Source organism: Clostridium prolinivorans, assembly GCF_004011155.1.
GTDB classification, from domain to species: domain Bacteria; phylum Bacillota; class Clostridia; order Clostridiales; family Clostridiaceae; genus Clostridium_AT; species Clostridium_AT prolinivorans.
This window is the reverse complement of record NZ_RJWG01000001.1, coordinates 403,701-461,371: the sequence shown is the minus strand read 5'-3', so window position 1 is coordinate 461,371 and position 57,671 is coordinate 403,701. Positions and strand designations below refer to the sequence as shown.

Annotated in this window: 58 protein-coding genes, 1 other RNA gene and 1 other annotated feature (2 of these 60 cut by a window edge); of the genes, 56 read left to right on the top strand and 3 right to left on the bottom strand. The window is 26.6% G+C overall.

The window, feature by feature from the left end; all coding sequences use genetic code 11:
- The 16 genes from dnaJ to ppdK all read left to right on the top strand — a co-directional run.
- Positions 1 to 477, top strand: partial view of a molecular chaperone DnaJ gene (gene dnaJ, locus EGD97_RS02265; protein WP_078681483.1) — the 3' portion only. 654 nt of this gene lie to the left of the window's left edge; only the last 477 of its 1,131 coding nucleotides appear in the window; its start codon lies beyond the left edge, outside the window; the stop codon is at positions 475 to 477.
- A gap of 223 nt (positions 478 to 700) precedes the next feature.
- Entirely contained in the window at positions 701 to 1,639 is a 939-nt protein-coding gene (gene prmA, locus EGD97_RS02260; RefSeq protein ID WP_078681484.1) for a 50S ribosomal protein L11 methyltransferase, read from the top strand.
- Positions 1,640 to 1,655: 16 nt separating this feature from the next.
- A complete protein-coding gene (locus EGD97_RS02255) occupies positions 1,656 to 2,414 on the top strand; it encodes a 16S rRNA (uracil(1498)-N(3))-methyltransferase (RefSeq protein ID WP_078681485.1) in 759 nt (252 codons plus the stop codon).
- Positions 2,414 to 3,715, top strand: coding sequence for a tRNA (N(6)-L-threonylcarbamoyladenosine(37)-C(2))-methylthiotransferase MtaB (mtaB, locus tag EGD97_RS02250; protein WP_078681486.1), 1,302 nt, complete (start codon positions 2,414 to 2,416; stop codon positions 3,713 to 3,715). Before EGD97_RS02255 ends, mtaB begins: the two co-directional genes overlap by 1 nt.
- Positions 3,716 to 3,736: 21 nt before the next feature.
- Positions 3,737 to 4,081: a histidine triad nucleotide-binding protein gene (locus tag EGD97_RS02245; protein WP_078681487.1), complete on the top strand. Its 345-nt coding sequence runs from the start codon at positions 3,737 to 3,739 to the stop codon at positions 4,079 to 4,081.
- A gap of 126 nt (positions 4,082 to 4,207) precedes the next feature.
- Positions 4,208 to 4,384: a 30S ribosomal protein S21 gene (gene rpsU / locus EGD97_RS02240; RefSeq protein WP_078681488.1), complete on the top strand. Its 177-nt coding sequence runs from the start codon at positions 4,208 to 4,210 to the stop codon at positions 4,382 to 4,384.
- Between the two features lie 26 nt (positions 4,385 to 4,410).
- Positions 4,411 to 4,857: a GatB/YqeY domain-containing protein gene (locus tag EGD97_RS02235; RefSeq protein WP_078681489.1), complete on the top strand. Its 447-nt coding sequence runs from the start codon at positions 4,411 to 4,413 to the stop codon at positions 4,855 to 4,857.
- Positions 4,858 to 4,990: 133 nt separating this feature from the next.
- Positions 4,991 to 5,275: a sporulation protein YqfC gene (yqfC, locus tag EGD97_RS02230; protein ID WP_078681490.1), complete on the top strand. Its 285-nt coding sequence runs from the start codon at positions 4,991 to 4,993 to the stop codon at positions 5,273 to 5,275.
- Positions 5,268 to 6,416 (top strand): sporulation protein YqfD, encoded by a 1,149-nt coding sequence (gene yqfD, locus EGD97_RS02225; RefSeq protein WP_228201959.1) that lies wholly within the window; start codon positions 5,268 to 5,270, stop codon positions 6,414 to 6,416. Before yqfC ends, yqfD begins: the two co-directional genes overlap by 8 nt.
- Positions 6,417 to 6,494: 78 nt before the next feature.
- Positions 6,495 to 8,597: an HD family phosphohydrolase gene (locus EGD97_RS02220; RefSeq protein ID WP_127836407.1), complete on the top strand. Its 2,103-nt coding sequence runs from the start codon at positions 6,495 to 6,497 to the stop codon at positions 8,595 to 8,597.
- A 14-nt stretch (positions 8,598 to 8,611) separates the two neighbouring features.
- The gene (gene ybeY / locus EGD97_RS02215; protein ID WP_078681493.1) at positions 8,612 to 9,121 is read left to right on the top strand and encodes an rRNA maturation RNase YbeY; all 510 of its coding nucleotides are present in this window, start codon (positions 8,612 to 8,614) and stop codon (positions 9,119 to 9,121) included.
- 27 nt (positions 9,122 to 9,148) lie between these two features.
- Entirely contained in the window at positions 9,149 to 9,850 is a 702-nt protein-coding gene (locus tag EGD97_RS02210; protein ID WP_078681494.1) for a diacylglycerol kinase, read from the top strand.
- A 126-nt stretch (positions 9,851 to 9,976) separates the two neighbouring features.
- Positions 9,977 to 10,858, top strand: a complete 882-nt coding sequence (era, locus tag EGD97_RS02205; protein ID WP_078681495.1) for a GTPase Era — start codon at positions 9,977 to 9,979, stop codon at positions 10,856 to 10,858.
- A 54-nt stretch (positions 10,859 to 10,912) separates the two neighbouring features.
- On the top strand, positions 10,913 to 11,689 hold the full coding sequence (gene recO / locus EGD97_RS02200) for a DNA repair protein RecO (protein ID WP_078681496.1): 777 nt from the start codon (positions 10,913 to 10,915) through the stop codon (positions 11,687 to 11,689).
- A 1-nt stretch (position 11,690) separates the two neighbouring features.
- Positions 11,691 to 12,248 carry a DUF4342 domain-containing protein gene (locus tag EGD97_RS02195; RefSeq protein WP_078681497.1) on the top strand — a complete coding sequence of 186 codons (558 nt, stop codon included), beginning with the start codon at positions 11,691 to 11,693 and terminating at the stop codon, positions 12,246 to 12,248.
- A 547-nt stretch (positions 12,249 to 12,795) separates the two neighbouring features.
- Positions 12,796 to 15,429: a pyruvate, phosphate dikinase gene (gene ppdK / locus EGD97_RS02190; RefSeq protein WP_078681498.1), complete on the top strand. Its 2,634-nt coding sequence runs from the start codon at positions 12,796 to 12,798 to the stop codon at positions 15,427 to 15,429.
- A 51-nt stretch (positions 15,430 to 15,480) separates the two neighbouring features.
- Here ppdK and EGD97_RS02185 read toward each other — a convergent pair whose 3' ends face one another.
- The gene (locus EGD97_RS02185) at positions 15,481 to 16,548 is read right to left on the bottom strand and encodes a CotS family spore coat protein (RefSeq protein WP_078681499.1); all 1,068 of its coding nucleotides are present in this window, start codon (positions 16,546 to 16,548) and stop codon (positions 15,481 to 15,483) included.
- 170 nt (positions 16,549 to 16,718) lie between these two features.
- Here EGD97_RS02185 and EGD97_RS02180 point away from each other — a divergent pair, with 170 nt between their 5' ends.
- The 26 genes from EGD97_RS02180 to EGD97_RS02055 all read left to right on the top strand — a co-directional run bounded on the left by EGD97_RS02180 (position 16,719) and on the right by EGD97_RS02055 (position 41,546).
- A complete protein-coding gene (locus EGD97_RS02180) occupies positions 16,719 to 17,747 on the top strand; it encodes a deoxyguanosinetriphosphate triphosphohydrolase (RefSeq protein ID WP_078681500.1) in 1,029 nt (342 codons plus the stop codon).
- 199 nt (positions 17,748 to 17,946) lie between these two features.
- A complete protein-coding gene (dnaG, locus tag EGD97_RS02175) occupies positions 17,947 to 19,716 on the top strand; it encodes a DNA primase (RefSeq protein ID WP_078681740.1) in 1,770 nt (589 codons plus the stop codon).
- Between the two features lie 23 nt (positions 19,717 to 19,739).
- Positions 19,740 to 20,804: an RNA polymerase sigma factor RpoD gene (rpoD, locus tag EGD97_RS02170; protein ID WP_078681501.1), complete on the top strand. Its 1,065-nt coding sequence runs from the start codon at positions 19,740 to 19,742 to the stop codon at positions 20,802 to 20,804.
- 229 nt (positions 20,805 to 21,033) lie between these two features.
- Positions 21,034 to 21,924 (top strand): PH domain-containing protein, encoded by an 891-nt coding sequence (locus EGD97_RS02165; protein ID WP_078681502.1) that lies wholly within the window; start codon positions 21,034 to 21,036, stop codon positions 21,922 to 21,924.
- A gap of 20 nt (positions 21,925 to 21,944) precedes the next feature.
- Positions 21,945 to 22,625: a tRNA (adenine(22)-N(1))-methyltransferase gene (locus tag EGD97_RS02160; protein ID WP_078681503.1), complete on the top strand. Its 681-nt coding sequence runs from the start codon at positions 21,945 to 21,947 to the stop codon at positions 22,623 to 22,625.
- Positions 22,626 to 22,627: 2 nt separating this feature from the next.
- Positions 22,628 to 23,440: a Nif3-like dinuclear metal center hexameric protein gene (locus tag EGD97_RS02155; RefSeq protein ID WP_127836405.1), complete on the top strand. Its 813-nt coding sequence runs from the start codon at positions 22,628 to 22,630 to the stop codon at positions 23,438 to 23,440.
- A gap of 76 nt (positions 23,441 to 23,516) precedes the next feature.
- An RNA gene (gene rnpB, locus EGD97_RS02150) (RNase P RNA component class A) lies at positions 23,517 to 23,889 on the top strand.
- A gap of 156 nt (positions 23,890 to 24,045) precedes the next feature.
- Positions 24,046 to 24,261, top strand: coding sequence for a (2Fe-2S)-binding protein (locus EGD97_RS02145; protein ID WP_078681505.1), 216 nt, complete (start codon positions 24,046 to 24,048; stop codon positions 24,259 to 24,261).
- 186 nt (positions 24,262 to 24,447) lie between these two features.
- Complete coding sequence (locus EGD97_RS02140) at positions 24,448 to 25,008, top strand: hypothetical protein (protein WP_078681506.1); 561 nt, start codon at positions 24,448 to 24,450, stop codon at positions 25,006 to 25,008.
- 140 nt (positions 25,009 to 25,148) lie between these two features.
- A complete protein-coding gene (ruvA, locus tag EGD97_RS02135) occupies positions 25,149 to 25,742 on the top strand; it encodes a Holliday junction branch migration protein RuvA (protein ID WP_127836404.1) in 594 nt (197 codons plus the stop codon).
- Between the two features lie 10 nt (positions 25,743 to 25,752).
- Positions 25,753 to 26,748 (top strand): Holliday junction branch migration DNA helicase RuvB, encoded by a 996-nt coding sequence (gene ruvB, locus EGD97_RS02130; RefSeq protein ID WP_078681508.1) that lies wholly within the window; start codon positions 25,753 to 25,755, stop codon positions 26,746 to 26,748.
- 63 nt (positions 26,749 to 26,811) lie between these two features.
- Positions 26,812 to 27,837 (top strand): tRNA preQ1(34) S-adenosylmethionine ribosyltransferase-isomerase QueA, encoded by a 1,026-nt coding sequence (gene queA, locus EGD97_RS02125; RefSeq protein WP_078681509.1) that lies wholly within the window; start codon positions 26,812 to 26,814, stop codon positions 27,835 to 27,837.
- A gap of 62 nt (positions 27,838 to 27,899) precedes the next feature.
- Positions 27,900 to 29,030: a tRNA guanosine(34) transglycosylase Tgt gene (tgt, locus tag EGD97_RS02120; RefSeq protein ID WP_078681510.1), complete on the top strand. Its 1,131-nt coding sequence runs from the start codon at positions 27,900 to 27,902 to the stop codon at positions 29,028 to 29,030.
- Positions 29,031 to 29,063: 33 nt separating this feature from the next.
- A complete protein-coding gene (yajC, locus tag EGD97_RS02115; protein ID WP_078681511.1) occupies positions 29,064 to 29,375 on the top strand; it encodes a preprotein translocase subunit YajC in 312 nt (103 codons plus the stop codon).
- Positions 29,376 to 29,450: 75 nt separating this feature from the next.
- A complete protein-coding gene (locus EGD97_RS02110; protein WP_164850141.1) occupies positions 29,451 to 29,819 on the top strand; it encodes a TIGR04086 family membrane protein in 369 nt (122 codons plus the stop codon).
- Positions 29,820 to 29,889: 70 nt separating this feature from the next.
- Positions 29,890 to 30,027 carry a six-cysteine ranthipeptide SCIFF gene (gene scfA, locus EGD97_RS02105; protein WP_078681513.1) on the top strand — a complete coding sequence of 46 codons (138 nt, stop codon included), beginning with the start codon at positions 29,890 to 29,892 and terminating at the stop codon, positions 30,025 to 30,027.
- 95 nt (positions 30,028 to 30,122) lie between these two features.
- A complete protein-coding gene (gene scfB / locus EGD97_RS02100) occupies positions 30,123 to 31,493 on the top strand; it encodes a thioether cross-link-forming SCIFF peptide maturase (protein ID WP_078681514.1) in 1,371 nt (456 codons plus the stop codon).
- 78 nt (positions 31,494 to 31,571) lie between these two features.
- Entirely contained in the window at positions 31,572 to 32,855 is a 1,284-nt protein-coding gene (secD, locus tag EGD97_RS02095; protein ID WP_127836403.1) for a protein translocase subunit SecD, read from the top strand.
- 7 nt (positions 32,856 to 32,862) lie between these two features.
- Positions 32,863 to 33,750: a protein translocase subunit SecF gene (gene secF, locus EGD97_RS02090; RefSeq protein ID WP_078681516.1), complete on the top strand. Its 888-nt coding sequence runs from the start codon at positions 32,863 to 32,865 to the stop codon at positions 33,748 to 33,750.
- Between the two features lie 230 nt (positions 33,751 to 33,980).
- Entirely contained in the window at positions 33,981 to 34,499 is a 519-nt protein-coding gene (locus EGD97_RS02085; protein ID WP_078681517.1) for an adenine phosphoribosyltransferase, read from the top strand.
- Between the two features lie 128 nt (positions 34,500 to 34,627).
- A complete protein-coding gene (locus EGD97_RS02080; RefSeq protein ID WP_078681518.1) occupies positions 34,628 to 36,820 on the top strand; it encodes a RelA/SpoT family protein in 2,193 nt (730 codons plus the stop codon).
- 15 nt (positions 36,821 to 36,835) lie between these two features.
- Entirely contained in the window at positions 36,836 to 37,285 is a 450-nt protein-coding gene (gene dtd / locus EGD97_RS02075; protein WP_078681519.1) for a D-aminoacyl-tRNA deacylase, read from the top strand.
- Between the two features lie 14 nt (positions 37,286 to 37,299).
- Positions 37,300 to 37,914, top strand: coding sequence for an MBL fold metallo-hydrolase (locus tag EGD97_RS02070; RefSeq protein ID WP_078681520.1), 615 nt, complete (start codon positions 37,300 to 37,302; stop codon positions 37,912 to 37,914).
- A gap of 35 nt (positions 37,915 to 37,949) precedes the next feature.
- Positions 37,950 to 39,380, top strand: a complete 1,431-nt coding sequence (locus EGD97_RS02065; protein WP_078681521.1) for a coproporphyrinogen III oxidase — start codon at positions 37,950 to 37,952, stop codon at positions 39,378 to 39,380.
- A gap of 61 nt (positions 39,381 to 39,441) precedes the next feature.
- Positions 39,442 to 41,217: an aspartate--tRNA ligase gene (aspS, locus tag EGD97_RS02060; protein WP_127836402.1), complete on the top strand. Its 1,776-nt coding sequence runs from the start codon at positions 39,442 to 39,444 to the stop codon at positions 41,215 to 41,217.
- Between the two features lie 74 nt (positions 41,218 to 41,291).
- Positions 41,292 to 41,546, top strand: coding sequence for a metal-sensitive transcriptional regulator (locus EGD97_RS02055; RefSeq protein ID WP_078681523.1), 255 nt, complete (start codon positions 41,292 to 41,294; stop codon positions 41,544 to 41,546).
- Between the two features lie 5 nt (positions 41,547 to 41,551).
- Here EGD97_RS02055 and EGD97_RS02050 read toward each other — a convergent pair whose 3' ends face one another.
- Complete coding sequence (locus EGD97_RS02050) at positions 41,552 to 42,001, bottom strand: threonine/serine exporter family protein (protein ID WP_078681524.1); 450 nt, start codon at positions 41,999 to 42,001, stop codon at positions 41,552 to 41,554.
- A gap of 2 nt (positions 42,002 to 42,003) precedes the next feature.
- The gene (locus tag EGD97_RS02045; RefSeq protein WP_078681525.1) at positions 42,004 to 42,786 is read right to left on the bottom strand and encodes a threonine/serine exporter family protein; all 783 of its coding nucleotides are present in this window, start codon (positions 42,784 to 42,786) and stop codon (positions 42,004 to 42,006) included.
- Positions 42,787 to 43,249: 463 nt separating this feature from the next.
- Here EGD97_RS02045 and EGD97_RS02040 point away from each other — a divergent pair, with 463 nt between their 5' ends.
- The 14 genes from EGD97_RS02040 to mltG all read left to right on the top strand — a co-directional run.
- Positions 43,250 to 44,482 (top strand): serine hydroxymethyltransferase, encoded by a 1,233-nt coding sequence (locus tag EGD97_RS02040; protein ID WP_078681526.1) that lies wholly within the window; start codon positions 43,250 to 43,252, stop codon positions 44,480 to 44,482.
- Between the two features lie 460 nt (positions 44,483 to 44,942).
- Complete coding sequence (locus EGD97_RS02035; protein WP_078681527.1) at positions 44,943 to 45,389, top strand: RrF2 family transcriptional regulator; 447 nt, start codon at positions 44,943 to 44,945, stop codon at positions 45,387 to 45,389.
- Positions 45,382 to 46,566, top strand: a complete 1,185-nt coding sequence (gene nifS, locus EGD97_RS02030; protein WP_078681528.1) for a cysteine desulfurase NifS — start codon at positions 45,382 to 45,384, stop codon at positions 46,564 to 46,566. The genes EGD97_RS02035 and nifS overlap by 8 nt, the downstream gene beginning before the upstream one ends.
- A gap of 1 nt (position 46,567) precedes the next feature.
- Positions 46,568 to 46,993 (top strand): Fe-S cluster assembly scaffold protein NifU, encoded by a 426-nt coding sequence (nifU, locus tag EGD97_RS02025; RefSeq protein WP_078681529.1) that lies wholly within the window; start codon positions 46,568 to 46,570, stop codon positions 46,991 to 46,993.
- 117 nt (positions 46,994 to 47,110) lie between these two features.
- Positions 47,111 to 47,620 carry a PRC-barrel domain-containing protein gene (locus EGD97_RS02020; protein WP_078681530.1) on the top strand — a complete coding sequence of 170 codons (510 nt, stop codon included), beginning with the start codon at positions 47,111 to 47,113 and terminating at the stop codon, positions 47,618 to 47,620.
- Complete coding sequence (locus tag EGD97_RS02015; RefSeq protein WP_127836401.1) at positions 47,604 to 48,617, top strand: AI-2E family transporter; 1,014 nt, start codon at positions 47,604 to 47,606, stop codon at positions 48,615 to 48,617. The genes EGD97_RS02020 and EGD97_RS02015 overlap by 17 nt, the downstream gene beginning before the upstream one ends.
- 72 nt (positions 48,618 to 48,689) lie before the next feature.
- Positions 48,690 to 48,877: a binding site (T-box leader), on the top strand.
- Positions 48,878 to 48,935: 58 nt separating this feature from the next.
- Positions 48,936 to 51,581, top strand: coding sequence for an alanine--tRNA ligase (gene alaS, locus EGD97_RS02010; protein ID WP_078681532.1), 2,646 nt, complete (start codon positions 48,936 to 48,938; stop codon positions 51,579 to 51,581).
- 87 nt (positions 51,582 to 51,668) lie between these two features.
- Positions 51,669 to 51,926, top strand: a complete 258-nt coding sequence (locus EGD97_RS02005) for an IreB family regulatory phosphoprotein (protein ID WP_078681533.1) — start codon at positions 51,669 to 51,671, stop codon at positions 51,924 to 51,926.
- Between the two features lie 81 nt (positions 51,927 to 52,007).
- Positions 52,008 to 52,421 carry a Holliday junction resolvase RuvX gene (gene ruvX, locus EGD97_RS02000; protein WP_078681534.1) on the top strand — a complete coding sequence of 138 codons (414 nt, stop codon included), beginning with the start codon at positions 52,008 to 52,010 and terminating at the stop codon, positions 52,419 to 52,421.
- A 26-nt stretch (positions 52,422 to 52,447) separates the two neighbouring features.
- Positions 52,448 to 52,711, top strand: a complete 264-nt coding sequence (locus EGD97_RS01995; protein WP_078681535.1) for a DUF1292 domain-containing protein — start codon at positions 52,448 to 52,450, stop codon at positions 52,709 to 52,711.
- A 22-nt stretch (positions 52,712 to 52,733) separates the two neighbouring features.
- A complete protein-coding gene (locus tag EGD97_RS01990) occupies positions 52,734 to 53,186 on the top strand; it encodes a Fur family transcriptional regulator (RefSeq protein ID WP_078681536.1) in 453 nt (150 codons plus the stop codon).
- Positions 53,187 to 53,217: 31 nt separating this feature from the next.
- Entirely contained in the window at positions 53,218 to 54,885 is a 1,668-nt protein-coding gene (locus tag EGD97_RS01985) for a ribonuclease J (protein ID WP_078681537.1), read from the top strand.
- Between the two features lie 165 nt (positions 54,886 to 55,050).
- Positions 55,051 to 56,877, top strand: a complete 1,827-nt coding sequence (typA, locus tag EGD97_RS01980) for a translational GTPase TypA (protein WP_078681538.1) — start codon at positions 55,051 to 55,053, stop codon at positions 56,875 to 56,877.
- Positions 56,878 to 56,905: 28 nt separating this feature from the next.
- Positions 56,906 to 57,671 carry the 5' portion of an endolytic transglycosylase MltG gene (mltG, locus tag EGD97_RS01975; RefSeq protein ID WP_078681539.1) on the top strand. Its footprint extends 269 nt past the window's final position, so 766 of the gene's 1,035 nt are visible here — the first part of the coding sequence; it begins with the start codon at positions 56,906 to 56,908; its stop codon lies off the right edge, out of view.

Genomic DNA, 57,671 nt, shown 5'->3' with positions numbered 1-57,671 from the left:
AAAATTAAAATTAATGTACCTGCCGGTGTAGATAATGGTAATGTAATACCGCTTAGAGGACATGGAGAACATGGTGCAAATGGAGGACCTCCAGGAGATTTATATGTTAATATAAGAGTGGCTTCTCATCCTATATTTAAAAGAAAAGGCTTTGATATATATATAGATAGTCATATAAGTTTTGCTAAGGCTGCTTTGGGATGTGAATTAAAGGTTCCAACTGTTGATGGTGAAGTAAAATATGATGTTCCAGCCGGAACTCAACCTGGAACAATATTTAGACTAAGGGGCAAAGGTGTTCCTAGGTTAAATAGTTCAGGTAGGGGAGATCAATATGTTAATATAATTGTAGATATTCCAAAGAGCTTAAATGAAAGACAAAGAGAAGCTTTAAAAGCATTTATGGAAGCTAGCGGCGAAGAATATGAAGATAATAAAAAATCTTTTATGGATATTTTAAAAGGTAAAAAGAAATAAGTTTAAAGCTCCGCTAAAATTAAATTATGCGGAGTTTTATTTTATATCATTTTTATATAAAATAGTTTATAATAATTTTAATTTGGTATAATAAAATAATGTATTTTATAAAAAATATTTATGTACATATTTTCAATATATGAACTTTAAGTTATTATGATTTATATATTAACATTTAATAAATTGAAAATTTTATTTTTAAGTTTTGAAGGGATTGATAAATATGAATGGAAAATGGATAGAAATAAAAATTGTAACAACTAGTGAAGCTGTAGAACCTGTATCAGGTATATTTTATGGATTAGACGTTAAAGGTGTTGCAATAGAAGATCCCAAAGATATTCTAGATAGAGACCAAGGTCCTTTAAGCTGGGATTTTGCGGATGTAAATATATTTGAATATGGTAAAGAAGCAGCAGTAGTAAAAGGATATTTTAGTTTAGAGGAAAATATAAATGAAATTGAAAAATATATAAATGAAAAATTAAGTGAACTTAGAGATATGAACATAAATGTAGGTGAAGGGAAAATAATTACAAAGGAAGTAAAAGAAGAAGATTGGGCAAACAATTGGAAAAAATATTATAAGCCTACAAAAATAGGAAATAAAATTGTTATAAAACCTATTTGGGAAGAATATAAAAAAGAAAAGGACGAAATTATAGTAGAAATGGATCCAGGAATGGCTTTTGGCACAGGAACACATGAAACAACTAAAATGTGTATAGAAGCTTTAGAAAAATATATAACAAAAGATGTAACAGTTTATGATATTGGTACAGGTTCTGGCATACTTGCTATAACTTCTGCAAAACTTGGAGCTCAAAAGGTAGTAGGAGTAGATTTGGATCCTGTAGCTGTTGATTCAGCAAAATCAAATGTTAAATTTAATAATTTAAATAATGTAGAAATATTGCAAGGGAATCTTATGGAAGTTGTAGAAGGAAAAGCAGAAATAGTTGTAGCAAATATAATAGCAGAAGTCATAATTTTTCTTTCAGATGAAGTAAAAAAATTTTTAAAGCCTAATGGATATTTTATATCTTCAGGAATAATAAAAGAAAGAAAAGATGATGTAGTTAATAAGCTTAAGAGTATTGGATTTAAGATTGTTGAAATTAATACCCTTGGAGAATGGGTATGTATAGTTGCTACTATATAAATAAGGAGAAATTTATATGCATAAGTTTTTCATAAGTAAAGATAAAATAATAGGGAAAACAGCTTTTATTGAAGGTGAAGATGTAAAACATATATATAAAGTTTTAAGACTAAAGACAGGAGAAAAAGTAAATATAAATAATTGCGAAGGTGTGGAATACTTAGGAGAGATTATTGAAATAAATAAGAAACAAGTAGTTGTTAAATTAATAGAAGAACTTTTTATAAATAATGAAAGTCCTGTAAATATATATTTATATCAAGGTCTTCCTAAATCAAGTAAAATGGACTTAATTGTACAAAAAAGTACAGAACTTGGAGTCAAAGAAATTACCCCTATTATAACTGAAAGGGTTGTAGTAAAAAATGAAATAAATGAATTTAAAAAAGCAGATAGATGGAATAGGATAGCACTAGAAGCATGCAAACAAAGTAAAAGAAGTTTAATACCTTTAATTAATACTCCTATTGAATTTGAAGAGCTTATAAATCAATTAAAAAATATGGATTTAATTATAGTTCCGTATGAAAATGAAAATAATTTTGGAATAAAAGACGTTGTTTTTAAAACAAATAAAAATATAAAAGATATAGCAGTAATAATAGGTCCTGAAGGTGGTTTTGAGAATTTTGAGATAGAAAGATTTAAAAATTTAGGAGCATATATAGTAACTTTAGGACCAAGAATTTTAAGAACTGAAACTGCAGGTTTTGTTTGTATATCTTTACTTATGTATGAGTTTGGAGATATAGGAGGATTTGGAGGAAAAAATTAATGAAAGTTGCAATTACTACTTTAGGATGTAGAGTAAATCAATATGAATCAGAAGCTATGATAGAAAAATTTTTAAAGGAAGGTTACGATGTAGTTTCCTTTGAAGATTTTGCAGATGTATATGTAATAAATACTTGTACAGTAACAAATATGGGAGATAAAAAATCTAGACAGATGATAAATAGAGCTAGAAGACATAATCCCGATTCTATTATTGCTGTTGTTGGATGCTATTCTCAAATAGCTCCTAATGATGTAGCAAAAATAGAAGGTGTTGATGTTGTTTTAGGTACGAGAAATAAAGGAGATATTGTATATTGGGTTAATAGAGCTAAAGATGAGAAAAAACAAATAATTAAAGTAAATGATGTTATGAAAAATAAAACATTTGAGGAGCTTAAGATAGAAGAATATCAAAATAAAACCAGAGCTTTTTTAAAAATTCAAGATGGATGCAATAGATTTTGTTCTTATTGCTTAATACCTTATGCAAGAGGAGCTGTATGTAGTAAAGATCCTAAAAAAGTTTTAGAAGAAGTTAAGGAACTTGCAAATAATGGATTTAAAGAAATAATTTTATCAGGTATACATACAGCTTCTTATGGAATAGATTTAAAAGAAAATATTACTTTGTTAGATTTACTTGAACAAATTGATAATATAGAAGGTATAGAAAGAGTCAGGATAGGTTCAATAGATCCAACTTTCTTTAGTGAAGGAGTAATTAAGAGAATAATTAATATAAAAAAATTGTGTCCTCATTTTCATTTATCACTTCAAAGTGGTTGCAATGAAACTTTAAAAAGAATGAATAGACATTATACAACTGAAGAATATAAAGAAGTGGTAGATAATTTAAGGACCTTTATAAAAGATGTATCTATAACTACTGATGTAATTGTAGGTTTTCCAGGTGAAACAGAAGAAGAATTTAATACAACTTATAAGTTTTTAAAAGATATAAAGTTATCTAAGATGCATGTATTTAAATTTAGTCCAAGGATAGGGACAAGAGCAGCAACTATGAAAGAGCAAATACCTAATGAAATAAAAGATGAAAGAAGTAATAAACTTATATTATTAAATAATAATTTAGAAAAAGAATTTATGAATAAATTTTTAGGAAGAAAAATGGAAGTGCTTTATGAACAGCACTATAGTAAAAAAGAAAATTTTTTTGAAGGATATACGACAAATTATATAAAGGTAATAACTAAATCTGACGATAATAATATTAAAGGAAAAATTATTGAAACAACGCTTATAGATGTAAATGAAGAATTTATAGAAGGAAAAATTTAAAATTTTAAGGGAGGTGAGATTATGGATAATTGCATATTTTGTAATATTGTTGAAGGGAAAATACCTTCTGATAAAGTATATGAGGACGATAAAGTATTTTGCTTTAAGGATATAAATCCAGAGGCACCAATCCATTTAATAATAATACCTAAAAAGCATATATCAAGTATTAATGATATAAAAAATACTGATGAAGAACTTATAGGACATATATTCTTTATAGCAAAAAAAATTGCAAAAGAATTAAATATTGACGAAAATGGATATAGAATTGTAACTAATTGCGGTAAAGATGCTGGGCAAACTGTTCCTCATGTACATTTTCATCTTTTAGGAGGAAGAAGTCTTAATTGGCCTCCAGGTTAATTGGAATGAAATTCTTGACAGTTTGTAAATGTATATTGTATAATTAAATATGTGCTATTTAGCCCATAGATGCTGCATTTAATTTTTGTTATTGATTAATTGTGCTAGCGGAGGGAGGGATAAGATATGTCAGAAATAAAAGTTGGAGAAAACGAGTCATTAGACAGTGCGTTAAGAAGATTTAAGAGAAAATGTGCTAGGGCTGGAGTTCTTTCAGAAGTAAGAAAAAGAGAACATTATGAAAAGCCAAGTGTTAAAAGAAAGAAAAAGTCTGAGGCTGCAAGAAAAAGAAAATTTAAATAGAATTCTTTTGAAAGAAGGTACTATAGATGTCTCTTAAAGAAAGACTGCAAGAAGATTGGAAGCAAGCTTTAAAATCAAAAGATAAATTTAAAGCCAATACTATAAGTATGGCAAAAGCAGCTGTGCTGCAAGCAGAAAAAATTGACGGCATAGAGCTTGATGATGAACAAGTTATCGAAGTTTTAGCTAAAGAAATTAAGCAAAGACGTGAAGCTGTGCTGGAATTTGAAAAAGGGAATAGGCAAGATCTTATAGATAAAGCAAATGCTGAAATTGAGATTTTGTTAAGTTACCTTCCTCAGCAGTTAACTGAAGAAGAAATATTAGTTATGATTCAAGAGGCAGCTGTTGAAGTTGGTGCAAATAGCATTAAAGATATGGGTAAAGTTATGAAAGTATTAACTCCTAAAATTAAAGGAAGAGCCGATGGAAAGCTTGTTAGTCAAATGGTAAGAGAGCATTTAAATAAATAAAATATTTTTAAAGATAATATAAAAGGTTCAGCTTTGAACCTTTTTTTATTTTACTTACTTTTATTTATATAGGAATTAAATTGCTTGCTGTTTCATAAATTTAGTATGAAAGTATTATCTAGAGGTGTAAGGTGTGGAAAGCAGGCTAAATAAGACAAAGGAAACAATAGCTCAAAAACTTGATTTACCTAGAGATGTAATTTTAAATGTACCAAAGATAGCTATAACAGGTGATAATGAAATAACAATAGAAAATCATAAAGGTGTAGTTCTTTTTGAAGAAAAAGAAATTAAAATTAATTCAAATGTAGGTTTAATTACAATATATGGGAATGGATTTGAGATATTATTTATGGGTGGAAATACTTTAACTTTAAGTGGTAAATTTAAATCAGTAGTTTATGAGGGTCATGAATAATAAGTTAAAAAAATATAAAAGAGGAATAATAACAATAGAAATTCAGTCCCATATTCCGGAAAAATTTATAAATTTACTTTGGAGAAATGGAGTTCAAATAAAAAATATACGTAAGAAAAGTATTACCAATATGTCTATGGATATAAATTTAAAAGATTTTCAACTTATAGATGATATTGCTAAAAAAACAAAAACTAAAATAAAAATATTAAACAGAAGAGGAACTTCATTTTTATTTATAAAATTAAGGAAAAGAATTGCTTTAGTTTTTGGATTTTTTTTATTTTTTTCATTAATATATTTTCTTTCAACTTTTATTTGGAAAATTGATATACAAACTGAAAATAATTTATCACCATATGAAATTAGACAAAAACTTATTTCTTATGGCATATACCCTGGAATAAGAAAAGATAAAATTGATGTTTATAATATTCAAAAAAAATTTATAAATGATAGTGATAATATAATGTATTTTAAAGCTAGGATAGAGGGATCAAGACTTATAGTTAATGCAGTTGAAAAAACACCACCACCAAATGTCATTTTAGAAGAAGATCCTTGTGATTTAGTTGCTAAAAAAGATGGAGAAATTCTTTGGATTTATACTACTTCAGGAACTTCCGTAGTAAAAAGTGGAGATATTGTTAAGGCTGGACAAATTCTTGTAAAAGGACAACAAGGAAGAGAAGGAAATACATATGAAGTACACGCAAAAGGAGAAGTAATTGCAAGAACTTTTTACGAAAAGTCAAAAGAAATATCTATGAAAGGAACTAAAAAAGAGAAAACAGGAAAAGAAATTAATAATTTATATATAGAATTTTTAGGAAAAAAGATTTATTTAAAAAATACTTTAAATAAATTTAAAACTTATGATAAAATAATAGAAAATAAAGGTTTTATTAAAAAAGAAATTTTTTATGAAACTAATGAAGTAAATTTTTCTTTAATACCTGAAGAAGTAATCAAATCAACAGCTGATGAACTATATTCACAGATTATTGAAAGTTTAGATAAGTCTATAAAAGTAGTTAGCAGTGAAACATTTAAAGAACAAGTTGGAGATAATTATAAAATTCGTGTTTTAGTTGTTGCAGAAGAAAATATAGCTTATCCTCAAAAATTAAGCAACAATTAAAAATTATCCTTTGAAAAATTATAATAATAGACTTTTACACTATAATTTAAGTAATAATAAACTAAAGGTGGGATTAGTGTGGGAACACTAAATTTAAAAAAATTTTTAAATAATAATAAATTGAAGCATATATTGGTATATTTATGTACATTTTTTATTTTATATTTTATTTTAATTACTGCTTTAATAACAAAAACATATGATATTAAAAAGGGAGATATTGCAAAAACAACTATTAAAGCACAAAGGGATATTAAAGATGAAATTAGCACTAAAGCTAGGATAGAAGAGGCTATAAGGCTTGTTCCACCTCAGTATACTATAAATCCAGAAATAAAAGATAATGCTTTAAATAGTATAAACATTCTATTTTCTAAGGCTTTGATGTTAAAAGATTCAGATAAAGGAGAAAATGAAAAAATTAAGGAATTATCTGAGTCATCTAGTATAGAATTATTTGATGATGAGTTTAAAGTATTAATAGGAATGAATAAAGATGAATTAAAAAATCTACAAAATTTTTTGAATTCAATTATATCAAAAATATACGATTTTGGTATACAATATAATCCAGAACTTAGTACTGAGGTAAATAATGAAAATATAAAAAGAGCTCAAGATATGGTACAATTAGAGTTTAACAATTCAAAATTTTCAAAACCTATAAGAGATTTAGGTACAACTATTGGAATTAAACTTATAAAACCTAATTCTTTTTATGATAAAGAAAAAACAGAAGAAATGAAAAATGAAGCTATAAATAAAACTCCACCGGTTATGGTTAAAAAGGATCAAGTTATAGTTATGGAAGGTGAAGTTGTAACAGAAGAAAAATATGCACTTCTTCAAAGTTTAGGGCTTTTAAATACAAACAATAAATCTGAATGGTATATTTATATAAGTTTAGGAATTATAATAGCATTAACATTATTTATACAAAATTATTATTTATATAAATATGAAAATGATATTTATAAAGATTATACTAAAATTTTACTAATTAACATTATAAGCTGTACTTCTGTATTGTTAGCTAGAGTGTTTAGTATGGTTTCTTCTTTTTTAATACCTTTAGTTTTTGCACCGATGATTATGACACTTTTATTAAATCATAAAACATCACTTTCTATAAATATATTAAACATTATATTTATAAGCACGGCTGTTAATTTTGAAGCTGATATTATAGTAATAGCTGTATTAAATGTAATAGTTGGAGCTCTTTTTATTCAAAAATTACAACAAAGAAATGATGTTTTATATTCTTGTATATATATAGCTGTTATAAATATATTAGGGACTTTATCAATAGGATTTTTGTTAAGTAATAATGTTTTAGATGTGCTTTTAAAAGCAGCATATTCTTTTTTAGGAAGCTGCTTATCAGGAATACTTGTTATAGGACTTCTTCCTTTCTTTGAAAGTACTTTTGACATTGTTACGACAATTAAATTATTAGAATTATCTAATCCTAATAATCCACTTTTAAAGAAGCTTTTAATGGAAGCTCCTGGTACTTACCATCATAGTGTTTTAGTTGCTAATTTGGCTGAAGCAGGTGCAGAAGTTGCAGGAGGTAATCCTGTTTTAGCTAGAGTATCTTCGTATTATCATGATATAGGGAAAATAAAAAGACCTTATTTTTTTAAGGAAAACCAAATTGGAGCTGATAATCCTCATAATAAAATTGCTCCGAATCTTAGCTCTTTAATAATTATATCTCATGTAAAAGATGGTTTAGAACTTTCAAAGGAATATAAAATACCAAAGGTAATACAGGATATAATAGAACAACATCATGGAACATCATTAGTTAAATATTTTTATATTACAGCTAAAAATTCTGCTGAAAATCCAGAAGAAATTTTAGAAGAAAATTTTAAATATCCTGGACCTATACCTCTTTCTAAAGAGGCAGGAATAGTTATGCTAGCTGATAGTGTAGAAGCAGCAGTAAGATCTATAAGTGAACCTGACAAATATAAAATAGAGGAAATGGTAAACAATATATTTAAAAGCAAATTTGAAGAAAAACAGTTGGAGGGATGTGATTTAACTTTAAAAGATTTAAACTTAATTAAGAAAACTTTTATAAAAACACTTTTAGGAATTTATCATCAAAGAATAGAATATCCAGTAGAGAATAATAAAGTAGATAATAATAAAGAAACTAATAGATAATAAAGGTGATAAAAATGATATATATTGATAACAGACAAAATAAAATTGAGTTAAATGATGAAATTATAAATATACTTAATCAAATAGTAGATTACACTTTAAAAGAAGAAAAATTAGATATTGATTATGAAGTTAGTATAATATTTATTGATAATGAAAAAATAAAAGAATTAAATAATGAATATAGAAATATTAATAAAGAAACAGATGTTTTATCTTTTCCTATGATAGAATATCCAGATGGAATGGTTTATAAAGATATATATACAAATTATAAATTTGATGATAGTTTTTATGATGAAGGTAGATTAGTTATTGGAGATATTGCAATTTCACTTGAAAAAGCAAAAGCTCAAAGTGAAGAGTACGGTCATTCTTTATTAAGGGAAGTATGCTATTTAACAGTACATTCTATTTTACATTTATTAGGATATGATCATATGGAAGAAAAAGAAAAAATTATTATGAGAGAAAGAGAAGAAGAAATATTAAAAAAATTTAATATTAATAGAAGTATGCAATAATAATTGAACATAAAAAGGAGTTTCTATATGAAAATAAGAAAACTTATAGATAGTTTTAATTATGCTATAGATGGAATTATACATGCAGTAAGAACACAAAGAAATATGAGAATTCACATGATTGCAGCACTTATAATATTGACTGCATGTTTTTTTTATGATTTAAGTAAAACAGAAATTTTAATTGTAACTATTACAATAACTATGGTTATTGCATCAGAAATGTTCAATACAGCTATAGAATGTACTATAGATGTAGCTGCTAATTATTATCATCCTTTAGCTAAAATAGCAAAAAATACTGCGGCAGGAGCAGTACTTATTACAGCAATAAATGCTGTTGCAGTAGGATATATATTATTTTGGGATAAATTAAGCACAGTTACTTTAGGGGTAATGAAAAAAGTTAAGCAATCAGATCCATATATAACATTTAGTATTTTGGTAATAGTTTGTATACTTACTTTAATAGTTAAAGCAATATTTGGAGAAGGTACTCCTCTTAGGGGAGGAATGCCAAGTGGACATAGTGCAATTGCATTTTGTATTGCAACTACAATTGCTTTAATAGTAGATGATAAGCCTTTGGCTGTTTTTTTAAGTTATCTTTTAGCTGTTATAGTAGCTCAAAGCAGAGTAGACTCTCATATACATTCTATTTTTGAAGTTTTAGTTGGTGCTATATTTGGTACTTTAATAACAATATTACTTTTTAATATTTTTGGATAAATATTTGTATAAATAAATTTAAAATATTAAAAAATAATGGTATGATTATTACATAAAAGTAGTTTCATTACAAAAAAATTTAAAATAATAAAAAGCTTAAGAAAATTTAAGGAGTGCATATAAATAATGTTTAAATCAGGATTCGTAACAATTATTGGAAGACCAAATGTTGGTAAATCTACATTGCTTAATCATATAATGGGAGAAAAACTTTCTATAGTATCTAATAAGCCTCAAACTACTAGGAATAATATACAAGCTATTCTTACAGAGGAAAATTTTCAAATTGTATTTGTAGATACTCCAGGTATCCATAAGCCAAGACATAAGCTTGGGGAATATATGGTAAAGATAGCAGAGGAAAGTATAAATGAAGTAGATGAAGTGCTTTTTTTAACTACACCTGAAGTTGAAATAGGAAGAGGAGATAAATACATACTTGAACAATTAAAAAAGTTTAATAAACCTATATTTTTAGTTTTAAATAAAATTGATGAAAATACTAAGGAAAGAGTAGCAAAAACTATAAAAAATTATTCGGAATATTTTAATTTTACAGAAGTTATACCTATATCTGCAATTAAAGGTACAAATACTGACACACTTTTAAATTTAATGGTTAATTATCTTCCTGAAGGACCTAAATATTATCCAGATGATATGATAACTGATGTCCATGAAAGATTTATAATTTCAGAAATAATAAGAGAAAAAGCATTAAGATTTTTATCTCAAGAAATACCTCATGGAATAGCAGTGGAAATAATTACAATGAAAAAGAATGAAAAAAATATATACAATATTGAAGCTACAATATTATGTGAAAAAGATTCCCATAAAGGAATTATAATTGGCAAAGGAGGAGAAATGTTAAAAAAAATTTCAACTTATGCTAGAATAGATGCAGAAAAATTTTTAGGAGAAAAAGTATTTTTAAAGCTTTGGGTAAAAGTAAAAAAAGAATGGAGAGATAATTCTTCTATCCTACGAGAATTAGGATATAAATAACAACTAAAAATTACATAATACGATTTATTAGATAATTGAAATAATTTATACTATATGGATATAATATATTTAGGAGATGATGTTCTGTCAATTTTTAAAAGTAAAGCAATAGTTATTAAAACTTTAGATTTTAAAGAATCCGATAAAATTATATGGTTATTTACTGAAAAATTAGGTAAAATTTCAGTTATCGCTAAAGGAGCTAAAAAAAGTAAAAGTAAATTTTTATCTTTAAGTTTGCCATTTTGTTATGGGGATTTTGTGTTATTTAAAGGTAAAAATTTATATACATTAAATGAAGGAGAAATTATAGATTCATTTCAAATATTGCTAAAAGACTTATATAGCTTAACTTATGCATCTTATTTATGTGAATTAATAGATATAGCAATGGTTGAAGAAGAGAGTAATAGGGAACTTTTTAAAGATTTTATAACTGTATTTTATTTAATGGAAAATAAAGCAGTTGATTATGATCTTCTTATGAGAGCTTTTGAATTAAAACTAATATCATATTCTGGATATAATTTAAATTTAGACAATTGTGTTATTTGCAAAGAACACATAAAAAAAAGTAATTTTATAGACTTAAAATTTTTAGGTGGAGTTTGTGAAAAATGCAATAAGGATAATGGATTCTTTATTAGCTATTCTACGTATAATTTATTAAGATATTTATCAAAAGCATCTTTAGCTAATATATATAAACTTATTTTAACTAAAGAGAATAAAGACGAACTATACAAATTGTTATCAATTATAATTGAAGATATATTTGGTAAAAAACCTAATAGTTTAGAAACTTTTAAAATATTAAAAGGAGATGATTAAAATGGTCGAAATTACATTAGAAAAAATAGATGTAGTTAGAGAAAGAACAGGCGTAAGTTATGCTAAGGCAAAGGAAGCTTTAGAAGCTTCTGAAGGAAATGTAGTTGATGCTATTATTTATATTGAAGAAAATAAAAAAAGTGCAATGGATAGTATTTACACAACTAAAGATGAATTCTTAGCTTGGATAAAAGATATTATAAAAAAGGGAAATATAACAAGAATAAAAGTAAAAAAAGATGGTAAAATCTTGGTTGATGTACCTGTAAATGCTGGGATTGCGGTAGGAATAGTTGCATATGCAGTATGGGCACCTCTTATAGCAATAGGAGTTATAGGAGCAGTAGTTACTAACTTAACTATAGAATTAACTAAAGAAGATGGATCAGTAGAAATAATTAATAAAATAATAAAATCTACAGTTGAAGATGTAAAAGAAAAAGTTAACGACTTAGCTTCAGATGTAAAAGATAAATTTAATAATAAAAGAAATGAAGATTCAAAAGATGAAACAGTATATACTTATACAGTGAAATTTAATGAAGACAAGGACATATAATTTTAAAGCCAGCAATTATTGCTGGCTTTAAAATTATTTAAAATACTTTAATATATTTATAATAAAATTTTTATTGAAATCTTATTCAAAGTTAGGTAAAATATAAAAAGTATTATAAAAAATATATAACTTAGTAATAATAAATTATTATGATAAAAAGAGTTATAAAAAGAAAAATATATTTTAAAAGGAATATTTTATTAAAATAAAGTAAAAATAACTAAAGTAGTATGTAAATTTTTTCATTAAAGTGTTATAATATCGTTGTACTAAACTAAAAGCATATAAATAGTGATAAGCTTACACTAAGATAAAATACAAATAAATTATTATAATAAAATATAAATTTATAACTGTTAGCTATTATTTAGCAAATAAATTAAACGTTATAAATGTTATTAGAGCAGCTCTAAAAATTATTTATTAAAATCAACATGCTTAAAAGTGAGGTACACGAAAATAAATATTTCATATACAATACGATCTAATCGGGAAACTTTAACCCGTTAGTATATAAATAAAAACGATACAAAGGAGTGTTATAGACATGCAGAGCAAAAAGTATGTTTACCTTTTTAGTGAAGGTAATGGTTCAATGAGAGAACTCCTTGGAGGAAAAGGTGCAAACCTAGCTGAGATGACTTTATTAGGGATTCCAGTACCACAAGGATTTACTGTAACTACAGAGGCTTGTAATAAGTATTATGATGATGGAAAGGTAATATCTCAAGAAGTAATTGACCAAATTGAAGAAGCAATGGTTAAACTCGAAGAGATTACTGGTAAAAAATTTGGTAGTGTAGAAAATCCACTACTTGTATCAGTTAGATCTGGAGCTAGAGCATCCATGCCAGGAATGATGGATACTATTCTTAATCTTGGTTTAAATGATGAAACTGTTGAAGCTTTAGCTAAATTAACAGGAAATGAAAGATTTGCTTATGATTCCTATAGAAGATTTATTCAAATGTTTGCTGATGTTGTTATGGGAGTTGAAAAGAGAAACTTTGAAAATATATTAGATGAAATTAAAGAAGCTAAAGGTGTTAAGCTAGATACTGAACTTGATGCTAACGATTTAAAAGAAGTTGTTAAAAGGTTTAAAGCTTATTACAAAAAAGAAAAAGGAGAAGATTTCCCATCAGATCCAAAGACTCAATTAATTGAAGCAGTTACTGCTGTATTTAGATCTTGGGATAATCCAAGAGCTATTGTTTATAGAAGAATGAATGATATACCATCAAGCTGGGGAACAGCTGTTAACGTTCAATCAATGGTATTTGGTAATAAAGGAGATAATTCAGGTACTGGAGTTGCTTTTTCAAGAAACCCATCTACTGGAGAAAAGAAAATATTTGCTGAATATCTTATGAATGCTCAAGGAGAAGATGTTGTTGCTGGTATAAGAACTCCATCTCCAATAAGTAAACTTGAACAAGATATGCCTGAAGTTTATAATCAATTTATAGAGATTGTTAATAAACTTGAAAAACATTACAAAGACATGCAAGATATGGAATTTACAATAGAGGATGGAAAACTTTACTTCTTACAAACTAGAAACGGTAAGAGAACTGCTCAAGCTGCATTAAAGATTGCTGTTGATTTAGTTGAAGAAGGAATGTTAACTAAGGAAGAAGCTATACTTAAGGTTGAACCAAAACAATTAGATTCATTATTACATCCAGCTTTTGATGCTAATGAATTAAAAAATGCTAAAGTTATAGCTAAAGGTCTTCCAGCATCACCAGGAGCTGCTTGTGGTAAAATAGCTTTTAGCGCTGAAGAAGCTAAAGAAAGAGCAGAAAAAGGAGAAAAAGTTGTTTTAGTAAGACTTGAAACTTCTCCAGAAGATATCGAAGGTATGGTTGCTGCTGAAGGTATTTTAACTGTAAGAGGTGGAATGACTTCACATGCTGCAGTTGTTGCTAGAGGTATGGGAGCATGCTGTGTTGCTGGATGCGGAGATATAAAGGTAAATGAAGAAGCTAGAACTATTGAAGTTGATGGCTTAACTTTAACTTCAAATGATTATTTATCAATAGATGGAAGCACTGGTAATGTGTATGGTCAAGCAATAAAAACTGTTGAACCAGAAATAACTGGATATTTTGGAACTTTTATGGCTTGGGCTGATGAAATAAGAAAATTAAAAGTTAGAACAAATGCTGACACTCCAAGAGATGCTAAGCAAGCTGTTAAATTTGGAGCAGAAGGTATAGGACTTTGCAGAACTGAACATATGTTCTTCGATGAAGATAGAATTCCAGCTATGAGAGAAATGATAGTATCTAAAAATGAAGAACAAAGAAGAAAAGCACTTGAAAAATTACTTCCAATGCAGAGAGAAGACTTTATAGGTCTTTATGAAGCTATGGAGGGAAGGCCAGTTACTATTAGATTTTTAGATCCACCACTACATGAATTCTTACCTCATGAAGATGATGAAATAAGAGAATTAGCTAAGGAAATGGGGTTAACTTTTGAAGATTTAAAATCCACAGTTGAATCTTTACATGAATTTAATCCAATGATGGGACATAGAGGATGTAGATTGGCAGTATCTTATCCAGAAATAGCAGAAATGCAGACAAGAGCTGTTATTGAAGCTGCTATTGATGTTAGAACTAGAAAGGGATACGATATAGTTCCTGAAATAATGATTCCTCTTGTTGGAGAAATTAAAGAATTAAAGTACGTTAAAGATATAGTTGTAAAAACTGCAGATGCTATAATAAAAGAAAAAGGTATTGATATGAAGTACATGGTAGGTACTATGATAGAAATACCAAGAGCTGCTTTAACTGCTGATGAAATAGCTAAAGAGGCTGAATTCTTCTCATTTGGAACAAATGATTTAACTCAAATGACATTTGGATTTTCAAGAGATGATGCTGCTAAATTCTTAAATGATTATTATGATAAAAAGATATACGAATTTGATCCATTTGCAAAATTAGATCAAACAGGTGTTGGCCAGCTTGTTGAAATGGCTGCTAATAAAGGAAGGGCTACTAGACCAGATATTAAATTAGGTATCTGTGGAGAGCATGGTGGAGATCCATCTTCAGTTGAATTCTGTCATAATGTAGGATTAAACTATGTATCATGTTCACCATTTAGAGTACCTGTAGCTAGACTTGCAGCTGCTCAGGCACAAGTTAAAAATCCAAGAAAATAAATTTAAATAAAATAAATCACTAGATTTTCTAGTGATTTATTTTATTTAAATTTATTTTAATGTTACATGAAATTTTTCTTCTATATAATGAATAAAATTTTCAACAAACTGAAGCTGATAATCTGATTTTAAACATGTTTTGTTTAATAAAGTAACAAAAGAATTTTTATTACATTTGTTTATATTATTATAATAATCTCTAGATATTTTCCAAAATTTTTGAGGAAAAGCTAAATAAGCAAGAATAAATTTATATTCATCTAAAGTTAAAGGATAAAAATCTTCATATAAATTTAAGCAATTTATTGTTAAATCTATGTTCCATTTTGTATTTTCCCTTTTTAATAATCTTCTAAGAAAATATGATATATCATGAACTCTATAATCTATTTTACACTTATCAAAATCTATAGTCCATAAATCTCCATATTTATCAAATATTATATTTTTATTTACATAATCAAGATGACAAAGTGTTTTATTTAGATTATTATTATTTATAGTAGAAGAAATATTAACAGCAGTTTGAGCTAAAATTATATTAAAATCAAAGTATTGTAAAAACATTTTAGAAAACTTGTCTCCATATTTAAAAGCAAGATTAGAGCATATAAGCAGTTGTTGAAAGTGTTTATATAAAGAATCATATAAGTCTTCAAATCCAGTTCTGCTGCTGCTACCTTTTATAGGTTTAAAATAGATTGTATTTTTATGTATTTTTGCTAAATTTATACTAGCATTAAGTACATTTTGAATATTATCATAGTCACATTTTTCTCCCTCAATCCATGGAGTAAGAATAAAAAGCATATTTTCATAGTTTACAAATCTATTATTATCTTTAGTTGGTAAAATTTTAGGTACTTTAATTTCATATCTATAAAGCCATTCTATAGCTGAATATACAAAAAGAAGATCTTCCATAGAAAAATATATCTTTTTTAAGCAATAATTATAATTATTTTGTGTAACTTTATAAACGGCTCTTTGTTTTTCTGTATCTTTAAATTTTATTTGTGTAACTTTAGAATTTTCCAAATTATAGTGTGGCAAAACGTATTTTTTTACATTTTCTTCAGATAATAACTCTATATTATATGATATAGCCGATGTAGGCATAAAAACACTCCTTAACAGCAATCTTATTATATGATATTAAAAAAATTAATGTAATATACTTATTATATTAATTCATTTATAAAATCTTTATTTGATTTTTTTGAAATTTATATAAATAAAAAGGGTTTTTGATAAAAATATAGAAATAATTTATAGAGGTGAGTTTCACTATGAAAATAAGAGAAAAAATAGAGCAAAATGAAAAACTTATACTTATACCACAAGCAGCTTTTTCAAGTAAATCAAGAGGAAGAATGAAAAAAGAAAATGAAGATGAAACTAGAACTTCTTTTATGATAGATAGAGATAGAATAATTCACAGTAAATCTTTTCGAAGACTTAAACACAAAACTCAAGTTTATATAAAAACATCTGGAGATCATTATAGAACAAGATTGACACATACTTTAGAAGTTGCACAAATAGCTAAAACTATAGGTAAAGGTATAGGATTAAATGAAGATCTTATAGAAGCTATTGCATTAGGTCATGATATAGGCCATGTAGCTTTTGCACATAATGGGGAAGATGTTTTAAATAAATTATTACCTCAAGGATTTAAACATAATGAAAATAGTATTAGAGTGCTTACGAAAATAGAAAGAGATGGAAGGGGCTTAAATCTCACTGAAGAAGTATTAGATGGAATACTTTATCACAGTGGATTTTCAAAATCATCAAAAAAAGCATTTACTTTAGAAGGTCAAGTAGTAAAATATAGTGATAAAATAGCTTATGTTAATCATGACATTGATGATTCTATAAGAGCTGGAATATTGAAAGAAAGTAATCTTCCTAGTGAAATTACTAAAGTGCTTGGTAATAATCATGGAAAAAGAATTGATACTTTAGTTAAAGATTGTATATATACTACCATTGAAAATATACGAAATAATAATATAGAAGTTTCTTTAAGCAAAGAAGTAGGAAGTGCATTAAACAATTTAAGAACTTTTATGTTTGAAGAAATATATAAAGGAGATTTTTTAAAAGCAGAGAGAGAAAAAGCAAAATTTGTATTAGAACAAGTTTTTAATTATTTTTTTAAATATCCAGAAAAAATGCCTAATATATATAAAGAAATTTCTCAAAAAGAAGGCTTATATCAAGGAGTTGGTGACTATATATCAGGTATGAGTGATGATTATTGTTTATATTTATTTAATAGTATTTATGTACCAAAGTTTGTAATTTATTAAAAATTTAAGGAATAATTATTTCTATATTATGGGTACAATATTATTTGTCTGGCAAAAAAATTATTAATTTATTAATTAAAATTATATAAAAGACATAAATAAAAAAATATTTATTTTTTTTAGAAGGAATATAGGAATTTATGTCGAATATAATAGAACTTAGCGTGAAAAATAAAAAATAGTTAGGAGGGTTTCATTGATAATATCAGAAGAAATCATCCAAAAAGTAAAAGACAGCAATGATATAGTTGATATTATATCAGAAAATGTAAAATTAAGAAGATCTGGTAAAAATTATATAGGACTTTGTCCATTCCATAATGAAAAGACTCCTTCTTTTAGTGTATCACAAGAAAAACAAATATTTAGATGTTTTGGATGTGGTGAAGGAGGCAATGTAATTACTTTTATAATGAAATATAAAAATTTAGATTTTATTGAGGCAGTTAAATATTTAGCAGAAAGAGCAAATATTGAAATAAAAGCTGAAAATTATTCAACAATAAGAAATAAAGATATAAATGAAAAATTATATAAAATTAATATCGATGCTGCCAGATATTTTTTTACACAGCTAAAAAGAAATAAAAATGCTGTGTCTTATTTTCTAAACAGAGGAATATCTAATGCAACTATAAAAAAATTTGGATTAGGATATGCACCAGATGGGTGGGATAATTTATTAAAATTTTTAAAACATAAGGGTTATAGTGAATTAGATATGCTTAATGCTGGACTTATCATAAAAAGTGAAAAAGGAACTTTTTATGATAGATTTAGAAATAGAGTTATATTTCCAGTGTTTGATTATAAGGGAAACGTTATTGGGTTTGGTGGAAGAGTGCTAGACGATTCAAAGCCTAAATATCTTAATTCACCTGAAACAGCTATATTTAAAAAAGGAACTAATCTTTTTGGTTTAAATTTTGCTATAAAAAATTTAAAAAATAAAATGATTATAATAGTAGAAGGATATATGGACTGTATATCTTTGCATCAATATGGAATAACTAATGTTGTTGCTTCTTTAGGAACTGCACTTACTTCAAATCAAGCTAAGTTATTAAAAAGATATGCCAATAAAATAATAATCGCTTATGATGCTGATTTAGCAGGACAAAAGGCAACGTTAAGAGGCCTTGATATATTAAAAAATGAAGACTTTGATATTAAAGTTTTAACAGTACCTAAGGGCAAAGATCCTGACGAATTTATAAGAACTAATGGCAGCGAAGCTTTTTTAAATCTTATTGATAATGCAATTCCTTTAATTGATTATAAAATAAAAAAAATTGGGGAAGATATAGATTTTAATGATCCTAATATGCTATCAAAATATATTAAGAATGTAGCATTAATTATTGAAGATTTAAATCCGTTAGAAAAGGAAATATATATAAAAAAAATATCAGAAACTATAGGTATAAAAGAACAATCAATATATGATTTATTAAATAAAGAAATGCAAAATAATACAAATAAATTTTTAAATATGAATAGTGATTATAATTTTGGATATAAATTATACCGAGAACCTTCTTATATTAAGGCTGAAAGAAGTATTTTAAAATTTATGCATATAAATAACACTGTATATGACTATGTAGAACAAAATTATTCTAAAGATTATTTGGTTTTAGAAAGTCATAAAAAGATATATGAACTTATAAAAGAATATATAAACTTAGATATAAATGAAAGAGAAAAACATATAGAATTAATGTGTAATGATATAGAAAGTTCTAAAGAATGGATAAATCTGTTACAAATTGACTTAAAATATGAAGAAGATGGTGTTACAAAATTTATAGATGATTGTTTTAAAGAAATAGAAAAATATAGGCTAGAACAAAAAGTCATTTATATAAAAAATAAAATAAAAGAATTTGAAAAAAACGGTCAATTAGAAGATTCATTAAAATTAACACAAGAATTAGCTAATATACAAGAAAAAATTTCTAGTCTATAAGCGTTATGAAAGGAGGCAACAATATGAAAGATAAAAATGCCAAAATGCAATTGGTTAAAAAACTTATTGAAAAAGGCAAAAAAAATGGTACTTTAACTTATAAGGAAATAATGGATGAATTAGATGAAATAGATTTAAGTCCAGAACAAATTGAAAAAATATATGAAGTATTAGAGAGTATGGGTATAGATGTTATAGGAGATATACAAGATATTGAAGTACCAGAAGAAGACTTAGATTTATCTATACCAGAAGGAATAGCTATTGATGATCCAGTTAGGATGTATTTAAAAGAAATTGGTAAGGTTCCTCTTTTAACCCCAGAAGAAGAAATTGAACTTGCTAATAGAATAGAAGCAGGAGATCAAGCTGCAAAAAAGAAATTAGCAGAGGCTAATTTAAGATTAGTTGTAAGTATTGCAAAAAGATATGTAGGAAGAGGGATGTTATTTTTAGATCTTATACAAGAAGGAAATCTAGGACTTATTAAAGCTGTAGAAAAGTTTGACTATAGAAAAGGCTTTAAATTTAGTACTTATGCAACTTGGTGGATAAGGCAGGCTATAACTAGAGCTATTGCAGATCAAGCTAGAACAATAAGAATTCCAGTTCATATGGTAGAAACTATAAATAAATTAATAAGAGTTTCAAGACAGCTTCTACAGGATTTAGGAAGAGAACCTCTCCCAGAGGAAATAGCTGAAAAAATGGATATGCCTGTTGATAAAGTAAGAGAAATAATGAAAATAGCACAAGAACCTGTTTCCCTTGAAACCCCAATAGGTGAAGAAGAAGATAGTCATTTAGGAGATTTTATTCCTGATGATGAAGCACCAGCACCAGCAGAAGCAGCAGCATTTACTATGCTAAAAGAACAGTTAATAAATGTACTAGATACACTAACTCCTAGAGAAGAAAAGGTGTTAAGACTTAGATTTGGTTTAGATGATGGAAGAGCTAGAACTCTTGAAGAGGTAGGAAAAGAATTTAATGTTACAAGAGAAAGAATAAGACAGATTGAAGCAAAAGCTCTTAGAAAGTTAAGACATCCAAGCAGGAGCAAAAAATTAAAGGATTATTTAGACTAAATATAATATTTAAAGTTAAATATAAATAAAAATTAATATAAATAGATAAACTTATAAATGTTTTTTATAATGCTTTTAAAATATTGTTATATACAAAGCAATATTTTAAAAGCATAAATTTTAATATAAATATAAATTTACATTCTATATTTGATTTATTTATACTTTTTATTATAAAATATTTATGCTAAAATATATATGGTTTAATTAATTATAAAGAGGTGAAAATATGATAATTTATAAACCATTAAAAGGGAAAGATATTTATCATATAATTAGTATCACTATTGCTACTATAATTTTAGTGAATTTTGGAATCATAGTATTAAATTCATATATATTTTCAAATTTACTAAAAGTTTTTTTACTTGTTTTCTGTATATATCAATTATATTATATAATAACATGGTTTTATCTAAAATATGGCACAGATTATGAAAACGTATATATATTTAAACCTTTTAAAAAAATTAAAATATGTTTAAAAGAAATTGAAGGATATAAAAAACATAGTGGTAATATTAATGGAATAAAATTATCTGGATTTATATTGAAAAATTTTTCTATAGGTAAGTGTGCTATAAAAAATATAGGTATAACAAACTTATTTATAACTTCAAATAAAAATGTATTTTATTTAAAAACTAAAAAAGGGAATTATGCTATTTCGCCTAAAGAATTTGATGATTTTGAAAAATTTTTAAATAGTTACAATATTAAACCTATTGATTTTGAATATAAGCCCAATAATGGTATAAATTTACATAAAGATAAATTTTTTATTATGCCTTTTATTTTAAATAGTATAATAATTATAATTTTTACCTTAAATCCTTTTATTCTTTATCTAAGTGGTAAGCTCAAAAAATCTATGCCTTTAAACTTTAATTCTAATTTTATAGCTATAGAATACGGTACAGGAAAGCAATTTGCTTTTAATCAGATGATGTATGGAATTTTTAGCATGGCAATACTATTTTGTATGTATTATGCTTCATATTTTTATGCTAAATATGATAAAAAATATTCTAAAAGATTTATTTATATATCTTTAGGAATATCTTTAATTCTTTTATTAATACAAATTAAAATTCTTTATACTTTTAATTTTTCAATTTAATATATAATTTTGGAGGGATTATGGAACTTGGTATAAGACTAAAAAAAATAACTTCAATGATAGAAAAATGTAATATAATAGCTGATATAGGTACTGATCATGCATATATTCCAATTTATCTTATTAAAAAAGGTTTAGCTGAAAGAGCAATAGCTGCTGATATAAATAAAGGGCCTATAGAAAAAGCAAAATTGAATATAATATCAGAAAATTTGGAAGATAAAATAGAGTTGCGTTTAGGGGATGGACTATCAGTTATAAAACCTGATGAAGTACAGTGTGCTGTTATTGCAGGTATGGGAGGAAACCTAATACAAGATATAATTGAAAAAGATATTGATGTATTTAAAAAATTAAACTATTGTATAGTACAGCCTATGCAAAATCCTGAAGTTTTAAGAAAATATATATATGTAAAAGGATATGAAATAATAGATGAAGATTTGTGCAAAGAAGATGATAAATTTTATGAAATAATTAAAATTAGATATGGGGAAAATATACAAAATATAGATCCTTTTTATTATGAAATAAGTAAAACTTTAATATATAAACAGCATCCTTTAATGAAAGAGTATATAAAAAATAAGATTGAAAAATATTTAAACATAATAAAATATATAAATGAAGATACAAAAAATGCACAAAATAAAAGAAAAGAGATTATAAATAAAATTAATAGATTGAAAGAGTTGATTTAATTATGGTACTTAAAGTTAAAGATGTAAAAAATATTATTGAAAAACATGTTCCTTTAAATTTAAAGGAAGATTATGATAATGTTGGATTTATGATTGGAGATTTAGAATCAGAAGTTTCTTCAATATTAATAGCTTTAGATTGTACATTAGAAGTTATAGATGAAGCTATAAATTTGGGAGCTAATTTAATAATTACACATCATCCTTTACTTTTTATAAAACCGCAATCTATCACTACAGAAACATTACAAGGTAAAAAAATAATAAAATTAATTAAAAATGATATAAATTTATATTCTAGTCATACCAATTTAGATAAAGTAAGAGGCGGATTAAATGATATAATTTCAGAAATTTTAGGTTATAACGAATGGGAAATAATAGAAATTGATAAATCACAAGAGAATAAAGATTTATATGGAATAGGTAGAATAATAACACTTAATAATACTATTACATTAAAAGAGCTTTGTAATAATATAAAAAATTTTCTTCAAATTTCAAAATTAAGATATGCTGGTAAAGAAAATATGATTATTAATAAAATAGCTATAATAAATGGTAGCGGAGAAAGCTATTTTAAAAAATGTAAAGAATTAGGAGCAGATTGTATAATAACTGGTGATACATCATATCATTATGTTAGTGATTATTTAGAAGAAGGCATTGGAATTATTGATGCAGGTCATTTTGAAACAGAATGGCCTGCACTTAAATTAGCAGCTAAAAAATTACAAGAAAAAATAAGAGAAATAGGTGCAGATAATAATGTAATAATTTCAAAAATGTGCAAATCGCCATATAAATTTATTTAAATTTAAATCTATTTTCTAAAATTGGAATAAGATAATATTTGCTTTATAATAATTATTATGATATTATTATATTTGTTGAGTAAGTCAGACAGTCGCTGCTTAATATTTATAAGTATTAAGGAGAGGAAAGTCCGAGCTCCATAGGGCAGGGTGCTGGGTAACCCCCAGTGGAGGCGACTCTAAGGAAAGTGCAACAGAGATATACCGCCAAAATAAATTTTTATTTTGGTAAGGGTGGAAAGGCGAGGTAAGAGCTCACCAGCGCAATGGCGACTTTGCGGCTATGTAAACCCCACCTGGAGCAAGACTGAATAGGAAGGCATCATCTGTAATAAGATGAAGGAGTTGCCCGCTCCGCCTTCGGGTATGTCGCTTGAGCTTATTGGCAACAATAAGCCTAGATAGATGACTGTTTAATACAGAACTCGGCTTATAGATTTGCTCAACATATGAAAAGCACTAGGTTATAGCCTGGTGCTTTTCTAATAACTGCTAGCATAATTATTATAATAAAAATTATTATTTAAAAATAATATAATAAAACGATATGAACGATATGTAAGTTACTATATAGAAATTTTTAATTTTGAAAGGAATGATAATATATGGAACAAAATTTAAATCAAGAAATATTAGATAAATTAACTAAAGTATGTTTATGTAAATCTATTTCAAAACTTACTATAAAAAAAGCAATAGATGGTGGAGCTAAAACACTTAAAGAAGTTCAGGCAAAAACAGGTGCTGGATCTGGATCATGCTGTGGGAGAAGATGCACCCCTAAAATAGAAGCACTTTTAGAAGAAGCTAAAAATATATAGTATAATTAAACCACAATAAGCTGTAAATAAATTTCTATTACACAATTAGTAGTATGTTTATTATTGATTTACTTCAAAATATAATGGTCAATTCTAATAAAAAAATAGTTTTTGTTAGATAATCATGGTATAATATTGTATAAAAAAATATTCTTTTGGACATAATATTATGCAAGGAGGGATATTATGTTTAAAAGAAAATATTTTTTAATTGCAATTTTATTTATTACTTTTTCTATTGTTACATTTATGATAAGCTATAATTTAAGTATGAAAAAAATTAATAATAACAATATAGAAATAAAAGAAGTAAACACAACAGAAAATAATTCTTCAGAAATAACATTAGGTGATGTTATTTCTCCTGATACAAAAATAACATTAAAAACTTACTATAAAAAAAGTGGAGATATGGATGTTAAAGAAATTGATGCCTCTAAATATTTGGGAAAAAATAAAGAAGAGCTTGAAAAACTTGGGTACAATGTAGAAAGTATAAATTCTAAAGAAGTAATATTAGTTAAAACTATTGATAGTTATGCACCTAATAAATATATTCTTGGTGTTAAAGATAAATGTTTTGCAATATATAGAACTGATGAAAATGCTAATCTTATAATTGAAGAAGAGACAGGTATAGAAGTTCCTACTGAAGAAGATCATAAATTGTTATTAAAAGGATCAAAAGATTTTCAATTCAAAACAAAAGAAGAGGTAGAGGAAAAGCTTGGGGAATTTATTTCATAACCCCAAGTTTTTTATTGAATAAAATATTATTAGGTGATAAAGTAATATATGAATTATAAATAAAATATAATTTTAATTTATTTATAATTTAAAATCAATTCATAATATAAAATATAGTGATTTTATGAAAGGGAGTAAAAATGTACGAGTATATAAAAGGATTGTTTGTAGGAGTTAATAAAGATTATATAGTCATAGAAAATAATGGTATAGGATATAAAATACATACATCAGGTTATACTCTTGCTAACATGCCTAAAATAAACGATACTGTTAAACTTTTTATTCATCAAATTATAAGAGAAGATTTTATTGGATTATATGGATTTTTAACAAAAGATGAATTAGATATGTTTAATATGCTTTTAAATATTAATGGAGTAGGAGCAAAAGCAGCTTTATCTCTTCTTTCTATAAGCAATGTAAACAACTTAAAATATGCAATTTTAACTGGAGATGAAAAGACTATTACCAGAGCTCCAGGGATAGGTAAAAAAATAGCTCAAAGAATTATATTAGAGCTTAGAGATAAGCTCAAAAAAAATGATGCTATTTCTAAAGAATCAGAAAATTATGAAGAAGAAAGTATAAATAAAAATTTATCAGAAGCTTTAGAAGCTCTTTTGGCACTTGGATATTCTGAAAAAGAAGCAGAACAAGCTTTAAAAAAGGTACATAAGGAAGAATCTATTGAAAATATTATTAAAAATAGCCTAAAATATTTAATGAATTAAGGAGGATTTTATGGAAAACAGAATTGTTACTTCCTTAAATACCGAAGAAGATAAAGATATAGAATTTAGTCTAAGACCTAAAAATCTTAAAGAATATATAGGGCAATCTAAGGTAAAAGAAAAGCTTAATATATTTATTGAAGCTGCTAAAAAAAGAAATGAAGCATTAGATCATGTTCTTTTATATGGACCTCCAGGGCTTGGAAAAACTACTCTTGCTAATATTATTGCAAAAGAAATGACTGGAAATTTAAAAATAACATCAGGACCTGCAATAGAAAGAGCTGGTGATTTAGCAGCTATACTTACAAGTTTAAGTGATTTTGATGTTTTATTTATAGATGAAATACATAGACTAAATAGAACTGTAGAAGAAATATTATATCCAGCTATGGAAGATAACGCTCTTGATATAATTATAGGTAAAGGAGCTTCTGCAAAATCTATAAGAATAGATTTGCCTAAATTTACATTAATAGGAGCTACAACTAGGGTTGGGCTTTTAACTGCTCCTCTTAGGGATAGATTTGGAGTACTCTTACCTATGGAATTTTATGAAGAAAATGATTTAAAGCTTATAATAACTAGATCTGCTCAAATATTAGGAGTTAATATTGATGAAGAAGCTGCTTTTGAAATAGCTAAACGTTCAAGAGGAACTCCAAGAATAGCTAATAGATTATTAAAAAGGGTTAGAGATTATTCTGAAGTTAAAGGAAATGGAAATATAACCATTAAAACAGCTAAAGCTGCATTAGAGCTATTAGATATAGATAATGAAGGATTTGATAGAATAGACAATAAAATATTAGAAGCCATAATTGATAATTTTAATGGAGGCCCAGTGGGATTAGAGACTTTAGCTTATTTTATAGGAGAAGAATTAGATACAATTCAAGATGTTTATGAGCCTTATCTTCTTCAAAAAGGATTTATTATAAGAACTCCAAGAGGAAGAATGGCAACAGATAAAACATATAAGCATTTAAATAGAAATAAAATTTGAAATAATTTAACTATTTTTAGTACTTTAAAAAATAAAATTAGATAAAAAGAGAAGGTGGATTTTTTGAAAGTTAAAGATTTTTATTTTGATCTTCCTGAAGAATTAATTGCTCAGCATCCTTTAGAAAAAAGAGATGAATCTAGGCTAATGGTGGTAGATAAAAAAACAGGTAATATAGAACATAAAATATTTAAAGATATAGTTGATTACCTTGAGGAAGGTGATTGTTTAGTTTTAAATAATACAAGAGTTATGCCTGCAAGATTAGTAGGTGTTAAAGAAACTTCTGGAGGCAAAATGGAGTTTTTGCTTCTTAGAAGAATTGATAAATATCATTGGGAAACACTTGTCAAACCAGGTAAACGAGCTAAAGTAGGAGCCAAATTTATATTTGGAAATGGTGAATTAAAAGCAGAAATTATAAGTGAAGGTAAGGAAGGAAATAGAATTGTAAAATTTGAATATGAAGGTATATTCGAAGAAGTTTTAGATAAATTAGGGCAGATGCCGCTGCCGCCATATATTAAAGAAAAACTCACAGATAAAGAAAGATACCAGACAGTATATTCTAAGGAAATAGGATCTGCTGCAGCACCTACTGCGGGATTACATTTTACAAAAGAACTTCTAAAAAAAATAGAAGAAAAAGGTGTAAAAATAGCTTTTGTAACTCTTCATGTAGGGCTTGGAACTTTTAGGCCAGTAAAAGCAGAAATAGTTGAAGAACATACAATGCACTCAGAATATTATGTAATGTCAAAAGAAACAGCAGATATAATTAATAGTGTAAAGGAAAATGGTAAAAGAGTTATCGCAGTTGGAACTACATCTAATAGAACTTTAGAAACTATAGCAGATGAAAATGGAAGAGTAAGAGAGCAATCAGGATGGACTGATATATTTATATACCCTGGTTATAAATTTAAAATTGTGGATGCTCTTATAACAAATTTTCATCTTCCAGAATCAACTTTGATTATGTTAGTTAGTGCATTTTCAAGTAAAGATATAATAATGAATGCATATAAAGAGGCCGTAGAAAAAAAATATAGATTTTTTAGTTTTGGAGATGCAATGTTTTTAAAATAATAAAAATTAAAATTATATATAATTTTAAAGAATAATTACAGCTTAAAAGGATGTGAATATTTTTGTATAAGCTATTAAAAAAAAGTGGAAAAGTAAGAAGAGGACAGCTTAATACTGTTCATGGAGTTATAGAAACACCAGTATTTATGAATGTAGGAACTTTAGCAGCAATAAAAGGTGCAGTATCATCAATTGATCTTAAAGAAATTAATTGTCAAGTAGAACTTTCTAATACATATCATTTACACTTACGCCCTGGAGATAAAGTTATAAAAAAATTGGGTGGACTACATAAATTTATGAATTGGGATAAACCTATACTTACAGATTCTGGCGGATTTCAGGTTTTTTCTCTTTCAACTATTAGAGAAATAAAAGAAGAAGGAGTTTATTTTAATTCGCATATAGATGGCAGAAAAATATTTATGGGACCAGAAGAAAGTATGCAGATTCAAAGTAATTTAGGTTCTACAATAGCTATGGCATTTGATGAATGTATTCCTAATCCTTCTCCTCGTGAATATGTTATAAAATCAGTAGAAAGAACTACAAGATGGCTTGAAAGATGTAAAAAAGAAATGGATAGACTTAATTCGTTAGATGATACAATAAATAAAAATCAAATGCTTTTTGGTATAAACCAAGGTGGAACTTATGATGATATAAGAATAGAACATGCTAAAATTATTTCAAAAATGAATTTAGATGGATATGCTATAGGAGGATTAGCCGTAGGAGAAACTCATGAAGAAATGTATAGAATAATAGATAAAGTAGTTCCGTATCTACCACAAGATAAACCAATTTATCTTATGGGGGTAGGTACGCCAAGCAATATATTAGAAGCTGTATCTAGAGGAGTAGATTTTTTTGATTGTGTACTACCTGCACGTAATGGAAGGCATGGACATTTGTTTACTAAATATGGTAAAATAAATATAATGAATGCAAAATATGAATTGGATTCAACTCCTATAGATGAAGGATGCCAGTGCCCTACTTGTAAAAATTACTCAAAAGCATATATAAGGCATCTTTTTAAAGCAAAAGAAATGCTTGCTATGAGACTTTGTGTATTGCATAATTTATATTTTTATAATAAACTTATGGAAGAAATAAGAGAGGCTATAGATGGTGATTATTTTGAAGAATATAAAAATAAAAAATTATCAGAGTGGAATGAAAAAAATTAAAAAAATATTTATATAAATGAAAGGAGATATAAAATGGGAAATTACATAGGAGCTTTATTGCCTTTTATACTTATGATTGCTCTTTTTTATTTACTAATATTTTTACCAGAAAATAAGAGAAAGAAAAAGTATAATGAGATGATAAATAGCTTGAAAGTAAATGATGAAGTTATGACTAAAGGTGGTATAATAGGTAAACTAGTAAATATACAAGATAAATTTGTTATACTAGAAACTGGACCAGACAGAATGAGAATAAAGTTTGATAAAAATGGTATTTCTCATGTGTTAAATACTACAAAAGAAGAAGTAAAAGAAGAAAAAAAAGATAATAAGGAAAATTAATCATAAAACAACTCTTTTCTACATAAATAAATAGTAGAAAAGAGTTGTTTTATTATTATTATGGGGGTGCAATTTTTGGATGAATTTAAAAAAAAATATTTATACATAGGAAAAGGAGTTTTTAGATCATGTATAATTACTATAATTCTAGCTTTTATATTGGCAATAATTCAAACTAATAAAAGCATAAATGAAAGTACACTTTCTTTGTGTATTTTGATGACAACTATGTTAAGCGTAATTTATGGTTCAATATATTCAACTAGAAAAATAAATAGCAAAGGATGGCTTGTAGGAATATTAGTATCATTTTTATATATAGTAATACTTTATATAACAGCAATTATTTTAGGTAAATCTGGATTTGTTTTAAAAGATTTATGGAGAATTATATTAGCTGTTATAACAGGAGCATTATCAGGAATGCTGGGAATAAATATATAAAATACTTTATTTAAATGATAATTTATGATATAATTTCTATGGAAAGCTTTAGAAATGGAGGAATTTTAGTATGAAGCATATTGTAACATTAAATAAGTCAAACATTAAAGAAAGCTTAAAAAAGCCAGGGTGCAAAGAATGTGCTAATTCTTGTCAATCAGCATGCAAAACTTCTTGTACAGTTGCCAATTTAGCTTGTGAAAATTAACATACGTTAAGCAGTAACTTACAGTTACTGCTTTAAATTTGTTATAATATATATTACATATATTTATTAAAAATTATTTTTAGGAGGAGTTTAAATTGACTTTAGTTCATAAATTTATACAAGACAATAATCGTTATATGATAGATGTAAATTCTGGTACAGTGCATTTAATAGATGAATTAGTTTATGATATTCTAGATGAAGACAAGCTAAAAAGTAAAAATGAGTTATTAAATACATATAAAGATAAATATACTGAAAGTGAAATTATAGAAGCTTATGAAGAATTAGAAGAGCTTATAAAAGAAGGTCTCTTATATACAAAAGATTTATATGAAGATATAGCTATAAATGACAATTCAAAGTCTTTTATAAAAGCTCTTTGCTTAAATGTAGCACATGATTGTAATTTAAAATGTAAATATTGTTTTGCTGATGAAGGAGAATATAAAGGGTGCAGAAAAATTATGACACCTGAAGTTGGGAAAAAAGCTATTGATTTTGTAATAAAAAATTCAGGACCTAGAAAAAATATTGAAGTTGATCTTTTTGGAGGAGAGCCTTTAATGGCTTTTGAAACTATTAAAGAAATTGTTCAATATGCAAGAGAACAAGAGAAAATATATAATAAAATAATTAGATTTACTATGACAACTAATGCCACATTACTTAACAATGAAATTATGGAATATATAGATAAAGAAATGGGAAACATAGTTTTAAGTATAGATGGAAGAAAAAATGTAAATGATAATGTTAGGGTAAAAAAAGATGGTACTGGAAGCTATGAAAAAATACTTCCTAAAATAAAAGCAATGGTTGAAAAAAGAGATAAAACAAAACAATATTATGTAAGAGGAACATTTACAAGAGCTAATACAGATTTTTTTGAAGATATAAAGCATTTAGCAGATTTAGGTTTTAAAGAGATTTCAGTAGAACCTGTTGTTCTTCCTGAAAATCATGAACTTTCTATTAGAAAAGAAGATTTGCCTACAATTTTTGAACAATATGATAAATTATATAAAGAGCTTTTAAAGCGTCATAAAGAAGGAAAAAGCTTTAAATTTTATCATTTTAATATAGACTTAAATGGAGGACCTTGTGTATATAAAAGAATATCAGGCTGTGGTGCAGGACATGAATATGTTGCAATAACTCCAGATGGAGATATATATCCTTGCCATCAATTTGTAGGAAATGAAGATTTTAAAATGGGAACTATTTTTGATGGGAATATAGACAATAATATATCTGATAAATTTAAAAAAGCTCACATATATAATAAACCAACATGTAAAGATTGCTGGGCTAGATTTTATTGTAGTGGAGGCTGTCAAGCGAATAATTTTAATTTTAATGGAGATATACATATACCATATGAGTTAGGATGCGAAATGCAAAAAAAGAGGATAGAATGTGCTATTGCACTAAAAGTTCAGATGATGGAAAATAAAGCTGATTAAACGTATACAAACGTTAATTGACAGTGTTTTCTAAAAGTAATATAATTAATCCTATGAAATATGCAGAGGGGGACAATGATGAAAAACAAAGGAAAAGTTAAAATAAGAAGTACGGCATTATTTTTTGTAATTATTTTTTTAATTGCTTTTTTTGCTTATAGTTTTGGAAAAGGTATAGTAATTGGTGATTATAGAATTAAACCTTTTTCTGAAACAATAAAAAGAGGATTAGATTTAAAAGGTGGTATTTCTGTATTAATGGAGATACAAGAACCCAATGTAAAACAAGAAGATGTTGCAAGAACCATCGAATTATTATCTATGAGAGTTAATAATTTAGGAGTAAGTGAAACGTCAGTTCAACAAGAAGGAAATAAAAGAATAAGAATTGATATTCCAGATAGATTTGATACTCAAGCAGTAATTAATGAAATAGGGAAAACAGGAAATTTAACTTTTAAAGCTCCAGATGGAACTGTAATTCTTACTGGTAAAGAAGATATAAAAGATGCAACAGCATATTTAGATGAACAAGGGCAACCTATTGTAGGACTAGAACTAACATCATCAGGTACTAAAAAATTTGCTGATGCTACAGAAAAATACCTTGGTAAGCAAATTGCAATATATATGGACGAAGATATGATAAGTAATCCTACAGTTCAATCTGTTATAACAGGTGGCAAGGCTGTTATAACAGGTAGTAAAGACTTAGCACAAGCTAAATCTACAGCAAGTATTATAAAATCAGGAGCTCTTCCTCTTACAATTAAAACTGAATCAGTTAAAGTAGTAGGACCTACTTTAGGAGCAAATGCATTATCACAAAGTATTAAAGCAGGAGCCATTGCTTTAATTTTAATATTTGCATTTATGATACTTTATTATAGAGTTCCAGGGTTGATTGCTAGTATAGCATTAATTCTATATATGATACTTTTACTTTTAATTTATGCATCAACCGGTGTTACACTTACACTTTCAGGAATAGCTGCATTTATAATATCAACAGGTATGGCTTTAGATGCTAATGTTTTAATATTTGAAAGAATGAAAGAAGAATTAAAATCTGGTAAAAGTATAAATTCAGTTATAAATGCTGGTTTCCATAGGGCTATGACGTCAGTTTTAGACTCTAATATAACTACTGTAATATCAGGCATAATACTTTATTATTTAGGCTCTGGTACTGTAAAAGGTTTTGCTTTAACATTAATTATAGGAGTACTTTTAAGTATGTTTACAGCAATAACCGTATCAAGATTTTTAATAAAATTAGCTGCCAATATGGGTATACTCAATAAACGTACTATAGGTACATTTGGAATAAGAAATACTGCTGTTGTAAAGGCTAGGGGGTAAAAGTATTATGCTAAAGATTATAGAAAAGACTACACTTTGGTTTACTATATCAGGTATTATTATATTATTAGGATTAGTTTCTCTTGCGAAAAACGGATTGCAATTTGGATTGGATTTTGCAGGAGGAACAATAGTTAGGATAGAAATGCCTAAGGAAGAAAATAAAAAAGAAATAGATGATATATTAAGCAAATATGTTTCTGATGCTCAAACTAATTTTTCTAAAGTTGAAGGTAAAAATACAGTAGAACTAGAAGTTAAAAGTAAAGATATAACTGATGAGCAAGTTGATTTAGTATTTAAAGAATTAAAAGAAAAATATAAGCTTGAAGATAAAGCAATTATATCTCAAGAAAGAATAGGAGCTTCTGTAGGAAAAGAACTAAGGCAAAAATCTATTATAGCAGTAAGTATTGCTATAATTGGTATGCTTATATATATTGCAATAAGATTTGAATTTAAATTTGGAATTGCAGCTATGTTATCTTTGGTACATGATGTACTTGTAGTTTTGGGATTTTATGCAATGTTTAAACTTCCAGTAAATTCACCATTTATAGCAGCTATGTTAACTATTGTAGGATATTCTATAAATGATACAATAGTTGTATTTGATAGAATAAGAGAAAATCAAAAATATATAAAGAAATCAGATCCGGTTGCTCTTGCAAATGCAAGTATGACACAAACTATGGCTAGATCTATAAATACTGGTTTAGCAGTTATAATAGCACTGATTGTATTGTATTTTTATGTTCCGTCAGTTAGAGAATTCACTGTACCTTTATTAGTTGGTGTAATATCTGGTACTTATTCTTCAATATTTATAGCAACTCCATTTTGGGTAATATTAAAAAAGAGATCTAAAAAATCAAAAACAGTTAAAGTTGCTTAATAAAAAAACTTCAGAGAATACTCTGAAGTTTTTTAGTATATTTAAATTTAAAAACTTGAATATATACAAATAATTAATTATAATGTAATAGTGTTTTTATTAAGTAAAGTTATTTAATAATATAAAATTATGTATTACATTTGATTTTATATTTGAAAATAATGATTAACAGCAAATGATGTTAGAGTTTACTTTACCTATTATAAATATAAAATTGAGGGGGAAATAAGATGGATTTAAAAGAAAATATTAGAGTAATAGAAGACTTTCCAAAAGAAGGTATAAGTTTTAAAGATGTTACTACTTTACTTCAAAATAAAGACTCTTTAAAGTATACAATAGATACAATAGCAAATTATTTAAAAGACAAAAACATAGATATAATAGTAGGACCAGAAGCAAGAGGATTTTTATTTGGAGCACCTGTAGCTTATGCAATTGGAGCAGGATTTGTACCAGTCAGAAAAAAAGGTAAACTTCCTTTTGAGACTATAAGAGTTAAATATGATCTTGAATATGGAAGTGATGAACTTGAAATCCATAAAGATGCTATATTACCAGGTCAAAGAGTAGCTATAGTAGACGATTTACTTGCTACTGGAGGAACTATAAGTTCTGTAGCAAAATTAATTGAACAAGTTGGTGGAGAAGTTGTATCAATTAATTTTGTAATTGAATTAACAGAGTTAAAGGGAAGAGATAAACTTCAAGGATATGATATTATGTCTTTAGTAAAATATGATTTTTAATATTCTTAAGATAAAATTTATGACTAAGTAAATTTAAATTGCAAAATTCTACACAATATTATATAATTATTATAAAAAATAATGGCTGGTTTTATTAACCAGCCTTTGATTTTAGGAGAGTAGCCCAAATGCTTAGCAAGTTGATGGATAAAATTGATAATAATTGTAATAATGTGGATAAAGAATTTGTAACTAAAGCTTATAATTTTGCTTTTGATGCTCATAAAAATCAAAAAAGAGAATCAGGAGAACCTTATATTATTCATCCTCTAGAAGTTGCCTGTATATTAGCTGAAATGGGTTTAGATACAAATACAATTGTTGCGGGATTACTCCATGATGTAATAGAAGATACTCCTTATACTTATGAAGACATTGTTAAGGAATTTAATTCGGAAGTTGCTGATTTAGTTGAAGGAGTAACTAAATTAGATAAAATACAATTTAAAACTAAAGAAGAGCAACAAGCTGACAATGTTAGAAAAATGTTATTAGCTATGGCTAAAGATGTAAGAGTTATTTTGATAAAACTTGCAGATAGGCTTCATAATATGAGGACTTTAAAATATAGACCTGTAGAAAAGCAAAAGCAGACAGCTAAAGAAACTTTTGACATTTATGCTCCTCTTGCTCATAGATTAGGTATTTCTAAGATAAAATGGGAACTAGAAGACCTAGCATTTAGATATACAAATCCTAATGAATATTATGATTTAGTACAAAAAATTTCTGAAAAAAGAGCAGAAAGAGAAGCATATATTTCTAAAATTACAAAAGAATTAAAAGAAAATTTAGAGAAAGCTGGAATCGAAGCAGATATAGATGGAAGACCTAAACATTTTTATAGCATATATAGAAAAATGGTTAATAAAAATAAAACAATTGATCAAATTTTTGATTTGACAGCAGTAAGAATTTTAGTCAATAGTGTTAGAGACTGTTATGCGGCTTTAGGAATAGTCCATACTATGTATAAACCTATTCCAGGGCGATTTAAAGATTATATTGCTATGCCAAAGCCTAATATGTATCAATCTCTTCATTCTACTGTTATAGGGCATGAGGGGAAACCTTTTGAAATACAAATTAGAACTTTTGAAATGCACAAAACTGCAGAATATGGTATAGCAGCTCATTGGAAGTATAAAGAAGGCAATGAAAGCAATGAAGGAAATCTTGATTCAAAACTTTCATGGCTTAGAGAGATACTAGAATGGCAAAGAGATACTTCCGATGCAGAAGAGTTTATGGAAAGTTTTAAAATAGATCTTTTTTCAGATGAAATATTTGTTTTTACGCCTAAAGGCGAAGTTATTAATCTACCAAATGAATCAACGCCTATAGATTTTGCTTACAAAATTCATACAGATATAGGTAATAGATGTATAGGGGCTAAAGTTAACGGTAGGATGGTTCCTTTAGACTATAAGCTTAAAACAGGTGAAATAGTTGAAATATTGACTTCATCTATAGCTAAAGGCCCAAGTATTGATTGGCTTAATATAACCAAAAGTAATCAAGCTAAAAGTAAGATAAGAGCTTGGTTTAAAAAAGTAAAAAGAGAAGAAAATATCATAAAAGGAAGAGATCTTTTAGAAAAAGAAACCAAAAAGCAAGGATTTAATTTTGGTGAAATTGCAAAGGGAGATATAATTGATCAATTATTAAAAAAATATAATATGAATAGTTTAGAAGATATATTTGCAGCTGTAGCAGCTGGAGATATAGCGGCTTCTAGTATTGTAAGTAAGATAAAAGAAAATTACTTAAAAGGAAATAAAAATACAATTCAAAATGTGAAAAATTTAGATGAACAAATAAATAAGACAATTGCAAAAAACCATGATAATTCTAAAAAAATTAAAGGAAATAATCCAGGAATTGTTGTTAAAGGTATAAGCAATATTTTAGTAAGATTTGCAAAGTGCTGCAATCCTGTACCTGGAGATGAAATAATAGGATATATAACTAAGGGTAGAGGAGTATCTATACACAGAAAAGATTGTAAAAATATAGAATCATTGCTTGCAAATGTTGAAAATAAGATTGTTGATGTAAGTTGGGGAACCTCAAAGGGATCTGAATATGTTACTGAAATACAAGTAAAAGCTGAAGATAGAGAGGGCTTATTATCAGAAATAATGGAACTTATAATTGAAACAAAAACATATTTATGTGCAATTAACGCTAAAACAATAAAAAATAATATTGCCATTATAAATATCAAATTAAAAATTTCAGATGTAGAACATCTTAAAGAGTTAATGAAAAAAATTAAAAAGCTATATGGTGTAATGGAAATATATAGAACTAAAACTTAATAGGAGTGAAAAATAGTGAGAGCTGTAGTTCAAAGAGTAAGGTCTTCAAGCGTTATTGTAGAAGGTAAAGTTGTTGGAGAGATTGGTGCTGGCCTAAATGTGCTAATTGGGATATCAAAAGAAGATACTATAGAAGATATAGTTTATTTAAAAGATAAAATTTTAAATTTGAGAATTTTTGAAGATGAAAATGGTAAAATGAATAAATCTTTATTGGAAGTAGAAGGGGAACTACTTGTAGTTTCCCAATTTACATTATATGGTGATTGTAGAAAAGGACGAAGACCTAATTTTATGGGAGCACTTGGAGGGGAAGAAGCAGAAAAACTTTATAATGAATTTATATTTGAATGTAAAAAGACTTTAAAAAAGGTTGAAACAGGCATATTTGGAGCTGAAATGATTGTAAATATTGAAAATGATGGTCCTGTTACACTTTTAATAGATAGTAAAAAAACATTTTAATGAGGTGACTTATCATGATAGTCAAACGAATACCAGTAGGAATATATGCTGCCAATTGTTATATTTTAATTGATGATATTACAAATGAATGTGCAATAATCGATCCTGGAGAGAATGGGGATGAGCTTGTAGAATACATAAAATCTTTAAATGTATTAGTTAAATTTATTCTTTTAACCCATGGTCATATAGATCATATAGGAGCGGTTGGGCAACTTAAAGAAGCTTTTGGTGTAAAGGCTTATATAAATAAAAATGATGGAGAACTTATACAAAATGGAGAATTTATGTTCGGACCTTTAAAATTTAAAGGCAAAGATGTAACATTTAATATGGATGTTGAAGATGGGAAAGTTTTTAATTTAGGGAATTTATCTATAGAATGTATAGAAACTCCAGGTCATAGCCCTGGAGGAGTGTGTTATAAAGTTGATGATAAATTATTTACTGGAGATACTTTATTTTTGCGTTCAATTGGGAGAACTGATTTAAGCGGTGGTAATTTCGATGTACTTATAAAAAGTATAAAAAATAAATTATTTACTCTAAATGATAATTTTATTGTATTTCCAGGTCACGGTGCTCAAACTAATATAAAATATGAAAAAGAAAATAATCCTTTTATATAGTATTTTAAATTTATAATATAAAAAATTTAGGAGTAATTATGATAAAAGTATATTTAAATGATATGAAATTTAGATATGAAGTATTTCAAATTATTAATTTGTACTATACTTTAGAAAATATTGTATTTGTAGATGAAGAAGGAGATATAAATATTATAATTGATGATAAAAAAATAATTATAAGTTCTTATAATAATAAATTTGAATTTATAAAGGATTATAAATTAACTTCTAAAGAATCTATAAATTTAGCATTATTTTCTTTTTTAAAAAATGCAACAAACAAAGAATTTCCATGGGGAACATTAATTGGAATTAGACCTAGTAAAATTGCTTTAAGTTTAATTCAAAATGGTAAAACCGAAGAAGAAATAATAAAATACTATAAAGAACATTATAATACAAAATTAAATAAAGCTAAATTATGTATAGATATTGCGAAATCTGAAGAAAAATTTATTAATAAAGATTCTAATACTATAAGTATATACATAGGTATGCCATTTTGTCCCACACGATGTTTATACTGTTCATTTACTTCTAACCCTATATCAAGATGCAACAAATTGGTTAATCCATATTTAGTTGCGTTGAAAAAGGAGATATCTACTATTATAAATTTTATAAAAGAAAAAAATTTAAAAATTCAGTGTGTATATTTTGGTGGAGGAACTCCTACTTCCATAAATGATTACGAGTTTTATGATATAATGGAATTTATATATGATAATTTAATAAATAAAATGGATATTCAGGAATTTACAGTTGAATGCGGTAGACCGGATAGCATTACAGAAAATAAGCTTAAAACTATGAAAAAGTTTGAGGTAGACAGAATAAGTATAAATCCTCAAACTATGAATGATGACACTTTGAAAAAAATAGGAAGAAATCATACTTCTTTGGATGTTGTTGATAAATTTAATTTAGCTAGGGAGTTAGGATTTTCTAATATAAATATGGATATTATAGTTGGGCTTATGGGAGAAAAGTTAGAACATATTAATAAAACTTGTAAAAAAATTAAAGAACTTAATCCAGATAGTATAACAGTTCATGGGTTATCTATTAAAAGAGCATCTAAATTACATGAAAATTTAATTAATAAAAATAAACTAGAAGAATTAAGTCAAAAAGAAATAAATGATATGTATGAAGAAACAGTATTATTAGCAAATGATTTAAACATGAAACCATATTATATGTATAGACAAAAGAACATGTTCGGCAACATGGAAAATATAGGATATGCAAAGCAGAGAAAAGAAAGTATATATAATATACAAATGATTGAAGAAAAACAAAGTATAATAGCATTTGGAGCAGATGCAGTTTCTAAAATTGTATTTTTAGATGAAAATAGAATAGAAAGGTTTGCTAATATAAAAGATGTAAATGAATATATTAATAGAATTGATGAAATGATAAACAAAAAAATTAATTTGTTAAAAAGTTTATATAATTAAATAATTTATATTTATCAGTCATTTAACTGACTATAAGCTTATTATACGAGGAGGAATGAAAATGGGAGAAGCACTTTTAGGATTGAAAAGAACGATAATGTGCGGAGAACTTAAAGAAAACAATGTTGGGCAAACAGTTACAGTTATGGGATGGGTACAAAGAAAAAGGAATTTAGGAGGATTAATTTTTGTAGATTTAAGGGACAGAAGTGGAATTTTACAAGTTGTATTTGGTGATACTATAGATAATAATGCTTTTATAAAAGCAGATGAATTAAAGTCTGAATATTGTATAGCTGTTACTGGTGAAATAGTTAAAAGAGAATCCCCAAACCCTAATTTACCTACTGGCATGATAGAGTTAAAAGGTAAAAATATAAAAATTTTATCTGAATCAGAAACTCCACCTATATATATAAAAGAAAATTTAGATGCATCAGAAAACATTAGGATGAAATATAGGTATTTAGATCTTAGAAGACCTGACATGCAAAATATTTTTAAGATAAGACATAAAGCTGCTAAATTAATTAGAGATTATTTAGATGAAAATGGCTTTTTAGAAATTGAAACACCTATACTTACAAAAAGTACTCCTGAAGGTGCTAGAGATTATCTTGTACCTAGTAGAAACTATAATGGGATGTTTTATGCATTACCTCAATCTCCTCAACTTTTTAAACAGTTATTAATGGTATCTGGATTTGATAAATATTTTCAAATAACAAAGTGTTTTAGAGATGAGGATTTAAGAGCTAATAGGCAGCCTGAATTTACTCAAGTTGATATTGAAATGAGTTTTGTAGAAGAAGATGATGTCATAGCTTTAAACGAAGGACTTATTAAAAAAGTATTTAAAGAAATACTAAATATTGAAGTAGAAACTCCTATTAAAAGGATGCCATATAAAACTGCAATGGAAAAATATGGAACAGATAAACCTGATCTTAGATTTGGAATGGAAATAATAGATATAAGTAATGAAGTAAGAAAAAGTGATTTTAAGGTATTTACTGAAGTTATTGGAAATGGAGGAAGTGTTAGAGCTATAAAAGTTGATAATTGTGCAAATATGGGAAGAAAAGATTTAGATAGGCTTTCAGAATTTGTTAAAGGATATAAAGCAAAAGGATTAACTTGGATTGCTTGGAAAGAAGATGGAATAAAATCTCCAATTTCAAAATTTTTAAAAGAAGAAGAAATAAAATTCATATTAGAAAAAACAAGTGCTAAAGAAGGAGACTTAGTTTTAATTGTTTCAGATAAAAATAAAATAGTTCTTCAAGCTTTAGGAGCATTGAGATTAGAACTAGCTAAAAAATTAGATATATTAAAAGATAATAATGAGTTTAATTTTGTATGGATTACTGAGTTTCCTTTGTTTTCATATGACGAAGAGGAAGAAAGATATGTAGCTGAACATCATCCTTTTACTTCACCTATGGATGAAGATATAAAATATTTAGATACTGATCCTCTTAAAGTAAGGGCTAAAGCTTATGATATAGTTTTAAATGGAGAAGAACTTGGTGGAGGAAGTATAAGAATACATGATACAAATTTACAAGAAAAGATATTTAATTTACTTGGATTTACTAAAGAAAAGGCTTGGGAAAGATTTGGATTTTTATTAGAAGCATTTAAATATGGACCACCACCACACGGTGGATTAGCTTTTGGATTTGATAGACTTATTATGTTTTTAAGCGGAACTGATAATATTAAAGATGTTATTGCGTTCCCTAAAAATCAAAATGCTTTTGATCCAATGACAGAAGCTCCTAATATAGTTGATAAAAAACAACTTGATGAACTTGGAATTTTGATAAAAGAATAATTTAAAATATAACTGTGCTTTTTTATAAACACAGTTATATTTTAAATTTAATTTCTAGTTGGAGGGGAATATTAATGGATATAAAAAAAGATATGCAAAATAGATTAAGAAGAATAGAAGGACAGGTAAAAGGTATAGAAAAAATGATTGAAAATGATGCTAATTGCAAAGATATTCTTATACAAATAGCTGCAATACGTTCAGCGATAAATAAAGTTGGAGGTATGATTTTAGAAAATTATGCAAAATGTTGCATTTTAAGTGAAGAAGATGAAAATAAAGATAAAGTAGATGAATTAATGAAAGCCTTATTAATGTTTATAAAATAAAATTTCTAGCGATTGCTAGAAATTTTATTTGCTTTTAATATAAAAGTTATGACTTTAGTAACAGAGGATGCTAATAATATACCAACAGCTATAGCACCAGCACTTGATAAAGTGTTAAGTCCAGTGCTTAGGAAATTATTTATATTACCCTGAACTGATTCTAACATAGTATAATACATACCTCTACCAGGTACTAGTGTTATTATAGAACATATAGAAAAAGTTGTAACAGGAGTCTTTAAAATACGAGCAAAAATTTCAGAATATATTCCTGCAAATAATGAAGCAATAAAAAGGGAAAACAAATCAAATTTATAATATTTAAAAACAACTAAATATATACCCCATGTTATTCCCCCGCCTAATGAAGCAAAAAATAAATTTTTGCCTTTTATATTAAATAATACTCCAAATCCTAAAGAAGCAAGAAATGCATAAATTGATTTTATTATCATAATTATAAAATCCCTCCGATAATAATACCAAAATAGTCAGACCATAGTTTAATAGAAATTCCTGAACCTACAGCTATGGCTATAGCAACCAAAAAAGCCTCAGCTCCGCGAGAAAGTCCAGCAACTAAATCACCTGCTATAGTGTCTCTTATTGCATTTGTAATTGCAAGACCAGGAACTAAAAGCATTATTGAACCGATGATTATGGTATCTAAATTTTGAGCAAAATTTAATTTAACAGAAACTAAAGCTAAAAATGCAGCTATAGCTCCACCTAAAACGTTTATAAAAAATTGATTTATATTAATACTGCTTAATAATAATGAAATATATTTAATAATTATTCCGATAAAAAATGAAATTATAAAATCATATATATTTCCTCCAAAAAGTAAAGTAAAAAAAGAAGCTGCTATACCTGAAAAAAATAAAGTTGTTTTAAAATTAAATCGAGGAGTTTCTGAAATAATTTTAAGTTCCTTTTCAACAAATTCTAATGAAAGATTTTTGGATTTTATATTTCTTGAAAGATCATTAACTCTAGATATTTTTTCTAAATCTACAGTTCTATTTTTTATTCTTTTTACAAGAGATATAATTTTACCATCTCTATCTTGAGCAGATATTATTATTCCAGTAGGCATAACAAAACTTTCAGAACAAATAAGACCGTAAGCATCACAAATTCTAATTATTGTTTCTTCAACTCTATAGGTTTCTCCACCACTTTCAAGTATTATTTTACCAGCTTCAGAGGCTACACTTATTATTTTATAAATATTCATATAACCCTCCTTTTAATTTGCAAAAATAACAAATAAATTATAACATATTTTTTTGATTAATAATCAATTAAAATTAAATCTTATTTATAAATGTTTAACATTAAATCTAAGTATAATTATTAAATAATAGTTATTAATAGTTATTAATAGTTATTATAAGTATGTTTATTAGCAGAAAATATTATTATTTTATAGAATTGTATTAAACTTTAAAATAAAATATTTATAAAATGAAAAACTATTTATTTAAAAATTGTATTTTTATAAATTTTTCAAATTATGAAATATATAAATCAATTTTATATATGAAATTGATTTATAATGTCATAAAATATAAAGAATATTCAGATTAATATATTAAATGAAGAATTTTAGATAATAACTTGTCTGTTATTATTGATTAATGTTATAATAAATTTTATAAATTTCATATATAAAATATTAGTATAGGAGAGTGAAATATATGAATTTTGACAATATAAAAAAAGTCGATAAAGAAATTTTTAATCTTATTGAAAATGAAACTAAAAGACAAGAAAACAACATAGAACTTATAGCTTCTGAAAATTTTACCAGTAAAGCTGTAATGGAAGCAATGGGTTCACAGCTAACTAATAAATATGCAGAAGGCTATCCAGGGAAAAGATATTATGGCGGATGTGAAATTGTAGATAAAGTAGAAAATCTAGCAAGAGAAAGAATGAAAAAACTTTTTAATGCAGAACACGCTAATGTTCAAGCTCATTCAGGTTCACAAGCAAATATGGCTGTTTATTTTGCTATGTTAAAACCTGGTGACACAGTACTTGGTATGAATTTAAGTCATGGAGGACATTTAACTCATGGTAGCCCAGTAAATTTTTCAGGTAAAATTTTTAATTTTGTATCTTATGGAGTAAATAAAATCACAGAAGAAATTGATTATGAAGAAGTTAGAAATTTAGCTATAAAATATAGACCTAAAATGATTGTCGCAGGAGCAAGTGCTTATCCTAGAATTATAGATTTTAAAAAATTCAAAGAGATAAGTGATGAAGTAGGAGCATTTTTGATGGTAGATATGGCTCATATAGCAGGTCTTGTAGCAGCAGGAGTCCATCCTTCACCTGTTCCTTATGCAGATTTTGTTACAACAACAACTCATAAAACCCTCAGAGGTCCTAGAGGTGGGGCTATTCTTTGCAAAGAAAAATATGCAAAAGATATTGATAAATCGATTTTCCCAGGAATGCAGGGAGGACCACTTATGCATATTATTGCTGCAAAAGCAGTATGCTTTGAGGAAGCTTCTAAATATGAGTTTAAAGAATATATAAATCAAGTTGTAAAAAATGCAAAAGTACTTTCTGAAGAACTAATCAAATATGGATTTAGGCTAGTATCAGGAGGTACTGATAATCATTTGTTATTAGTAGATTTAACTAATAAAGGAATAAATGGTAAAGATGCAGAAAAACTTCTTGATAAAGCAAGAATAACCGTAAATAAAAACACTATACCTTTTGAAACTCAAAGTCCATTTATAACAAGTGGTATCAGAATAGGTACTGCAGCAGTAACTACTAGAGGATTTAAAGAAGAAGAAATGAAAGAAATTGCATATTTAATTAATAGAATAATTGAAGGAAGAGAAAATGAAATACCTATGGTACAAGAAAAAGTGGATGAAATTTGCCGTAAATTTCCTATTTATTAATAAGAAATTAATTTTTAGATGTGATAATCAAATTTAAAAATTTAATATAATTTTAATTTTTATAAAAAGATTATGTAACAATAAGCTCTAAATTAATTTCCACTATACCATTTATAGTGGCTCTAAATTTCTATTATATATAGTGATCAATATTTAATAAAAAATTTTTGTGAGATAATTATAAAAAATAAATTAAATATTACCCAGGAAATGGAAACTGCTTCAAAAGAAGCAGTTTTTTAAAGTAAGTAAAATTAATAGATAGTATTTAATGATAATAGCTTAAAAGAGATAGTATTTTGATTGATTTATTGTAAGTAAAATTATAATAGATAATTTTATAAATTAATTTTAAGTTACTTTGATATTTTTATGTTCAATATAGTTGACAGCATTACTCGGATTTGCTATTATAAATTTGAATCCATAGTAAAACACTCAAATTAAAAGGAGTGATTTAATGAAACTTTCTACAAAAGGAAGATATGGTGTAAAAGCTATGGTAGATTTAGCTATTCACTATGGCGGCGAACCTGTATCAATAAAAAGTATATCTGAAAGGCAAAAAATATCAGAATATTATTTGGAACAATTATTTTCTTCTTTAAGAAAAGCAAATTTAATAAAAAGTGTTAGAGGCGCTCAAGGTGGTTATGTGTTAAATAAAGCACCAAAAGATATTACAATATATGATATTATGGAGGTTTTAGAAGGACCTATTGAAATATCTTCATGTTTAGAAAAGAATGATTGCAATAATGTAGATTGTTGTGCTACTAGGCTTTTATGGGCAAAATTAAAAAATAGTTTTGATAGTGTAACAAAAACTACAACACTTCAAGATATATTAGATGATTACAATAGTATTAATGCTTCAAATAGTGAAGGAGTGGAGAAAAATGAATAAACCTATTTATATGGATTATGCAGCTACTACTTATGTAAAAAAAGAAGTTTTAGAAGAAATGATGCCTTATTTTTCAGAACATTATGGGAACCCATCATCAATATATTCTTTATCAAGAGATACTAAAAAAGCTATTGATTTAGCAAGAGATAGGGTTGCTAAGGCAATTAATGGAGAAAGTAATGAAATATATTTTACAGGTGGAGGTTCAGAAGCAGATAACTGGGCGTTAAAAGGTGTTGCTTTAGCTAACAAAAATAAAGGTAATCATATTATAACTACCAAGATAGAGCATCATGCAATATTACATACTTGTGAATATTTAGAAAAACAAGGTTTTGAAATTACATATCTTGATGTTGATGAATATGGTTTTGTAAATTTAGAACAATTAAAAAATTCAATTACAGATAAAACTGTTTTAGTTTCAATAATGTTTGCAAATAATGAAATAGGTACTATACAACCTATAAAAGAAATAGGTAAAATTTGCAGAGATAAAAAAGTAATATTTCATACAGACGCTGTTCAAGCAATTGGAAATGTTCCTGTAGATGTTAAAGACATGAATATTGATCTATTGTCTATGGCAGCTCATAAAATATATGGGCCTAAAGGTGTAGGAGCATTATATATAAGAAGAGGAATAAAAATAGACAATTTAATACACGGAGGAGCTCAAGAAAGAGGAAAAAGAGCAGGTACAGAAAATGTACCTGGAATTGTTGGACTTGGGAAAGCTATAGAAATTGCAATTTCAAATATGGAAGAACATAATAAAAAACTTTCAAAATTAAGGGATATGCTTATAGAAGGGCTTTTAAAAATTCCATATACGAGATTAAATGGTCCAATAAATGAAAATAGACTTCCAGGTAATGTGAATGTTTGTTTTAGATTTATAGAAGGTGAAGCAATCCTTCTGCTTTTAGATAGTATGGGAATATGTGCTTCAAGTGGCAGTGCATGTACTTCAGGTTCATTGGATCCATCTCATGTTCTTCTTGCAATTGGACTTCCACATGAAATTGCACATGGCTCTTTAAGGCTTAGTTTAGGTGATTCTAATACTGAAGAAGAAGTACAATATGTAATTAAAACTGTTAATAATGTAGTTAAAAGGCTTAGAGATATGTCACCACTTTGGGACGACTTTATAAAGAAAGGGGAACTATAATATGTATAGCGAGAAAGTTATGGATCACTTTATGAATCCTAGAAATGTAGGAGAAATACCTAATGCAGACGGGGTAGGAGAAGTAGGAAATGCAAAATGCGGAGATATAATGAAAGTATATCTTAAAATAGAAAATGATATAGTAGTTGATGCTAAATTTAAAACATTTGGTTGTGGTTCAGCTATAGCTTCATCTAGTATGGCTACTGAACTTATTAAAGGCAAAACAATTGATGAGGCTTGGAAACTTACAAATAAAGCAGTAGCAGAAGCTCTTGATGGACTTCCACCAGTTAAGATGCATTGTTCTGTTCTTGCAGAAGAAGCTATTCATAAAGCAATAAATGATTATAGAGCTAAAAAAGGCTTAGAATTATGGGATTATAAAGAACATGATGACATTCATGACCAAGTTCATGGAGAATAATTAAAAAATATAACTCTTTTAAAAGAGTTATATTTTTTTGTTTTTTGGTAAAAATATTAAAATAGTAAATCAATGTTTAGTTCTAAATTAAATATAAATTTAGTCTGAGGGTATGTTATGTTTAGAGTGAAGGATTTTATTTTAATGGATGTAATAGACATAAAAGGTAAAAAAATAGGTTTTATAAAAGATATAATAATAGATTTTAATAAAGGAGAAGTAAAAGGATTTGTTATTTCACCGTATAATCTGTTCCTAGGCAATAGAATTATATTAAAACCAAACATTATTTCATTTAATAAAGCTATGGTTATAAATGGGTGGAGTAAAGATGAGTTTTTAACATTTTCAAGTATTAAAAATATGGACGTTAAAAATAAATATGGAGATATTATTGGAATTGTGGAAGATCTCTTATTTCATGAATTTACATTTAAAATAAAAGGAATAATAGTATCTTTAGGAATATTAAAAAATTTTATGATAGGGAAAAAAATATTATTAATTAATAGTGTTATATTAGGAGAAAAATATATATTAAATTATAAAGATTATAATAAAGTTGATTTTATAAGTATTCCACATAAATTATTTATGGAAGTTGAAAGTCATGAAAAAAATATATAAATCTGTTATAATATACATAATATTTTTCGTTATATTATATATATCACTAAAAAGTTCTGTCATAAAAGAAGTTTATTATTTAGTTTTTGTATCATTTATAATATCTTACTGCCTTCGTCCATTAACCCAAATATTAACTCATAGAGGTATTAGTAAAAAAATCTCGGTTGTTTTAATACTATTTATGTTTGTTATTTTTATCTTAGGTACATTTATTATATTAATACCATCAATTTTTAAAGAAAGTTTAAATATGAGTTTTGCATTTTCACAAATAAAAATTTTTATAGGTAACTTTTATGAAAAATTAAAGCTATTGAGTAATAACAAAACTATATATGCTATATTAGATACAATATATTCAAATATTAATAAAATAGTTATAGATATTTTTAATAAAATGTTTAATGGAACTTTAAAAATAGGAGAAAATATATTATCTCTAGCTGTTGTTCCTATAGTAGTATATTATTTTTTAGTAGATAGTGAAATTATATCTAATAAATTTTTTATTTTGTTTCCACCTAAATGGAGAAACATAGTAAAAAAAACATTCGAAGATATAGATAAAATATTAGGTAGATATATTATAAGTCAATTTATTTTATGTGGCATTATAGGAATATTAACTTTCATTGTATTATTAATATTAAAAGTTGATTTTCCAATTATATTATCACTTTTAAATGCTTTTTTTAATATTATACCTTATTTCGGACCTTTATTTGGAGCAGTACCTGCTGTATTAATAGCTTTTTTATCTTCTACTAAAAGTGCTGTATGGACAGCAATAGCTCTTTATGCTATACAACAATTAGAAGGAGATATTATATCCCCTAAAATAACAGGTGATAGCGTAAGTATGCATCCTTTAGCTGTTATTATTTTAATAATAGTTGGTGGAAAAATAGGTGGAATGATAGGAATGGTATTAGCTGTTCCTCTTGGAGTTATTATAAAAATACTTTATGAAGATTTAAATTATTATTTGTTTTAAAGACAAATTTCTAAAATTTATACTTATTATTGACATCTAAAATATTTTAACTTATAATTTTTATAAATTATATATTTGGCTATGAAAGGAAGGAGTAATTATATCTAGTTATTTAGAGAGGAAGTGGTCGGTGTAAACTTCTTAACAGATATTTTGAAGCAGTCCTGGAGCTATATTTTTACAAGTGATACAATTATGATATTTTATATTTTCATAATTGTATAATTAGGGTGGTACCACGGATAACTTTCGTCCCTTATGGGAATTGAAAGTTTTTTTATTTGATAATAATAAAAAGGATAATACGGAGGAATTAGCATGAAAAAGATGGGTTTAAATGAAATAAGAGAGTCATATTTAAAATTTTTTGAAAGCAAAGGACATTTGAGACTTCCAAGCTTTTCACTTATACCTGAAAATGATAAAAGTTTACTTTTAATAAATGCTGGTATGGCACCTTTAAAACCATATTTTACAGGACTTCAAGTGCCTCCAAGTAAGAGAATAACAACATGTCAAAAGTGTATTAGAACAGGAGATATAGAAAATGTAGGTAAAACATCTAGACATGGAACTTTTTTTGAGATGTTAGGGAATTTTTCTTTTGGAGATTATTTTAAATCTGAGATTATACCATGGGCTTGGGAGTATGTAACTAAAGTACTAGAAATTCCCAAGGATACACTTTATGTTACTATTTATTTAGAAGATGATGAAGCGTACGAAATTTGGACTACCAAAACAGATATAGATCCCTTAAGGATTTTTAGATTAGGTAAAGAAGATAACTTTTGGGAAATTGGGCAAGGGCCTTGTGGACCAAGTTCAGAAATTCATTTTGATAGAAGATCTGATTTAGGTAGGATAAAAACAGCTGAAGAATTTATTAAAGCTGGAGAAGAAGATAGAGTAGTAGAATTTTGGAATTTAGTATTTACTCAATTTGACAAAGATGAAAATGGAGTATATAATAAATTACCTAATCCTAATATAGACACTGGTATGGGACTTGAAAGAATTGCAACAATTATGCAAGGAGTTAACAGTATATTTGAAATAGATACAATAAAAAGTATATTAAATGAAGTATGTAAATTATCAGGTACTGAATATGGTGAAGATAGAAAAAAAGATATCTCTATAAGAATAATCACCGATCATGTTAGAAGTATAACTTTTATGGTTAGTGATGGAGTTTTACCTTCAAATGAAGGTAGAGGATATGTACTTAGAAGAATTTTAAGAAGAGCTTCAAGGCATGGTAAATTACTAGGAATTAATAACATATTTTTATATAACCTATGTGATATAGTAATAGATGTATCAAAGTGTGCATATCCAGAACTTGAAGAAAAGAGAGAATACATAAAAAAAGTAATAAAACTTGAAGAGGAGAGATTTGAAAAAACTATAGATAGTGGAATAGAAATATTAAAAAATTATGCTCAAGAGCTTGAAAGCAAAGGGATAAAAATGCTTTCAGGTGATAAAGCATTTAAGCTTTATGATACATATGGATTTCCTTTAGAACTTACATTAGAAATATTAGAAGAAAAAAATATGTCTGTAGATTTAGAGAGTTTTAATATTGAAATGGAAAATCAAAGAATAAGAGCAAGAGAAGCTAGAGAAGAATCAAATTATATGGGTGCTGAAGATAACATTTTAAATAAAATACCTATAGATTTAAATACTAATTTTGTTGGTTATAATACGCTTAGATGTGATTCTACAGTAAGATTATTAATAAAAAATGAAGAATTTGTAGAAAAATTAAATCAAGGGGATAAAGCTATTATAATTACAGAAGAAACCCCTTTTTATGCTGAAATGGGCGGGCAAGTTGGAGATAAAGGAATAATATTAGCTAACAACTTTAAAGCTGAGGTTATAGATTGTAAAAAAAATATTTCTGGGAAAATTCTTCATTTTATTAATGTATTAGATGGAAGTATCATATTAAATTCAAAAGTAACATTAGAAGTATTTGAAGATAGAAGGAATTGTATTAGGAAAAACCATACAGCAACTCATATACTTCATGAAGCTTTAAGACGAGTATTAGGTAATCATGTAAATCAAGCGGGTTCGTATGTTGATGATATTAGATTAAGATTTGATTTTACTCATTTTGGACCAATGAGCGAAGAAGAATTGTATAAAGTAGAAACACTAGTTAATGAAAACATTATGAAAGCTTATAAAGTAGATACAGAAATAATGACTTTAGAGGAAGCCAAAAAAAGTGGTGCTGTAGCTTTGTTTGATGATAAATATAAAGATGATGTAAGAGTAGTATCTGTAGGTGATTTTAGTAAAGAATTGTGTGGAGGAACTCATGTTGGAAATTCTGGAGAAATAGGTTTATTTAAAATTATTTCTGAAACTGGAGTAGCTGCAGGAATAAGAAGAATAGAGGCTGTTACAGGATTTAATGCATTAAATTTAATTAATGAAAGAAATACACTATTAAAAAATATTGCATCAATATTAAAATGTTCCGAGAAAGATATTGTAAAAAAATTGCAATCAGAAATATCTGAATTAAAAGAAAAAGATAAGGAAATAATAGAATTAAAGAAAAAACTTATGAATTCTATAGAAGAAGAAATATTAAATAATATAAAAGAAATTAAAGGAATAAAATTTGTGGCTTATTCTCTTAAGGATATTGATGGAAATACGCTTAGGAATCTAGCTGATAAAATAAGAAATAAAATAACTGAAGGTGTAGTTGTTCTTGGAAGTAATTGTGGAGACAAAGTTCAATTTGTAGCAATGGCTACTAAAGGTGCTATAAGTCAGGGAGTTCATTGCGGGAAAATTATAAAAGAAGTAGCTAGTATAACAGGAGGTAATGGAGGCGGAAGACCAGATATGGCACAAGCAGGAGGGAAATTACCACAGAAATTAGATGAGGCTATTTCAAAAACTGGAAAGATTATAGAAACTATGGTACAATAGTGTACTTTTTGTAAAAAGTAGTTTATAATATAATTAACATGTACCTTATATCATTTTAAAGATGATAAAAAGAGGGGTGAGAGCGTAATGGGGAACAACATTGATAATACCATTCAATTTGATTTTCAAAAGGATAAAAAAGCTTTAACTAAAGAAATTTTAAATGAAGTATATGATGCTTTAATTGAAAAGGGATATAACCCTATAAATCAATTGGTGGGTTATTTAATTTCTGGTGACCCTACTTATATAACTAATTACAACGGTGCTAGAGCATTAGTAAGGAAACTAGAGAGAGATGAAATTCTTGAGGAAGTATTAAAAGCTTATCTAGGAATAAAATAAAAATGCCCTTACCGGGCATTTTTATTTTAAAATTTATATATAAATTTTTTATTATGCAATTGTTACATAAGGAGAATATGTATGAGAGTGCTAGGATTAGATGTTGGTGATAAAACTATAGGTGTTGCGGTTAGTGATCCTTTAGGATTTACCGCTCAAGGTATTAAAACTATAATTAGAACTTCTAAAAAAAAAGATATAGAAGAAATTAAAGAAATATGCAATGAATATGAAGTTGAAAGTATAGTTGTAGGACTTCCTAAAAATATGAACGGTACTATAGGACCTCAAGGAGAAAAGGTTATAAGTTTTTGCGAATATATAAAACTTAATATAAATATTCCTATAAAGCTATGGGATGAAAGACTTACAACTGTTGCAGCTCATCGTGCTATGCTAGAAGCAGATTTATCTAGAGCTAAAAGAAAAAAAATAGTAGATAAAATAGCTGCTACTTATATACTTCAAGGTTATTTAGACAGCTTATCTAAATAAAATATTTACAAAGGAGAAGTGAAATCATGGATAATGATATTAACACAATTATGCTTATCGATGAAGAAGGTAAAGAAAGACAATTTGATGTTATAACAAAATTAGATATTGAGGGAAATGAATATGTAATTGTTATACCTTCTGATGGAGAAGAAGAAGATGCCATTGCGCTTAAAATAGAAAAAGATAAAACTGGTCAGGATGTATTGGTTACAATTGATGATGAAGATGAGTTTAATATGGTGGCAGAAGCATATGAATTAATTTTTTCTGATGAAGATTTAAGTTAATTAATAGAAATGAGGTATTATAATGTCAAAGCTATCTCCAGATGGAGTTGAGAAACTTAAAAATAATTTAAAAGAAAAGGGATACAAGTTAACTCCTCAAAGAAGAGCAATTGTTGATATTATAATTAAAAATGAAGGTAGCCATTTAACAACAGAAGAATTGTATAATTTAGTAAAAAAAGAGTGTCCTGAAATTGGTCTTGCTACTGTATATAGAACCGTTCAACTTTTAGAAGAACTTGGGATTATTAGTAAATTAGATTTAAATGATGGCTGCTATAGATATGAATTAATACATGAAAGTGAAAATCATCAACATCATCATTTAATATGTAGCAATTGCGGCAAAGTTATTGAAGTAGAGGGAGATTTACTTGAAGGATTAGAGCACGAAATAGAAATTAAATATGATTTTAAAATAAAAAATCATAGTGTAAAATTTTATGGACTTTGCAAAGAATGTAATAAAGAATAAATATATTTTAATTATTTAAAGGAGGGTAGACATGAAAAAAGAAAAAGAAAAAATACGAATAATACCTCTAGGAGGAGTAAATGAAATAGGAAAAAATTTAACGGTTATTGAATATAAAAATGATATATTAATAATAGACTGTGGATTAAGATTTCCAGATGAAGATATGTTTGGGATAGATGTTGTAATACCTGATATAAGTTATCTTATAAAAAATATTGACAAGGTAAGAGGAATTTTTTTAACTCATGGACATGAAGATCATATAGGAGCATTACCTTATGTTCTTAAGCAATTAAATGTTCCTGTTTATGGTACAAAACTTACTCTTGGAATTGTAGAATCAAAATTAAAAGAACATGGTTTGTTAAGTACAGTTAAACTTATACGGGTTGCTGCTAAAGATATAATTAAACTTGAAAGTGTTTCAGTTGAATTTATAAAAACAAGTCACAGTATTGCTGATTCAGTTGCTATAGCAATTCATACACCATTAGGGGTTATACTTCATACTGGGGACTTTAAAATAGATTATACTCCAATTGATGGAGAAGTAGCTGATTTACCAAGATTTGCAGAGCTTGGCAAAAAAGGTGTAATTGCTATGCTTGCAGATAGTACTAATGTAGAAAGACCTGGATATACTATGTCTGAAAGTACAGTAGGAGAAACTTTTGAAAATATATTTTCTGATGCAAAAGGAAGAATAATTGTTGCTACTTTTGCATCTAATATTCATAGAATTCAACAAATTGTAACTGCAGCAAGTAAATATGGAAGAAAAGTTGCAGTATCAGGCAGAAGTATGGAAAATATTGTGGCAGTTGCAGCGGAATTAGGATATATAAATATGGAAAAAGAAGTATTAATAAGCATAGATAATATAAATAGATATAATGATAATCAGATAGTAATTATAACTACTGGAAGCCAAGGTGAGCCTATGTCAGCTCTTTCAAGAATGGCGGCATCTGAACATAAAAAAGTAAATATTGTTCCAGGAGATACAGTAATTATATCTGCCACACCTATACCTGGAAATGAAAAATTAGTTTCTAGAGTTATAAATCAATTATTTAAAAAAGGAGCAGAAGTAATTTATGAGGCTTTGGCAGATGTTCATGTTTCAGGCCATGCTTGTCAAGAAGAACTAAAATTAATGCATATATTAGTTAAACCTAAATTTTTTATACCAGTTCATGGCGAATATAGACATTTAAAGCAACATGCAGAACTAGCAATGAAATTGGGACTAGCAAAAGAAAATATAGTAATTTCAGATAATGGAGATATAATAGAAGTTACAAGAGATTCTATAAAAAAGAATGGAACTGTTATATCAGGACAAGTATTTGTAGATGGATTAGGGGTAGGAGATGTAGGAAATATAGTACTAAGAGATAGGAAACATTTATCACAAGATGGTATATTAACTGTAGTTGTTACTATTGAAAAAGAGACAGGTAGTGTAATAGCTGGACCAGATATTATATCTCGTGGATTTGTATATGTAAGAGAATCCGAAGATTTAATGGAAGAAGCAAGATTAATTGTAAAGGATGCTTTGAAAGAATGTGAAGAAAAACATATAACTGAATGGGCAACTATAAAATCTAATATTAGGGAAGCTTTAAGAATTTTCCTATATGAAAAAACAAAACGAAAACCTATGATTCTACCTATAATAATGGAAATATAATTTATAATTATTTATTTTAATGTTAAGTTGACTTTTTATAATGTTAATATTAGAATAAATTATGTTAAATAAAATTGGGTACTATATAGTATCCAATTTTTATTTGATTAAATTTATTGCACATATTGAAGTTTATTTTTTTATGCAAGATATGGAGGAATTTACATGGAATTATTTACAAGAGATGATATAAGAAATATTGCTATAATAGCCCATGTTGATCATGGTAAAACTACTTTAGTTGATGCTATGTTAAAACAAAGTAATATTTTTAGGGAAAATGAAAAAATTCAAGAAAGAGTTATGGATTCAAATGATTTAGAAAGGGAAAGAGGAATAACTATACTTTCTAAGAATACTTCGGTTGAGCATAATGGTATTAAAATTAATATTGTTGATACCCCTGGGCATGCAGATTTTGGTGGAGAAGTTGAAAGGGTTTTAAAAATGGTTGACAGTGTTTTATTAGTTGTAGATTCTTTTGAAGGACCTATGCCTCAAACTAAATTTGTCCTTAAAAAAGCTTTAGAATTAAATTTAAAACCTATAGTTGTTATTAATAAAATAGATAGACAAGATGCAAGACCAAATGAAGTTATAGATGAAGTGTTTGACCTTTTTATTGAATTAGGTGCTAATGATGAACAACTTGACTTTCCTATAGTATATTGTTCTGCTAAAGATGGTATAGCAAAGAATGAATTAAATGATGAAAGTAATAGTATGGAGCCATTATTTGATACTATTATTAAAAAAGTACAGGCTCCTTCAGGATATTTAGATGAACCATTTCAAATGTTAGTTACAACATTGGATTCTAATGAATATGTAGGTAAAATTGCTATAGGTAAAATTGAAAGAGGAATTATAAGAAAAAATCAACAAGCTGCACTTATAAAAAGAGATGGTACTATCAATAACGTTAAAATATCAAATCTTTATGTATTTAAAGGATTAAAAAAAGAAGAAGTAGAAGAAGCTAAAATTGGAGATATAGTTGCTGTTTCTGGAATACCTAATATTAACATAGGTGAAACTTTAGCAGATCCAAGTAAACCAGAAGCTTTACCTTTTATAGAAATTGATGAACCTACTTTAAGTATGAACTTTATGGTTAATGATTCTCCTTTTGCAGGAAGAGAAGGTGAATTTGTAACTTCTAGACATTTAAGAGATAGATTAATGAAAGAAATACAAACCAATGTAAGTCTTAGAGTAGAGGAAACCGATTCTCCAGATAATTTTAAAGTAAGTGGAAGAGGAGAATTACATCTTTCAATTTTAATTGAAACTATGAGAAGAGAAGGTTATGAATTCCAAGTATCAAAACCAACTGTAATATTTAAAGAAGAAAATGGAGTATTATTAGAACCTATTGAAAAATTAACTATAGATGTACCAGAAGAATTTATGGGAGTTGTTATGGAAAAACTTGGGCCTAGAAAAGCAGAAATGATAAATATGACTTCTGCAATAAATGGTTATACTAGATTAGAATTTTTAATACCATCTAGAGGACTTATAGGATTTAGAAATGAATTTATGACTGATACAAAAGGCAATGGTATAATGAACCATATACTTAATGGATATGATAAATATAAAGGAGATATACCAGAAAGAACAAGAGGTTCAATAGTTGCTTTTGAAACTGGAGAAGCAGTTACTTATGGATTATATAATGCTCAAGAAAGAGGTACTTTATTTATAGGACCAGGAACGGAAGTATATGAAGGAATGATTGTTGGAGAATACTCAAGGTCAGGTGATGTTGAAGTAAATGTATGCAAAAAGAAACATCTTTCAAATACTAGAGCTTCTGGATCAGATGATGCTTTAAGATTATCACCTGTAAAAGTTATGTCTTTAGAGCAATGCCTTGAATTTGTTGCCTCAGATGAACTTGTAGAAATTACTCCTAAGTCTATAAGATTGAGAAAAAAAATATTAAATACTGAATTAAGGAAAAAAGCCATGAATAGAAACAAATAAAAATTATTTGTTAAAATAGAGGTAGGTTATGAAAAAATTTATTATACCTTTTGTTATTATATTTGCCTTTATAGTATTTAAAATTTATTTAAATATTGTAGGGACAATAAAACAGCCTTTTATAAATAATAATGGAAATATTGAAGTAAAAGTAAGTAATGGTGATAATTTAAATAAATTAATTGCTTCTCTTTATAATGAAAATAAAATAAAAAATCTTTATTTAACAAAATGGTATATAAAAAAGCAAAAATTCAACACAAATATAAAGCCAGGTATTTATAGTATATCTAATAAAATATCGCTAGATGAATTTGTTAAAATTCTTAATGAAGGCAAATATAATAAAAACCTTGTTAAAGTAACTATACCAGAAGGGTACACAATTGATAATATTGCCTCTTTACTCGAAGAAAAAAAAGTTATTTCAAAAGATAAATTTATAAAAAGTATAAAGGAATATAAATTACCCACATATATAAAAAAAGATAAAAACAGAAAATATCAATTAGAAGGATATTTATTTCCAGATACTTATGAATTTGCTAAAGATATGAGTGGGAAAGAAATTATTAATATAATGATTAATAACTTTGAAAAAGTATTAAAAGAAATAGAAGAAGAAAATAATAAATTAATAAATGAAGAAGAAATTGATAAGATAATTATTATGGCTTCTATAATAGAAAAAGAAGCTGAAGTTTCATCTGAAAGACCTATAGTTGCTTCTGTATTTTATAATAGAATTAAAGAAAAAATGCCGCTTCAATCTTGTGCTACCGTAGAATATGTTT

Coding starts and splice junctions, on each gene's coding strand:
- prmA (WP_078681484.1), top strand. CDS start 701: ATGAATGGAAAATGGATAGAAATAAAAATTGTAACAACTAGTGAAGCT.
- EGD97_RS02255 (WP_078681485.1), top strand. CDS start 1,656: ATGCATAAGTTTTTCATAAGTAAAGATAAAATAATAGGGAAAACAGCT.
- mtaB (WP_078681486.1), top strand. CDS start 2,414: ATGAAAGTTGCAATTACTACTTTAGGATGTAGAGTAAATCAATATGAA.
- EGD97_RS02245 (WP_078681487.1), top strand. CDS start 3,737: ATGGATAATTGCATATTTTGTAATATTGTTGAAGGGAAAATACCTTCT.
- rpsU (WP_078681488.1), top strand. CDS start 4,208: ATGTCAGAAATAAAAGTTGGAGAAAACGAGTCATTAGACAGTGCGTTA.
- EGD97_RS02235 (WP_078681489.1), top strand. CDS start 4,411: ATGTCTCTTAAAGAAAGACTGCAAGAAGATTGGAAGCAAGCTTTAAAA.
- yqfD (WP_228201959.1), top strand. CDS start 5,268: ATGAATAATAAGTTAAAAAAATATAAAAGAGGAATAATAACAATAGAA.
- ybeY (WP_078681493.1), top strand. CDS start 8,612: ATGATATATATTGATAACAGACAAAATAAAATTGAGTTAAATGATGAA.
- EGD97_RS02210 (WP_078681494.1), top strand. CDS start 9,149: ATGAAAATAAGAAAACTTATAGATAGTTTTAATTATGCTATAGATGGA.
- era (WP_078681495.1), top strand. CDS start 9,977: ATGTTTAAATCAGGATTCGTAACAATTATTGGAAGACCAAATGTTGGT.
- recO (WP_078681496.1), top strand. CDS start 10,913: ATGGATATAATATATTTAGGAGATGATGTTCTGTCAATTTTTAAAAGT.
- EGD97_RS02195 (WP_078681497.1), top strand. CDS start 11,691: ATGGTCGAAATTACATTAGAAAAAATAGATGTAGTTAGAGAAAGAACA.
- ppdK (WP_078681498.1), top strand. CDS start 12,796: ATGCAGAGCAAAAAGTATGTTTACCTTTTTAGTGAAGGTAATGGTTCA.
- EGD97_RS02185 (WP_078681499.1), bottom strand. CDS start 16,548: ATGCCTACATCGGCTATATCATATAATATAGAGTTATTATCTGAAGAA.
- EGD97_RS02180 (WP_078681500.1), top strand. CDS start 16,719: ATGAAAATAAGAGAAAAAATAGAGCAAAATGAAAAACTTATACTTATA.
- rpoD (WP_078681501.1), top strand. CDS start 19,740: ATGAAAGATAAAAATGCCAAAATGCAATTGGTTAAAAAACTTATTGAA.
- EGD97_RS02165 (WP_078681502.1), top strand. CDS start 21,034: ATGATAATTTATAAACCATTAAAAGGGAAAGATATTTATCATATAATT.
- EGD97_RS02160 (WP_078681503.1), top strand. CDS start 21,945: ATGGAACTTGGTATAAGACTAAAAAAAATAACTTCAATGATAGAAAAA.
- EGD97_RS02155 (WP_127836405.1), top strand. CDS start 22,628: ATGGTACTTAAAGTTAAAGATGTAAAAAATATTATTGAAAAACATGTT.
- EGD97_RS02145 (WP_078681505.1), top strand. CDS start 24,046: ATGGAACAAAATTTAAATCAAGAAATATTAGATAAATTAACTAAAGTA.
- EGD97_RS02140 (WP_078681506.1), top strand. CDS start 24,448: ATGTTTAAAAGAAAATATTTTTTAATTGCAATTTTATTTATTACTTTT.
- ruvA (WP_127836404.1), top strand. CDS start 25,149: ATGTACGAGTATATAAAAGGATTGTTTGTAGGAGTTAATAAAGATTAT.
- ruvB (WP_078681508.1), top strand. CDS start 25,753: ATGGAAAACAGAATTGTTACTTCCTTAAATACCGAAGAAGATAAAGAT.
- yajC (WP_078681511.1), top strand. CDS start 29,064: ATGGGAAATTACATAGGAGCTTTATTGCCTTTTATACTTATGATTGCT.
- scfA (WP_078681513.1), top strand. CDS start 29,890: ATGAAGCATATTGTAACATTAAATAAGTCAAACATTAAAGAAAGCTTA.
- secD (WP_127836403.1), top strand. CDS start 31,572: ATGAAAAACAAAGGAAAAGTTAAAATAAGAAGTACGGCATTATTTTTT.
- secF (WP_078681516.1), top strand. CDS start 32,863: ATGCTAAAGATTATAGAAAAGACTACACTTTGGTTTACTATATCAGGT.
- EGD97_RS02085 (WP_078681517.1), top strand. CDS start 33,981: ATGGATTTAAAAGAAAATATTAGAGTAATAGAAGACTTTCCAAAAGAA.
- EGD97_RS02080 (WP_078681518.1), top strand. CDS start 34,628: ATGCTTAGCAAGTTGATGGATAAAATTGATAATAATTGTAATAATGTG.
- EGD97_RS02070 (WP_078681520.1), top strand. CDS start 37,300: ATGATAGTCAAACGAATACCAGTAGGAATATATGCTGCCAATTGTTAT.
- aspS (WP_127836402.1), top strand. CDS start 39,442: ATGGGAGAAGCACTTTTAGGATTGAAAAGAACGATAATGTGCGGAGAA.
- EGD97_RS02055 (WP_078681523.1), top strand. CDS start 41,292: ATGGATATAAAAAAAGATATGCAAAATAGATTAAGAAGAATAGAAGGA.
- EGD97_RS02050 (WP_078681524.1), bottom strand. CDS start 42,001: ATGATAATAAAATCAATTTATGCATTTCTTGCTTCTTTAGGATTTGGA.
- EGD97_RS02045 (WP_078681525.1), bottom strand. CDS start 42,786: ATGAATATTTATAAAATAATAAGTGTAGCCTCTGAAGCTGGTAAAATA.
- EGD97_RS02040 (WP_078681526.1), top strand. CDS start 43,250: ATGAATTTTGACAATATAAAAAAAGTCGATAAAGAAATTTTTAATCTT.
- EGD97_RS02035 (WP_078681527.1), top strand. CDS start 44,943: ATGAAACTTTCTACAAAAGGAAGATATGGTGTAAAAGCTATGGTAGAT.
- nifS (WP_078681528.1), top strand. CDS start 45,382: ATGAATAAACCTATTTATATGGATTATGCAGCTACTACTTATGTAAAA.
- nifU (WP_078681529.1), top strand. CDS start 46,568: ATGTATAGCGAGAAAGTTATGGATCACTTTATGAATCCTAGAAATGTA.
- EGD97_RS02020 (WP_078681530.1), top strand. CDS start 47,111: ATGTTTAGAGTGAAGGATTTTATTTTAATGGATGTAATAGACATAAAA.
- EGD97_RS02015 (WP_127836401.1), top strand. CDS start 47,604: ATGAAAAAAATATATAAATCTGTTATAATATACATAATATTTTTCGTT.
- alaS (WP_078681532.1), top strand. CDS start 48,936: ATGAAAAAGATGGGTTTAAATGAAATAAGAGAGTCATATTTAAAATTT.
- EGD97_RS02005 (WP_078681533.1), top strand. CDS start 51,669: ATGGGGAACAACATTGATAATACCATTCAATTTGATTTTCAAAAGGAT.
- ruvX (WP_078681534.1), top strand. CDS start 52,008: ATGAGAGTGCTAGGATTAGATGTTGGTGATAAAACTATAGGTGTTGCG.
- EGD97_RS01995 (WP_078681535.1), top strand. CDS start 52,448: ATGGATAATGATATTAACACAATTATGCTTATCGATGAAGAAGGTAAA.
- EGD97_RS01990 (WP_078681536.1), top strand. CDS start 52,734: ATGTCAAAGCTATCTCCAGATGGAGTTGAGAAACTTAAAAATAATTTA.
- EGD97_RS01985 (WP_078681537.1), top strand. CDS start 53,218: ATGAAAAAAGAAAAAGAAAAAATACGAATAATACCTCTAGGAGGAGTA.
- typA (WP_078681538.1), top strand. CDS start 55,051: ATGGAATTATTTACAAGAGATGATATAAGAAATATTGCTATAATAGCC.